We start from the raw sequence: 57,671 nt of genomic DNA on the forward strand, positions 1-57,671 counted from the left end.
GCATCGCCTTCCTTGATGGTCACCCCGGTGACAGTGCCAGCGCGTGGCGCACTCACTGCGGTTTCCATCTTCATGGCTTCAAGGATCACGATATTCTGGCCTTCGCTCACCTGATCACCGGGCTTCACCAGCACCTTGAAAATATTGCCCGCCAGCGGTGCCTTCACCGGCTCGCCGGACCCGGACGCCACCGGTGCGGTACCGCCACTTGCGGGCGCCGCATCGCCGACCTTGACCATGCCGGTCACATCGCCACCATCAGCAACCGTGACCGTATAGCTCTGCCCTTCCACCGACACGGTGTACACGCATTCGCCCTGATCGTTTTTCACTTCGGAGGATTCGTTGCCCGTGGGCACCGGCTCAAACGCGTCGGGGTTGTCACGGTTTTTCAGGAACTTGAGGCCAATCTGCGGGAACAGGGCGTAGGTCAGCACATCGTCGATCTCGCCTTCCCCGTCCGACAGCAAAATATCGTCCGCGTCGGCCTTCGCGCGCAGTTCCCCGGCCAGTTTTTCCAGCTCCGGCGACAGCAGGTCCGCCGGGCGACAGGTGACCGGCTCGGCACCGTCCAGCACTTTGTCCTGCAGCGCCTTGTCGACGTCCGCAGGGGTCGCGCCATACTCGCCCTTCAGCACCGCCGCGGTTTCCTTGGAGATGGACTTGTAACGCTCGCCGGTCAGCACGTTGAGCACCGACTGGGTGCCAACGATCTGGGAGGTCGGCGTAACCAGCGGGATGTACCCCAGATCTTTGCGTACGCGGGGGATCTCTTCCAGCACCTCATCGAGGCGGTCGCCGGCACCCTGCTCGCGCAGCTGGTTTTCCATATTGGTGAGCATGCCGCCGGGCACCTGCGCCACCAGAATCCGCGAATCCACACCCCGCAGGGAGCCTTCGAACTTCGCGTACTTTTTGCGAACCTCGCGGAAGTAAGCAGCGATTTCCTCCAGCAACTGGATATCCAGGCCGGTATCCCGCTCGGTGCCTTCGAGGATCGCCACCACCGCCTCGGTGGGGCTGTGGCCGTAGGTCATGGACATGGAAGAAATCGCGGTATCGATATTGTCGATACCCGCCTCCACACACTTCAGCGCCGTCGCGGTAGAAAGACCCGTGGTGGCGTGGCACTGCATGTGGATGGGGATGTCCACCGCCGCCTTCAGGCGCTTGACCAGCTCGAATCCCTCATAGGGACGCAGCAGGCCGGCCATATCCTTGATGGCAATGGAGTCAGCTCCCATGTCTTCGATCTGGCGGCCCAGATCCACCCACAGGTCCATGTTGTGCACCGGGCTCACAGTGTAAGAAATTGTGCCCTGCGCATGCTTGCCCTGCTTTTTCACCGCCGCCAGCGCCGTCTGCAGATTGCGCATATCGTTCATCGCGTCAAATACGCGGAACACATCCACGCCGTTCGTCGCCGCGCGCTCCACAAATTTCTCCACTACATCATCCGCATAGTGGCGGTAACCGAGAATGTTCTGGCCGCGGAACAGCATCTGCTGCGGCGTGTTCGGCATGGCTTTTTTAAGCTCGCGAATACGCTCCCAGGGATCCTCTCCCAAATAACGGATACAGGCATCAAAGGTCGCGCCCCCCCAAGATTCCAGAGACCAGAAACCGACTTGGTCCAGCTTCTCCGCAATTGGCAGCATGTCATCCAGGCGCAGGCGGGTTGCGAATAGCGACTGGTGGGCGTCGCGCAGGACTACATCCGTAATCCCCAATGGCTTTTTAACCTCAGTCATGGGTCGTCTCTCTTGGAAAGTTGATCTTGAAATATTGGCTGGCCAGCCGCCCTTCCCGGCAGGCGTTCGCGAACGCAACGGAAAACGACCGGGCCGGTCCTAAAACGATGTATTGACTGCACCGCGTTAACGGCGCTTGTTGCGATGCTGCTCGATGGCCGCCTTAATAATTTTTTTCAGGCGCTCGTCCCCGGTCGGCGGTGTGCCGGACGCATTGACGGCCGGCGCAACAGGCTCAGCCTCGGGGAAAAATCGGGTAACAAAACGGGACATCAAGGTGGTGCAGATCACCAGGACGAGAAGAAACGTAAATACAATTCCCATGCCGAACAGCGTGATATCCAGGCCTTGCTGTATCAGTGACTCTTGCACGTTTATTCCCTCGCAAATGACTTTTATTGTGTCTGTTCAGATTTTGCGGGCGATATTATCCGGTCAATAACTCTTGGAAATCAAACACTTATTAGTTACAGAAGCAACCAAGAACCTGTCAGATGCCGCATTTTCCTGCCATTTTCACTGCCATTTCCCACCAGTGAAACCACAGCGCAAAACTGCCGATTAATTGCACAACCGCCCTGCCAATCCCTTACAATAGCGCCCGGTATCAGGCAGCAACCAGCAATTATCCATGCACGTCACGAAGTCCCCAGCACCCGCGCCCGCGCAACCCGAACCCCCAACAACCGGGCGCCCCACAATCCATCAGGCGCCGATGGAAGGGGTTATCGACCATCACGTCCGCGCCCTGTTGTCGCGCCTGGGCGGCGTGGATATATGCGTCACCGAATTTGTCCGCGTCACCCATACCCGGCTGCCGCGCCGAGTTTTCACGCGCCTGTGCCCTGAACTGGAACAGGGCGCGCAGACCCCAAACGGTACGCCCGTGAAGTTGCAGCTGCTGGGCGGCAACCCCACCGCCATGGCCTACAACGCCGCCAAAGCGGTGGAAGCCGGCGCCAGATCCATTGACCTCAACTTCGGCTGCCCGGCAAAGTCCGTCAACAATAGTGACGGCGGTGCCTGCCTGCTCCAGTCGCCGTCCCGCGTAGAGGGTATCGTCGCCGCCGTGCGGCAGGCCGTGCCCGACGAGATCCCCGTCTCCGCCAAAATCCGCCTGGGATACCAGGACCGCAGCAGCTACCTCGATAATGCCCGCGCCGCCGAAGCCGGTGGCGCCAGCGAACTGGCGGTGCACGCCCGCTCCAAAGTGGATGGCTACCGGCCACCGGCATACTGGGAATACATCGGAGAAATCCGCCAGCAACTGGGTATACGGGTAATCGCCAACGGCGACCTGTGGACACTGGACGACTTCAAGCGCTGCCGCGAGGTGACCGGGTGTGACGCCTACATGTTTGGCCGCAGCCTGCTCGCGCGCCCCGATATCGGCCTACAGATACAGGCCATGTACGCGGGGCACGAGTATCAGCCACTGCAGTGGCACCAGGTCGCAGCTATCCTCTACGACTACTACACCACCACCCAGGACATCTACCCGGCCAAGTACTTGGGCAACCGGGTAAAACAGTGGCTGGCTTACCTCAAATTGAGCTACCCGCAGGCCACCGTGTTCTTCGAACAAATCAAGCGCCACCGCGACCCCGAGCTACTCGAGCAGGCGTTTTCCCAACACCTGCAACCAGCACCGCACACACAAGAGCAACATGTCGCCTGAGCCCCAACTGACACCCAGGCTAACCGCCCAAGGCGTCCGAAACACCGCATCGCCATAAGTTGAAAAAAGTACTTGCAAACGCCGAATTAGCACGGCAGAATGCGCGCCCTATCGAGTTGAACCGGCCATCCCCGGACAGCCCTGAAGCTCGGTAACCTGCGGATTTTTAAAGAGTTTTTGAAAAAATCTTTAAAAAAATAGTTGACGAAGCCAAGGCAAGTCACTATAGTTCGCAACCACAACGACGCGCTCGTAGCTCAGCTGGATAGAGTACCTGGCTACGAACCAGGCGGTCGGAGGTTCGAATCCTCCCGAGCGCGCCATATTAAAAAGCCCCGATCTCGAAAGAGTTCGGGGCTTTTTGTTTTCCCTGGTGTTAAGTTGCCGAGTTACGCACACAACGCGCATTGCACCCGGGCACCTACCCCGAGGCTTTCAGTGCGCATTGCCGCCGAATGTGGCGGAAGACAAATATTAGAATGCTCAGAGTTCGGCGGCCAAGACGAGTTGACCACGACAGGCTATTACATTTAAGAAAATCCGCTGGAAATACCCAATGAAAGAGCCCCCCCAGGCGATCACCTCTTAAACAATGTTAGCTCAAGTGAATAAATAGGCAGGCACAGCAATAGGACGCAGATTCTAAATGAACGGTTGCTAACCTCGCTCTCCATACGCAGAAAGCAAAAAGGATTTCCCGTTCGCCGAACTCGAAGATACCTGAGCATCCTGATCAGCTCTAGTCCCTAGATGCTGTACGATAGCATCGACAATTTTCTGCAGATCGCTATTTAGTACGGCGTTATCTGAGTTACTCTCGATGGCTCTGAGAAGCGCGCTCTTAGCCTCGGCCATTCTCTCTTGATGTAACGCAATCAGTCCATCATGGACAAACCGCTCATATGACTCGTCTTCCAGGCCAGCAAAATATTCCAGAACTTGTGCAGCCTCATCGAGATTGTCTAGAGCGGTCAGTAGCAGTGCAAATTGAATTCGAGCCACTGACATTTCTGGACGTAACTTAAGTACTTCTCGATAGTGAGAAACAGACTTATCAAAAAGCTTTATCTCAGCATAGTCAGCAGCTAGAAGAAAGTGAGCATTAGGATTAGAGGGGTCAACCTCAAGCAGCTCCTTCAACTTAGCAATGGCATCGTCAATACGACCGTTTAGCGATGCATGAATGGCGAGATGCAGGAGCTCTTCCGAATCAAATTTTTGGTTATTCATTATAGAAAATCCTAGATAATCGTGCTCTGAGCCAGATTTAAAGTAATTAGAGACCAGCCATCAAGCAGCACAAACAGCATTAGCTTGATTGGCATTGAAACTGTAATTGGTGGGAGCATGATCATACCAAGTGACATGAGCACACCTGAAACAACCAGATCAACCAGTAAAAACGGTACCATTACGAAAAAAGCAGCCTTAAAACCGTAGGCCAATTCGCTCAGCATGTACGCAGGCATCAGTTTCGTGATAGAAACCTCTTCTGCAGTCGCCGGCACCGTCGATTGCGACATAGCATAAACCGCTTCCAAATCATCGCCCGACACTCGAGGCAACATCCATCCCTTTGCTACTTGAACAATCTCGTCTGCGGCAACTTTGAGCGTGATATCCTGCTCCGACAATGGAAGCAGAACGCCAGAATATATCTGACTCGGAACGTCCCCCATTACAGCAATAGTTGTGAATATCGCTAACGCAATCAAAACAATATTTGGCGGACTTTGCTGAAGTCCGAGCGCGTAGCGGATTGCCGAGTACACAATAATGAACCGCAGAAATGGTGTTACCGCCACAAGGAAAAATGGCAAAAAGGTCAGCGATGTTAGAATCGTAAACCAATTGAACTGCTCAGCCACTAGTACAACATCCCAGAATCAATCATTCTCAACAATCTTGACTGCCAAACGGGTGCCATCTGCGACCAAAACACCGCGACCAACCTCTTGACCATCGCACTTCAAGACGACCGGATCACCGATCGCCTGATCAAGAGTAACAACACTGCCAACTTCACCATTTACCAGCTTACCCAACTCAACTTTTGCTGAGCCAACGATCACCTCCAATTCGACCTCAACAGAATTTAGAATCTTGTCGAAATTCCCAGAGATTGGCTTTGCACCCAAACCCTCTTCCAAATTGGAAACGTCTTCTAACACTACTTCACTCATATCAACTCTCAATCACAACAGCACGCTTGTCGCCATCTCTTCCCAGATATGCCGTCAGTCCGACATCTTCGGTTTCGATGCTTAAGCGCCAACTAAAATCATCTAAAGCCCCAAGGCTAATCGTCTCTCCAGGCCGCACTGACCGAACCGTCGATAAATCAACATTGATCTTCTTGTTGACGACAAGATCCACATCGTTTTTCAAGGCAGAGCTTGTAATGGAGCCCCGCTTCAATACGCCAGATTTAAACGAGTCAACAACGCACTCAGCAGAAAGCGCAACAAAACCGGCCTGCCCACTGGGGAGTTTGAAACACAGCTTCAAAACATCAAACGGAGCTATCCCACAGGGAAGGACATCCACACATTGAGTGGGATCCATTTCCAACTGATCGAGCAAAACATTCACTGCCGAATGAAATGCTGATCTCGAATTATATTCTGAGCATAAATGAGACAGCTTGCTCAATTCACAATCTACAAATTCAATAACGGATTGAGAGATTAAAACTATCTTTCCGCCAGCAGACCAAGCAGGTAAGCCGATGGTATCTTCAGGGGAAATTAGTTGAAACTTCGCTGCAATCTGCGCTTCAAATCCCAACCAGTCCTGTAGCCAACGAGAAACGTGATCGATTCTTGGAAAGGCTTTTGAAGCATTAGAGCAATCGCCAGTCAAATTAAAGACTCTCATCTGGCGTTAACCTTTGGACTGGTACAAAGTTTCAATCATGGTATTAGCCACATCCATCACGTGCGACGCGGCTTGATACCCTCGCTGTGCGATAATCATTTCAGCGAATTCTCGGACCAAGTCGACGTTTGAAGATTCAATACTATTCCCCTGGATCGATCCGAAGATACCAGTATCCGGCTGACCATAGCTGACACCTTGTAAGGTATTTGCCACGTAGAACCCATCGCCCATATGGCGCAAATCCTGAGGATTGTCGAAATAGGCTAAACCGATTGTATAAGGCTCTTCGGTATCACCGTTGGAATACAATAGATTTAGTGCGCCTTTATCATTGAAACTGGCCGCTACAAGTCCCTCAGAACCACGACCATCAACAACCTCGGATCCCAGTGTTGACACAGTTCCACCAGCAAACGAAGTGCTGCCCGAAAAATCGCCAGGAGTACCAAATGTCAGAGTCAAATCAAGTGCGACACCAGCCGTACCATTTTCGGCCGAGGGAATTGTAATCGATAACGATTCGCTACCTGTGCTGACCGAGCCGTCAAGCCCAAAATTGAGCTGCCCGGTCCATAGTGGAATCCCGGAATCACTTTCAACAACAACAGACCACTCACCAGGAGTCGTAGCAGTATTATTGACGAAGCGAATCCCAAACGTTACTTCTTCACCCAAGGTATTAAAAACAGAAACCGCGGGAATTTCGTGTTCGTCGTCGCCTGTAGAAAGGTTTCCAGAGAAACTTAGCTCGGTGGTCGCTTCGGGAGGTAACGTTTTCATTGTAGAAATATCGATTCGGTAGAGATTACCACCGGGACCGGACCCCATCACATAACCATCCGAGACGGTATCCTTCAGAAATCCATCATCATCAAACACAAACTGGCCGTTGCGCGTGTACTGATAAACGCCATCTTTCTCAACAATGAAATAGCCTTCACCGATAACAGCCAAATCGGTAGCTCTTCCTGTATCGCGAATTGTGCCGGCGGATTCATCCATATATTCACCGGAAAGCTTGGCGCCAATTCCGTGCCCATCTTCCCCAAGCGAGCGGTAGAAATTGTTTACCGCTTTAAAACCCGGGGTATTCATATTCGCAACGTTGTTACTGATCGTATTGAGACCCTGCGAAAACACGACCATCCCGGATAAACCATTAAAAAATGATTGAAGCATATTGAATCCTATTGCCGTATAACACGTATTTGAGAAAGTCGGAGACCCGACACAACGTTGCCATCTGTGGCATTCACAGTAAACGTGGTGCCACTACCATCGAATGAAACCGCTGATATAGATCCAAATAGGCTTCCACTATCCGAAGAAACCTCAACGGAACGGCCGAGTAATTCAGAAGCCTGGTAGCTCGAATTTAATCTCGCGATATTTTCTAACTGCAAGCCATTCTGCCGGTTCTGTTCGATACTGGAGAACTGAGCCAGCTGCGCCAAAAACTCACTATTATCCAGCGGCTCCATCGGATCTTGAAACTGAAGTTGCGCTAGGAATAGACGAAGAAATTCTTCCTGAGAAATGGAATTTGATGATTCAGCTTCAGTATTCCCAAGGACGCTCCCGATTGCATCAACGGACATAATCTAAAGCCTCCCCATTAAAATATACCCTTGCACTTTCAAGAATTTCTAATGGGATCATGTCAAATAGCCAACCACTGTTTTCAAGCGACTCACCATAATTTCGCACAAAAATGGAACAATTCTTACCATCATCCTCTACCTCATTCTTTACTAAAAAAAGAACAGATCTATTTGGCAGTGAAGAACTGGACCAAGTAGCAGCAGTATGACTTGTCTGGTGCGGAGAAATAGGAATCCGCGAATCAAAGCGTTCAACTTTGTATGCTGCGCGCCCAGCTGCTTCGCCAGACGTGGACCGACGATCCCCCCAAAAACGAGCCAGGAGATCACGAGAACCCTTCACATTATGACTATTTCCTATGCCATCGGAAATTGGAGATGAAACGTCTACTGTCATAACGCCAATCTCTCTTGAACTGCCAAACTTTAGAGACATGCCATCGACACCTGTAGCGTACGACAATAACTGTGGCCAATCCTGAATAGCGGAATAGTCACCGCCAGCCATTCCGTCCGAAAACGAAAGTACGTACTGTTGCACTTCGAAGCTTTTGCCCGCTTCAATCACAGAAATTGAAACGTCTTTCTCAGACGGAACATGGCCCGGAGAATCAGATGCGAGTAACTGACTAAATGACTGCGCTGCCACCTTATTGTTAGCCGCCTTATTATCACGTAATACGACGTCGCCTAACGCCGTAAAAGAAAAATCTGACAGTAAGTTAACACTCATTTAATTCGATCCTGCTCGAAACTCATCCTGAGCTACTTCATCTTGGTATTGATCTAGGGCAAACTTTTCTAAATATGTCCGCTGCCGTTCCAGATCACCCAACATATCTATTTGTGAGGATGCCGCAGTCAACTTCGATTCGACCCGTTTAATTTCGGAGAGCAATCGGATTGACTCAGACTCCAACCGATCTGAATTATCCTCGTACACTGGCACCTTAGTTAGATATTCATCTAGCAAATATAGGGGTATCCCCGAAGAAACCGCGCTATTCAATGCGCGATTTAGGTTCTCCAGTTCTCCTTGGACCTGCGATTTTCGTACATCTACCTTTTTTGCACCTGAGCGGAGAGAATTCACTTCTGCGTCGATTTTTCGAATTGCTTTATATCTTTGATATTTGGCTAATTTGTAGAAGCTAGGCACTTGAAATATTCTCCAAGAGATTGGAAAACGTTTGCTCCCCAAGAAGCCAATAATCTAGGCACTTTCTATTCTTAACTGCTTTATCAACCGACTTCTGCTCTCCAGAACGATAGCCTGAAAATCGGATGTAATCTTCCAACTCCTCAAACTCGGCAACCGCGTTCCTTATAGTCTGGGCGGCCTTCTTCTCCGCCTCAGAAAAAACTACTTCAGAGAGTCTTGACTGACTTGCCAGCAAGTCAATTGCCGGGAATATTCCTCTATTCGCGAGTTTACTTGATAGAAATACGTGGCCATCAGTAACAGACTTTACGAAATCGGCAATCAGGTCCTCAAAATCTGACTCCAGAAGCACACTGCCAACGATCGTCAAACTCGAATCATCGGCATAATCTGAGGCGCTTTCCAAAAGAGCAGAAACACCGCTGAAAACCGATAAGGGATTACCCTGCCGACCAGGAACCTCGCCTGATGAAATACCAACATCTCTCAGAGCGCATGCATACCTTGTAATTGAATCAATTACAAGCAGTACTTTTTTGCCATCGGCAACTAATTCACCAGCCACCTCTAAAGCCGTGTCGACAACTCTCGCCTTCCGAATACTTGGCTCTGAAGCCGCCGCACCAACTACCGTTGTTTTAGTAGATTGATCTGGTTTTACATCACGAATAAAAGTCAGCAATTCTCTCGAACGCTCTCCAACTAATGCAAACACGACGTGATCAAACGCATTTGAATTTATGAGCTTTCTAAGTATCGAGCTCTTTCCAAGCCCCGCTTTCGAGAAAATTGCTGTTTTTTGTCCAAACGCCAATGGAAGAAAGTCATCAAATACTGATATTCCAGTAGATACCTTCTCGCATGCGGGCAAAGGCGCAGCATAGCGCTTATTGTTACCCTCGCCCTCAGAACCCTTCCAAAGCGGCTCTTGACGCTTGTAATCCACAACAGGCTCGCCCATTGCTGTCAGGAAATATGATTTATCCATTGACTCGCGCACTGATTGAGCCTTTTGCTGTTCCGGTTTAAGGACAGCACAGCCTGGCTGTACGTCAGTAGCCGCTCCCAAGGGCATCAGGACAGTAGAATCCGCCGTACTCCGTATGATCTCGGCGCTAACATAAGCACCGGCACAATCTCGCACGTAGCATATCTGGCCGATATGCCCAACTATTCCAGCGATAGTTATCGAACTCCTATCTACGCCTATAACGCGTCCTTCCCGATACAGAATTGGCGGAACACATGATCCATTATCGAAAATTCTACGCTGCAACATCACGGGCACTTTGAATCCGGAACAGGAGATTCCATCAGTGCGTCTCGAATCATTCCCGGGTCCCAGTAGAGTTCGCCATTGCTATCTATCAAAACCAACTTACATGCACCCTTCTCGACTTGAATTTTCGCCAGGTGGTGTGCCAGCGACTCGTCCATCTCAAAAGACTCTCTCAAACCTGAGTCTGCAATGATTCGGTAGTCAACCAACATCAACTCTTTGGAGAAACGCTCCACCTTGCGGGCCATCTGTTGTGCAAGGAGCTCTTCGTCGAAAAGAAAGTCACGCGCCAGCTTATTCTCAAGCTGGCTGGAAATCTCTTCGACACCACTATTGATAACCTGAGCGCCCATATTGAACTCATTTACAAGATCTGCAATTGCGTTGGCGGACTCTTCCAGCATCAAGATTTTTTTCTTTAACACCTTAGTAAGTGCGTCAATCTCTTCGCGTTCTGCCGCAACCTTACGGTTAGCTGCATTCTGGCCATCTTCAAGACCACGTTCGTAGGCCTGTTTTTCAGCAGCCTTTAACTCTTCACTTGATATCAGTCCAGGCGGAATAGCTACTGCCTCTGACTGCAACTGCGATGGTTGGACTTGTGAGAGTTCATTAGGTGCTTGCGATTGCTTTACTGGTAACTTGAGTGTTCCCATATCATTCTCTAGCCTAACTTAAGTTGCTCGAGAAGGTAGCGCTTCATTTGCTCACCTAGATTAAGTTCCCGAATAGCACGACTTCGCTTTTCATCCTCATTTGGCAAATCAGAGAACCTAGAAAGCAAACCTTCCAGGTCACGACTCTTCAAGTATTTGAATTCTCGAACAGTAAAGGTCTTATTGAGATCTTCGAGCGCACGCTGAACTGCCTCCACCTGATTATCAGGGAGGTCTGATATCGCCTTCTTTTGAGCGGCATCCGGTAAATTTGCCAATGCAATTGCTGTTAACTTTGCATTCACGGTACAACTTCCCCAGACAGCCAGGATTCGACCTTCTTGACGACTCGCTTTCTCTGACGCCTTCTATGCAATCGATTCGCAACAAGCACAAGTGCCACACCAGCTGAAATCGCTACTTCCCACAGCAGCAATGTCTTCGAGCCAGTAGCTCCTACCCCAGTCTGAGATACAGTGATCTCTGAAGGTAGTAGTGGCGCGTCTAAACTAGTTACGCTTTCTAAGACACTTAATCTGATTACAGTGAGACTATCACCACGTTGCTCATCGAGCCCAATGGCACTAGAGATGAGCTCCTTAATCGCGGCAAGGTGTGAGTCACTGATGTCCGCATTAATAGCTACACCCATGCCAATTTTGACGATCTGACCTGCAGGAACCTCAATATTTTCAGACTTGGTTCCATACTCATAGCTAATATCTTCTACTGCCTCTCCATCTTCGCTCGATGTCACTTTCTTTGTGCGAACAACGGAAGATGACGCAACCGGTGCGGTTGATGCGATGGTCTTGCTATCTTTGGTCATTGTGACAGAAACGCTGACACTGAAATCTGCAGGTTTAAACCACGTTAGTAGCATCTTCGATACTGACTCAGCGATGTCCGATTCACGCGACCTCTCCTGCGCCGAGATGGCATCGACGCCTGTGCCTACGCCAATCGCACCTGCGCGGTTCCCGCTATCCTGGATTACGGAAACACTTTCGGCCGCGATGTCTGGAACTGCGCCGATGACGATACTGCGGACTGCGGGCTCAATGCTGGCCAGACTTCCTTCATCGGAAAGTGACACAACAACCGATGCAGCCACTTCCTCAGTTTTTCGAAATATTCTCGTCTTTGTTGGTATTGCCAAATGTACCCGTGCGTCAAGTACACCCTTTAGGGAAACAATCGTTTTCTCAAGTTCTCCCTGCAATGCGCGCTGATAGGATATCTTTTGTGCAAACTCCGTCGCACCGTAGCTATCATCCTGAAAGATCTCAAAACCGACCCTTTCATGATTGAGGACACCAGTAGCACCAACTGATCGCCGAACTTCCTCAATTTGATCCGAGGAAACCATGATCTGACCCGAGTCATTTACGCTATACCGTATTCCACGTGTGGCAAGATAGTTTTTAAGCGCTTCTTGCTTCTGCTCATTTGCCAAGCTATCCACTACGACATGGTCACCTTTCCACAGCACATACGTCGTCAAACCGGCTATAATTGTCAGTACAACAATCGCTACTGACAGTAAGAGTTTCGAATTCATCGCGGTTACACCTGCATTCTCATTACTTCTTGGTAGGCTTCAACCACCTTGTTTCTTAGCTCCGTAACGGCCTGTAGCTTGAGCTTGATGTTCTGCATTTCGATCATGACTGTATGTAACTCGATATCTCCACCACGAACAAATTCTTCGACCAATCCTTCGACACGGATCGTTTCCTGCGAAACATTATCAAGAAACTGTGTGAAATCTGGCCCATTAGACAACCCATTTACTGATGTTTCATTGCCAATAATTTCGCTCATTGCGCTATATACTGGTCGAATGCTATCAATACTCATCGTCCTATCTCCCGCGCAGTGGCCTTCATACTAGAAATTGAGTTATACACTTTGATCGCAGCCTCATAACGGCGCTTGGTCAGACTCATTTCAACAAACTCTTTTGCAACATCAACATCCACCATTCGAACGTATCCCGCAGAGTCTGCCGAGTCTGATTCAGGTAGATACACTTTCTTTGTAGGTACCTCAACCGCGCCCATCAGTGTCTCTAGTTGATCACTGAAAGAAAGGCGGTCAGAACCATGGACATAGCCGACGTAGAGCGATTCTGTCCCTGTAGGAAGCATCCTCTCTGCGTTCGCCACAAGAAATGTAGAAAGCTCTACCGACGCCAGGTCTCGCTGCATTGAGCGAGCAAGTTCTTCCACAGCCGCGGTTGTACTCACTTACCTTTCCCCAGTGCCACTTGATATAACTCAACCATCTGGTTGTAGACAGTACCAATATTCTTGTAACTGCCAGACAGCCTCTGACTTGAGAGCACTACTTCTGGCAGGGCTACCTCACGCGCATTTACCGTGACATATTCGTCGACCAACTGAGATGCCTCAGCCCAAAATGATTGATAGCTTCCTCCGGCTTCAAGGTGTTCAGCCAAGATTTCATTGAAATCCGCAACAACCTTAAAGCCCCTACCCGTTCCCGTCGCACCAAAGTTTCTGCTATTAACTTCCTGTGCTGCGGCATAGTAGTCAAGGGCCGAACCCACAAGTGCCGACATAGAATCTACGTTCATTATTCCACCACTATTTCTGCTTGAATCGCACCCGCACTTTTCAGCGCTTGCAGGATGCTGATAATGTCTCGCGTTTGAACACCAATACTGGAGAGGTGCTTCAGAAGCTCGTCGACCTTGGTACCTTTACGCATTGTCACGGGTGCGCGCTCTTCTTCGGCCACAACAATATCCGTGCTCGGCACAACCTCAGTGCGAATATCCCCTGTCCTCGATCTACGCCCGGCAAACAGACCTACTGCATACGGCTGACTTACGTCATATACAGTGGTAATCGCTACGTGAATGTTTTCGTGAGAAATCGTCGCTTCCCCGATTTCGATATGCCCACCGGCTACAATCGTGCCCGTTTTTTCGTTAATAACAATGCGATTTCTTTCAACCAGGTCGATATTCACCGCTAGCGCTCGGGTTATTACGTCAAAAGGAGAACCACCCTTCGCATCCGATGGTGAAACAAGCACTTTTCCAGGATTTAGCGGTTCCGCAAAGGCACCTGGAACTCGATCGGTAATGGCACTTGCGATATCACTTGCCATCTGGAAGTTGGGCTCATTCAAAATCAATACAACGCCACCATCTTCACCGATAAAATCAGAATTGAAATTTCGCTCTACAATGGCCCCTTTGGTGACCTTGCCTACCGTGGGGTGGTTCTTTTGTAAGCTAGTATCGAACTTGGAGTAGTTATAACCACCAGTAACGACTGGGCCCTGCGCCAACGCATGCATTCGGTTATCCGGACCTTCAAGCGGTGTCATAAAGAGCGTTCCACCCGCGAGCGAGCGGGCATCACCCAGTGATGAAACCTGAACGTCGATCCGATCTCCACGTGAAGCAAACGGCGGCAAGGTTGCTGTGACGATTACCGCAGCAACATTCCGGGATGCGGAATTAAACCTCTCCGTATTGACACCAAATTCTCGCAGAGTATTCGAAACACTCTGTATCGTTGCACGATTTCTTGCAGAATCCCCTGTCCCCGCGAGGCCGACAACCAGACCATAGCCCACCAACTGGTTATCTCGTATGCCTTCTATGCGCGTCACCTCTTCAATGGTGATAGCATAGACCGAGACGGAGAAGCATGCGGCAATCACACATAGCAGTCGCAAGAACATATACATCAGTTGAGCCCCAGCCATCTCATTACCCACGTAATCGCACCTGCCCGTTGCGCACCACCTACCACTCCGTCACCGACAAATTCAATATGAGCATCCATTAGACGGGTTGAGTAAATCGTGTTATCTCGAGAAATATCTTCAGGACGAAGTGTGCCGAAGATGAACAAGGATTGCGCCTCTCCATTGATCACTATCACTTGCTCCCCTTTTACAATCAAATGGCCAACCTCGCTATAACCAATTACGCGTGCGGTGAGTTGACCTTGAAGCGCACCGCGGCGGGAGGTGACTGCCTCACCGCGGGATTCGGAATCAAACCCAAACCCTACTCGATGGTCGGAGGTGGAGTCATAAGCCGACGCATTGAAATCCAATTCTCTCTCGCGATCTGTGAACGCCGAACTCTCGGCCGCTGTGCGCTCGGCTATATATACGGTTACCGTATCCCCTATCTGGTAAGCGCGTTTATCAGCAGCAATACCTTGATACAAGTCAGGGTCTACCAGATCTTCAGCAACGGCAGGGGTCAGCATGACTGTCGCGCAGAGCAGTACAACGAATAGCAACCTCATGATTATTCAGTATCCCGCAATTTAATTGGTTGTTATGGAGTGTGACAACTTTAAGCGTATCGCCAATGTCAGCGTCAGAGATCGCCACAGATTTCAAGTTGATGATAATGCCACGGGCCTGAGATTGAAGGATCAGCTCATCGCCAGCCGCTATTATTTTTCTCTGAACGGCATTCACATTGGTTAACATCTCACCTCGCTTTATGCGCTTCTTGGCGAGATAATTTTTCGCTGGGTTCCCAAATACGCCTTCAAAGTCAACCCAGCGCCCCTCAATCTTGGCCTTGTAACCTAAAATCGACCTGCCTTTACGGTAGCTTTTATCTGCAATTAGCACTTGTGCAAAAAGCTCGACATTCAACCACACAGCCTTTCGCACCCGGATCCCATGCAGATCATTACCGAATAGCTCAACCTTGCGGATGCCCGGACGACAGGGGTGCTCAAACTGCGATACAAGCTCCGGCCCTACGAGGATCCCTTGCGCCTTCTCGTACCCCTTGAGAGCAGTAGCCCGGACGGTGCAACCCTGTGATCGCGCTTGCTTTACAAGTAACTCTCTCGCGAAGATAGCAATGCTGCATGTCTCACTTCCACAAGATGGAGTCACATCTGAATTTCCGCGGTCACCTGAGACCAGCGCTGAGCGTTCCTGTGCATTTATCGAAGTCGTTACTAGACAAACGAGAAAGCAAATGATCGCTTTACTAGTCATCGCCGCAGGTTATTGACCGTTTCCATGATCTGATCGCCGATCTGCACTATCTTTGCATTTAGCTGGTAGCCACGCTGTGCCATTATTAGCTGGACCATCTCCTGAGTAAGCTCTACGTTGCTGCCTTCCACATATCCCTGGCGTACCAGCCCCATACCCGAGTCTCCGGGGGTAGCCGCAGTCACTTCGATGCCGTCCTCGACGTAGAATAGTCCACCCTGACCCTGCGACATCTTCGATACATCCATCACACTGTGGAGCTGTATTTCGCCAAGAAGCACCGTTTCGGCCCCGTCCAACTTTCCTATTACTTCACCTGTTGGAGAAATAGACACACTTTCCACACCGTACGGTACATTCACATAGTCTGAAAGCTTTTCACCTGAGGATGTTTTTAGATAGCCGTCTTCATCCACCGACAATCTTGTACTGCGTACATAAGCATAATCGCCGTTTTCCAAAGCAACCTGAAAAAAGCCGTTACCCTGAATCGCTATGTCCCACTGATTGTTGGTGACTTGCATCGCGCCCTGACTCAGGTCATTACGAACACCTTCTACTGCAACACCACTCAATGCCTGACCCGATTCACCAGCTGCCTGCAGCACAGCGGTGAACTCTACGCCTGCTTTCTTATAGCCCCGAGTATTCATATTTGAGATGTTGTTAGAGATAACATCCAATTGTTCAGCCTGGGCATTCAGCCCTGTTTGAGCGATATAAAGTGCGTCCACAACTACTTCCCGATTTGGTTAATGCCAGTATCGTAAATACTGTCGATTGTCATTAGCGCACGCTGTACGGATTCAACATGCTTGGTCTTTTGCATCATGCTGATCATCTCTGATGCACTGTTCATATTCGGGACCACTACATGCCCCTGCAGAATCGAGGCCCCCTCGGCAATGCCGCCAAGATCCCCGGCTTGAATCCGATAAGCACCGTTAACCATCTCCGCGGACAAATGTCCCACAATTGAAACAAGTGCAATCCGCGACTCATGGGAACCATCAAGTGCGCGAATTCCGTCCCGCGTTATTTCAAAGTCTGAATGTATAACGATCTTCGAGCCACTTTCATCAAGTACAGGTAAGCCAAAAGAATTCGTCAACACGCCCTCGGGATTCACCGTCAATGTCACGCTCTTGGCGATCGAGGCACTACCATCGCGTGACTCCAGCCATAAATAGCCGTCACCGATTACCGCGAGATCTCTTTCTGAACCAGTAGGCTTAATGGAGACATCGTGCGCGCGTACTCGGATGATCGGCTCAGAGGATGAATCGACCTGAAACTCAATCGGTGCAATCTCTGCACCAATCGGCATATAGCCGGGCGTGCCAATATTGGCCACATTCTGGCTAAGCAGCTCTACCTGCTGAATATTTCCCTGAATAGCCTTCAGGCTATACTCGTAACCCGCACTCACGTTATACCCTGATCATTTGGTTAGAATTAATTTTTATGTCACTAACGATTTCCGCAGTGGAGAGCACTTTGAGAGACGGCAACATACGTCGACAAAATTCAAACATCGGACGACGCAGTCGAACACAGCATACTAAGACAGGCTCCTGACCTCTAGAAATTACGGCATCACTGGCTTCGACAATGCTAGACATTAAACGGTCAAGGATTGACGGATCAGGCACCAACACTCCCCCCCGGTCATCCTTGCGGATCGAAGCCACGAGCGTATTTTCAAGATCCGGTGCGATGGAAATAACTTCCAGTGCCTCCCGGCCCGAAGCAATTTTCTCGACTATTTGAGATCCCAAACGGGCACGCACTAATTCCACAATGTCGTAACGGTTGTTACCGGTGGTAACTGCCTCGGCAATCGCTTCCAAAATTCGAGGGAAGTTTCGAATTGAGACACCTTCTCTGAGCAGCTCTTTGAGGATGGACTGCAGTTCCGATATTTGGAGCTTGTTGGGAATTAATTCATCCAGGAGACCAGACAAGTCGCCACGAATCTGGTCAACCATCATCTCAACAGTCTGCCGTGTAAGCAGTTCCTCCCCCTTCATATTGATCGCCTGCTGTAAATGCGTAATCATAAGTGTATCGGGGTTCACGAGCGTACAACCCTCCCGCTTTGCAAGGTCGTATTGCTTTGCATCAATCCATTTTGCCGGCAACTTATAGGCTGGTTCGCGCGTATCAACACCAGTAAGTGCATCCAGATTTCCGCCGGGTGATATGGCCATTTTCTGGCCGTCATACAGGGTGCCGCTACCGACCATAGAGCCATGGAACGCGATACTATAGGCATTGCCGGTCAACTTTTTCGATGGCACATAACTCACCAACGGAACCAGCAATCCAAGCTCTTGGGCGATTTGCCGACGCAAGTTCTCATACAGGGCATTTAGATGGTCTCGCTGCGTCTCCACATACTTGGCTATCTCTGTTCCATACTGAAACTCAATTGGCTTCATCCGCAATAAGTCGGCGAAACTCTCTGGCTCAGAATCATCAACCAACGCGTTCGGCTCTTCGGTATCTTCCTGCTCCTGCTTAATCGAAAGTGAGTACCAGGTTGCCGCCCCGAACACCAACGCCAACAGCAATGGTGGCCATGCGGGAAGACCTGGCAATAGACAGACCAACAACAGTACGATGGCAATCAAAGAGAGGATTTTTGGATTGGCAGTAATTTGCGCCACAACCTCTTCACCGAGGCGCGAATCCGTCGCTGCACGCGTAATCAGAATACCTGTAGCGACGGCAATAATGAGAGAGGGAATCTGCGTGACAATTCCATCTCCGACCGTCAGAAGCGTGAATGTCTCTAGTGCTTCTCCCCAGGTCATACCATGTTGCGCAAGGCCAATGGAAAGGCCACCGATAATATCGATCAAGATAATGATGATACCGGCAATGGCATCGCCCTTCACAAACTTCGTCGAGCCATCCATCGCCCCGTAGAAATTTGCCTCGCGCTCAATATCATCTCGCCGCTTCCTCGCGGTCTTTTCATCGATGAGCCCCATATTCAGGTCCGCATCAATACTCATTTGCTTGCCGGGCATACTGTCCAAAGTGAAGCGTGCGGCCACTTCCGCCACACGCTGGGCGCCATTGGTTACCACGACGTACTGAACCACCACCAGAATCAGGAATACCACGAGGCCGATGACATAGTTCCCCCCAACGACATACTCGCCAATCGCGCCAATGACCTTGCCAGCCTCGGCATCTGCCAGGATCAGACGCGTAGCGGCAATATTCAGTGCAAGCCGGAATAGCGTTGCCATGAGCAGTAATGATGGGAAGGTCGAGAACTTAATCGGCTTATCACTGTAGAATGTGATAAGCAGCATCAGCAGCGCAAAGCTGAAGTTCAGAATAATCAGAAAGTCCAGCAGGAAGCCCGGAACCGGCACAAACAGCGCCATCAAAATACCGATCATAGCAACCACCAGCGCAAGGTCCTGATAACTTGCCTGGTAATGCTGCTTCAGCGCTTTAAGCTGATTGGGTAATTTTAGCGTTGGTAAAACCACTGATACACTTCCGCTACTTCTTTGTAAGAATCTGGTGAAATCGGCTGCTCTAGCCGACTTGTTTTATACAACTGACGTGCCAATGCTGGCCGGGCAACAATGGGCTTGCCATAAATTCTCGCCCGGCGCTTGATCTCCAATGCAAGCGCGCCGGCGCCCAAGCTAACGACCTTCGGGGCAATCATCGCGTTGCGCTCAAACCGCAGGGCAACCGCATAGTGGGTCGGGTTTACCAGCACCAAATCAGCGGACTTCACATTGACCAATGCCTTGGTCTTCTCCAGCAGCTCTTTCTGTGACTGCTTGCGCTTTTTCTTTTGCTCCGGATTCCCATCCAGCCGCTTGTGCTCATCCTTTACCTCTTTACGGCTCATGCGCATTTGCCGCAGGAAATCCCTTCTGGTGTAGAGCTTGTCCACGATCACAATCGGCAATAGCATCAGGATAAATACCAGTACCACCTGCACCACGATATCCGTAGTCCAGCCGCCAACACTGGATAGCTGCAGCGTCACCCCACTCACCAGCCACTTAACCAGCGGTATACCCATCAGCAGGATAAACGCGAACAAAAAGCCGATCTTCAGTACTGCCTTGAGCAATTCATACAAGACTCTGCGGGAAAACAGCTTCTTGAAGCCTGCCGCAGGGTTCAGGCGCTGAAAGTCCGGCTTTAGCGGAAAGGTGGAAACCACAAACTTTACCTGAGCCAGATTGACCAGCACCGCGGCCAATACAATTGTCACCAATACTGGCCCGAGAACGTTCAACACGCCGCCCAAAAAGTATGACATCCAACTTACCGGTGCACCGGGCACCATTGGCTCCGAAAAACCACGCGAGATGACGGTGCGCAACATCGCCTCTGCACCGCTTGCGAGCCTTTCCTTAAACAGCAAAACCGCAAGCAGGCACACCGAAACCACAGCGAAGGCATTTAGCTCGAGGCTTTTCGAGACCTGACCTTTCTTGCGCGCCTCACGCAATTTAAAGGGCGAGGCCTCTTCGCTTTTATCCTGATCCTGCTCCGCCATTTACCGGCCCACCGCCATCAACATAAATTCGCGGATGTTGGCTAGCATCTGCTCAAGCCCTGCCCCAGTCAGGCGTACACTGACCACCAGAGTCACAAGGCCAATAAAGATTTTTAGTGGCAAGCCAACAAAGTACACATTCATCTGCGGCATGCTTTTAGCCAGGTAGCCAATACAGAAATCGAAAATCAAAAGTGCCATAGAAACCGGCAGAAAAATCGTCAGCGCCAGGGTAAATTGCTGGGTCAGATAAGCAGTAAACGCACCAAGATCCAGCTCTACTCCACTCCCAAACATTGGCAGCAACTTGAACGACAGCAGTAATATTCCAAGAATGTCGTAGTGGAAGCCGAGCTCAAATGTCAGTACAAACAGTACCCACAGGTACAATGTGCCGATGATGGACTCCGAACTATTGGTTGCCGGGTCCAGCACCGCAGCGGCACCAAAGCCCATTTGCATATCCACCATACGTGCCAGCGTCAGTACCGCTGCGGAACCGACAAAAAAACCAGCAGCCAAGGCAGTGCCGATAAATGCCTCAATAGAAGCCGCCCGCAGGAACTCCGCGAACCCCAGGGTTGCCGGCACCTGAAGCTGCGGCGACAACTGCACGCAGCCGATGGCCGCGGTCGCCGTTAACATCAGGCGCACACTTGCGGGCACGCGAGACAAAGGGTTTGACAGCGCAACAAACAGCAACGGCGCCAGGCGCACCATGGCCAGCACGACAAGTGCAGATTGCCGGGAAAGCGATTCCAGCAGCATAGTTACCCTGCCACCATGCCAATCGACTTTTCAGCAAATTCCATCCATGTTGCGAGTATCCAATTGCCCATCAAAATCAGTACGACGACCGCACCAATAATTTTGGGTACGAAGGTGAGTGACATTTCCTGGATTTGCGTCACTACCTGGAAAATTGACACAAAGAGCCCGATAAACAGGGCCGCAGCCAGCACCGGCGCACTCATCCATGCGGCCACTTCCAGCATGGATGCCATTAGGCGCATGGCCGTATCCGGTTCCATTACAGTTGCTCGCCGCGGCTAGCGAGATATTTCTGCACCATCTCCGGCAGCTTACCTTCCACCTTCTGGCCCGTAGGTGTTGCGAACAGTTTCTGGCGCAGCTGTTCCGCCGCGCCCACCTGCCCCCGATGCTCAAAATAGAGTGCCTGAGCGTAGCGGCCAGACAGGTTTCCGCTGTCAAGCCCTAATGCGCGCTTGCTGGCGCGTTGCACTACGTCCCAGTTACCCTGCAGTGCATTCACTACTGCCAGACCTCCGTGGCTTTCGGCAAAGTTCCGATTCAGCTCAAGAGCCTGCTCAAACGCGTGCAGCGCCGCATCCAGATCCCCCCGTAAAACCTCACACCAGCCAAGCAGGTGCCAGGTACCAATGTGTTCCGGCATTAGTTCCACCGCCCTGGTGAAGCTAACTCTGGCCTCATTGAAATCAAACTCCGCCAGTTGCAACTGACCTTTTACCGTCCAAAACCGCCCAACACAGGGGTATTCACGGAGCCCCAGATCACACCATGACGCTGCCTCCGTGTAGGACTGCAGTGCGGTATAGGCATCGGCCATCGCCAGTAAGGCCTCAAATTGGTGGGGCTCTTCCTGTAACACACCGCCAGCCAGCTCAATTGCCCTTTCGCGATTGCCGGCATCGTTGTAAACAAGAGCGAGGAGCCCGCAGGTTTGCGGCTCGGCCTTCTCCGCAATGGCAGCTTCAAGCGTCTCCACCGCATGAGGAAGCTCACCCAAGTGGTGATACGCGCGGCCCTTGAGTATGAGCACCTCCGGGGTAGGCTTGGATACGCCCATTAATAGCGTCGCCACCTCCGCATACTGGCGCTGCTGAAACAGTGCGTATGCCAAATTGTATTGGATTGCCAGCTGACCCGATGCTTTCGCGTCCGCCCAGCGGAAGCAAAATTCCGCCTGCTTATAGTCATTCATCGCAAGGCACAGCAGGCCTGCGGAATGTGAGACCTGAGGAAATCCCAAGACACTCTCAGGCAACGCATCGATAAACTCGCGCGCCTCCTCCAGAGTTCCCGTTTCAAAATATTTCGCCAGTAAATCCTGCGTGAGCATCGGGTTTTCTTGATCTTGCTCCCAGAATTTCTTCAGTCTTTGCAGGTCTTCTAGCTTTTCGCTATTACTCACAAGCTTGTCTCGTCATTGGCAAAGTTGCCGATTAAATTTCTGTTATTAATTGGTACTTGAGCTTATCCAACGCCATTTTTTTTACCTGGCTCACCCGCCCTTCGGACAAACGTAACGCACGCGCCACTTCCCGATTGCTTTGGTCATGAAAATAGGCAAGTTTGATCACTTCCTGCTCCCGTCTACTCAACCGCGCAACCAAATCATTCAACACCGTGTGCATTTCACTCTTGCAGGTAAAGTTCGGGTAAATGGGCGCAGCTTCTGCACCCAAGCTATTCAGCAAAATTTCCATGACCATTCCGTCGAGCTGGTCTACTAGCGCGGTAAATGGGCGGGACCCTTGTTCTTCATTGGGAGTATTCAAAGTCTGCCGATTTTCAGCAGTTACCTCATCCAACAGTGCACCGCGAACCCGCTTTCGCGCAAACGCTTCAAACGGAACACCTTTATCCGGGCAGAAACGCGCTATGGATTCCAGCAATGCCATCGAAGTGATCTGACGAATATCATCATGGGGAACTAAATTTGGCGGAAAGGTTTTCATCAAAGAAAAAGCTACCGATACACCCCAGGGCAGGTAGTGTGCAATAAGTGCATCTCGAGAAGCACTATCACCACCTCGTTCCCACTGTTCCCAAAGACTAATTTTTTGTTCTTTTTCTCCCACCGGGAATGGCGTCCAATTAATCGAGGCAGAGAGAATACAGCCGCTATAAACTGTGACAAATAAGTCAAAACGATTTCACACAAAAATGTGATACACCTCGCAAATGCGGAAATGGAAATGTCAAAATCTTACACAATTCGCTTAAGAAGCAACCGAAACTCAGAAATAAGGGTAAATGATGTATTAGATAATAGTCATTAAAGTCACGTCCGGACGGCCGTTCGAACGTTGCGTATGCGGTGGAAATGAAGCACTTGCGCGATAACATGTAATTTGAGGATAGGTGCAGGAACTGAAACTCTACATTTCCTGTACTTTCACTAAGTCACGGTTTCGCCTACTCCACTGCAGTGGCTGAAAGGAATACCCGCTTACGACAAACGTAACCTCAATCGATACTGTGGACCTCAATCCGATCCGGGCAACAATGGCGGAGTCACCGGAGGAGTCTGATCACACCTCCATAAAGCAGCGTATTATCACTGCGAGAAGCGCGCAACAGCCTTCCGCCCTTTTTCCTTTTGTCGGCAATCCCAGAGAGCCCATGCCCACAGGGCTGCCATTTAAGGTGCAGGATTATATTGAGCTGGTGGATTGGAGTGGACGGTGCCTTCGCGATGACAAGCGCGGGGCCATCAAAAAACAACTGCCACCTATTCTTGAGCGCTTACAGATTGCCCCCCGCCACTGGGCCTACATGAACAAACACTTTGAAAGCCGCTTTAAATCCCTGGTTGGTACGGGATACACGGTTCGTGCTGCTTGTGAACATCTTGGCAAGCGCTGGGCACATGGTATTCGTGATTGTGAGCGATATTTTTCATCGCCGATTACATCTTAGAATATAACCCCCTCCGGATAAGCAAACCTACATCGCACTTTCCCCGCGAAGCTATTTCTTGCCTCCAAAATCCAAACGAGCCAAAAACCGACTAAATTCGGCTCTATTGCCTCGCTGCGAGGAAGAAACCAAGAAGTTCAAAACTTCAAAATAGACATCCGAAAGCAATTACCCACTATATGGATGTCCTTTTCTTTCGTAGCCGGGAATGGGCGGGCCAGTGATTGCCAACTGGCAGAAAAATTTGCGGCGAGATTTTCTGAGGCCTCACGAATTTCGTTTGGGGTACCGACGAGCAACTGTGATTCCCCCATTTGACATTCAATTTGTGTTAACGATGCTCTTTCGGGGCCGCCCAATGGGAACGTCAGTCACACGGCGAGCATGCTGTCGTTCGACCTCCTCTTTAAAGCGTAGACTACCCAGCGCCATTCCCTTATTCACTGAAGTGCGAATTTCCTCCAAAGCGGGACCATCCAGATGATAAGAGAATAGTGCACGGTATTGCTCGCAACGCTCCTTAGGAGAGCGACCGAGCGCTAAATATTCCGGGTGTGGCGTGATCAGGCTCGACACCTTGCCAAACCCATTGCACGCATAGCTAGACCAGTAATATTCCCCAGGGTCTGCCACCATATTGGCATTCACAGGGTTTAATTCAATGTATCGATAACACTGAAGCAAATAGCCTTCAGATTCCACCAAGCAAGATTTGTAACGCCCTTCCCACAAAGTACCGGAACGCCTGTACTCGCGGTTAAAGTAACGCACGTATATTCGCCCCAGTGCCTGCATCATTTTGCTCACGGCGCCATCAGATAGTGGGGTCACCAGTAAGTGTACATGGTTCGTCATCAAGACCCAGGCATGGACCTGAACACCAAATGATTTGGAATACTGCTTTAGCCAGCCGACATAGGCAATCATGTCCTGCTCTGAACAAAAGCAAACCTGACGATTGTTACCGCGCTGAATGACATGCTGTGGAATACCCGCGGGACCGAGACGAGGCAATCTGGCCATGGAAAAATCCCTTTTTCCTGATGGCAACAGACTAACGGATGAATAATTTATGGGGTTCCAATGGGCGTCAAAACGTTGATCTGACCCCATTTATTGAATCAACACCCAGGCATTGACCTGAACACCAAATGATTTGGAATACTGCTTTAGCCAGCCGACATAGGCAATCATGTCCTGCTCTGAACAAAAGCAAACCTGACGGTTGTTACCGCGCTGAATGACATGTTGCGGAATACCCGCGGGACCGAGACGAGGCAATCTGGCCATGGAAAAATCCTTTTTCCTGATGGCAACAGACTAACGGATGAATAATTTATGGGGTTCCAATGGGCGTCAAAATGTTGATCTGACCCCATTTAATTATGTTGATCTGACCCCATTTAATTATGGGGTTCCAATGGGCGTCAAAATGTTGATCTGACCCCATTCATTCTGTGACCCCATTTATTTCTGAGGAAGAAAACAAAAAGTTCAAACCTTCAAAACAGGCATCCGAAAGCAATTCCTTACTATATGGATGTTGTTTTCTTTCTGACACCAATTTATTCGATCACAGTCCCAATCGCCGTAGAAAATCCTGATCTCGCTTTTGATATTCAAGTTTAAGTGCATCATCAATCGGACACAAAGCATCTGAGAACCGTGACAAAAAACCAAGCAATTGCTCAAAACTTAAGTTCACGTACTCTTCTAAACCTTTTCTACGGAGAGATTTATCCGCAATTTCGTCATCCAACTTATACCTGCTCTTAATGTCCTCTAGATGCTTCGAGTCTCTCTCAAGATTTTTCAAATCCAGCAGTTCTCGAATTACCCTCATCGAATATGTATTTCCTTCACGATCAATTACTTTGGTATTGATGGAAGGCGCGTAATATCTCTCTATCGATATTTCAATCGCACAATCATTTTTTGAAAAAATTGCTACATATTCATTATCTACTAACTTAAGAAAACCTAGTTTATTGAAAATAGATTCCTTCGAGTCGAGAAATTTTCCATATGGATTTTTCATCTTAAACTCCTTAATTTCGAATCATTTTTCCTGTAGCACTATCATAGCTATAACCATTATTGATTAAATGCTCTATCTCACGTCCATAGCCTGTCAAAGTACCATCATCTCGATACAGGATGTCAGTCCTAGGTTTTGTCGCCAGAGGGATTTCATCACCGCGCTTTATCGCCATGTCAAGGAAAGGTTTATTTATCTCGTCCCAAAACTGATCTGGTGTCTTATACATTTCATCCGGAACGTTTAAGACATTAAATCCTCCGGGCTTAGCGTCGAAATCGATTGTCTTTGGGTATTTCAGCTGCTGGTTAATAATGTTGTCCATATCCTCAACATAGTTCCCAAGAATTGTAGTTGTCTTTCCTGGTGTGGGTTGAATCGGTACGCCACTCGTGGTTGTTACCGACTCAGGTATAACACCAAACCCTTTCCGCCTATTGTTAGGAATACCATTTAGATCATTTTCTAATCTATTGTTATTTTTCCACGCATCCTTTTTAGCTAGGAAGCCTTTAAACGAATCCATCAACTTAGGCAGATTCTTGATTGCATAGGATGCGCCGAGAGCCAGACTCGCGGTTCCAACCAATCCAACCGCCATTTTAGCAACTGTTCCTTCATCCAGCCCACTTTCATCTGCCATAAATTCAGTAGCAGCATTGAAAGCTTTGTCCATATTTTCACCAATGAACTGACCTACCGGTGAATATTCAATCGCTTTCGATACCGCAAACTTCACGGGCCCCATGGCAAATTCTAATGCGTAAAGCGCACCTTTCGCCCAGACTGAGTCAAGCGATTCTGAGACCTCAATGATCCCATCACCCAGTGAGGATAACAAAGGCGCAGATTCACGAATCAACTCCCCTAGCAAGGATGGATTGTCCTGCACCGCAGCTTCAATACGCGCGGCATCCATGGATGCTCTTGGCGTTAGCCGCTCACCAATTACCTCAACAACCTCCATCTCCTGCTCAGGGAACTGTGTTGTTGCCGTTACGCTTAGGCCAGAATCCCCCTCTATCAGGGCATCAAGCTTGGCCAAAATCTCGCTATTTTCTTGCAGAGCAGGCGCCAAAATACGCTCAGAAATCAGGTCGACCTGTGCCTCGTCAGCCCCCATTGCACTCAACAAATCACGCCCTATGCCCATTCGTTCGTCTAACGAGCCAGGGTCAATTTGGTCGGCCATAATGCGCTGTGCCAATATTTCAGCATTCTCCGCAGAAATATTGCCAAGCTCAGCTAGGCTTGCAGCAATTTGCTTTTCATGCCGCTTGCGGAAGCCCAACTCATCATCTTTTGCAATGGCATTGGCAACGATACTGTTGCCTACTGCGTTACCGAATGCATCTGCAGCGATCTGCTTGAAGTCTTGCTTCCCACCCAGCCCAAATGCTCTTTGAACAGTGGAGTTCACCGCACCACCAACAAAGGAGTTGGAGAACTGCTGTCCAAAGTCACCCAGCCCAAGATCGAACCCTTTTAGGATGCTATTTTGCCCGCCGAGATAGCTATTCGCACCTGCACCAATCGAAGAGGCGGCAACAGCGGCCCAACTGAAGTTGGTTTCCTGACCTGTTATCGCTTTAGCTGCAACACCAGAGATGTACGTTGCAGCACCTTGCATGAAATTACCTGCGGTATTGAGCTGTCTCGCCCCTTCCACAGCCTGATGGGCCTGACCGAACATATTCGAGGCTCGTAACGCGCCACCGATTGCGGATCCAGCACCCGCAGACAGGCCACTGGCAATGGCGGTCCTCAAGGAGAAGCTGTCGACCACACCCATGGCTTTACCAACCAATTGGCTGGCAACTGAACCTGCAAAACCACCAACCATAGCACCGCCGATCGCGGCCCCGGCGCTGAGCGTTGCGACAGTCGTGCCACCAGCAACGATTGCTCCGCCGCCCGATAGGGCCGCAGTACCCACAGTTGCTGCGCTAGCCCCCCCCACAGCACCAGTGCCACCTGCAAACGCGGTAGCCGCCGCTCCCGCCGTATACACCGTCACCACAACAGCAACCACAACCATAATAATGGTTGCAATTGCACCACACCCATTATCTGCTGAGGGGGGTGGCGGCACAAACGGTACAGCCGGAGTCCGGTCACCGATAATCTCTTCGGCGTTGTACGCCTTGAAGGTATCAGCATCGTTAATGCTGGTAGTGTGCGCAGGGATACGCAGCTGCTGGCCGTCGGTGAGCACGGTGGCATCGTCGGCGAGACCATTCGCATCCGCAATCAGGTACCAGAGGGAACCGGAACCATACAGCTGCTGGGCGATACTGCGCAGGGTATCTCCCGCGCGCACCGCATACACCGAGGCCTGTGCCGGGCCTGACTGCCCCGCCAGCTTGTAGCCGGCCTGATCTTCGAAGTGAATACGGCCACTGCCATCTACAGAGCCAATCTGCTGACCCTGCGCATAGTAGTAGTGACGTTCTTCGGAACCATCGGACTCGGTGGTGAAGTTCCCACCATCCAGCTCACCGGAGATCTTGTTAATGATCTGGCCGTCGCCGTTGTAACGGAAGTAGCGGCGCTGCTGTTCAGTGATCTGGTTGGTTTTGTAGCTTTCTGTGGTGTACTCCAGACGGCCACTATCGTCGTAAACGCTGTAGTTGGTGCCATCCTTGTGGTTGGTTTCACTACCGGCACCGGTCACTGTCTGGGTCAGGTAGCTGTCCCGTGCGAGGTAGTTGTAGCTATAGGTGAGTGTATAGCTCGACAGGGTATCGGTATCGCCCTCCCCTTTGCTCACTTTGACATAGCTATAGCCGGTCAGACGGCCAGCGGCATCGTAGGCGCCGGCGCCATAGGTGACTTTTGACAGAATGGAAACATCGGGGATATTCAGTATCTCGCCACCGATATCAATGCCATTCCAGTCTTGCGCCGTATGCCCCAGGTTTTCGACCAGAGTGGTACGACCGTCCTTGTCGAAGTAGGTTACGGTCTCTGTTTCCTTTTCGCCGGCCACCGATTTATCGACAAAGTTGAAATCGCCATCGCCAACCTCAACTCGGAAACGACGGGTTTCGCCCTCGCCATAGTAAGTAGTGGTTCGGCTATTACGCCCAGCAAGATCGTAGCCGTAGCCCGTGCTGGTGCGCCAGATTGAGTTATCGGCATACTTGCTGTTACGGGTTGCTTCAACAGACCAGTCAATTGTACCGGCAACGGCCCCCTTCACGCTTTGCGCTGAGATCAATTGTCCGATCTGGTTGTAGTTAAAGCGCTGTACTTCGTAACTGTTTCCGGAACCGATTTTTTCAACGCGCAGCACCTGATTACCGACGGCGTCGTATTTGATCAGGCTACCTTTGTTAACGCCCAAACCAATCTCGCCGCCTACACCGCCAATCAGATCACCTTCGGCAATGACCATACGGTTTTCAGCGTCGTAGGTGTACCAGTAGCTCTCGTAACGGGTAATGGTCGGATCGACGTTCCACCAGTATTCATCCGGATCGATGAAGTCTTCCGGTTCTGATGGGATCGTCATGCTCATGCTCATTGGGGCCATCAGCGGATTGATACCGCCGCCGCCACCGAAGTCCCGCTCTACATTGAGCGTAAACACGTCTGACTTGCTACCGCCCTTGCCATCGGATGCGGTCACCGTCACGGTCCAGAAGCCAAGGCCAACGCCGCTGATCGCCCCGGTGCTGGAGTTGATCGACATGCCGGAAGGGAGGCCGCTGGCTGAGAAACTCAGCGTGTCCCCGTCAGGATCGCTAAAGTTATTTTTTACCGAGAAATAGATTGGGTCCCCAATCTGCACGCTGTAATAGCGGTTGGGTATTGGTGTCACCAGAATTGGCGCACTATTGGATGTGACCGTAATACGGAATACATCCGATACCGACTTACCGTTGCCATCGTTCGCGGTAACACGTACATCCCAGGTTCCGCCGGCGGTCGGTGTGCCGCTGAACTTACGCGTGCCGGCATTGAAGGACAGCCAACTCGGCAGACTGCTGCCATTACTGAGCTTGGCGCTATACGTCAGCGAATCCCCGTTTGGATCGGAGAAAGTGTTGGATGGGAAGGTATAGCTGAACGCTGATCCCGCTGTACCCGACCGGTTCGGAATCGGGTTAGCGACGATTGGCGCTTCGTTACCCGGTTGAACGGTAAGGTCAAAGTGCTCATACACTTTTTTACCGGATGGGTCTTTGGCCATCACCGCCAACTGCCAGGTTTCGTTGCTGGAGATACCGGTGCGTGTGCCGCTGAAATTTCGCGTGGAAGTATTGAAGGAGAGCCAGCTGGGCAGTGCCTGATAGTCCCAGTAGGCCGGTGTGGTAAACCACTCGCCGATCTCAGGCTCGTACCACTGTGACTCTGGTACCCAAACGCGCTTATAGGCGGTATAGGTCAGAGTATCACCATCCGGATCCGAGAAGGTGCTCGTTGGCACGGTGTAGCTCCAGGCTACATATTCCGTTGTCGTTTTATTGGAAATACCGTTGGAGACAACAGGCGCGCGGTTGACGCCTTGAGAAACTGTCAGTCGGAAGATGTCGACACGGGTACCGCCTCGCCCATCACTAGCAGTCACCTTGATGTCGTAGGTGCCCTTATTGCCATAGGCAGGGGCAAAGCGCAGGGTGGAACTATTGCTCCAGGTAATCCAGCTTGGCAGGGCCGCACCGTTACTCAGGGTTGCTGAATAACTGAGCGTATCGCCGTTGGCATCGCTGATATTGTTGTTCAGGTTGTAGGTAAGAGTCTTGTTCTCTTGGACGGTCTTATCGACGAGTGTGCCGGTGGGAGCGTCGTTCGCGGCTACAACAGTTAAGCTAAAGTCATCAGACACCGAGTATGCCGGTGAGCCACTATCGGTCACACGCACACGAATGGTAAAGCTTTCATTCTGGGTGATCCCGGTACGAGTACCGGTGAAGGTTCGCGTGCTGGAACTAAAACTCAGCCAGCTCGGCAGCGCTACTTCCTGCTCTTCCACATACACAGGCTCCCAAACCTGGTCAACCGAGTTCCAGTAGCCCTGGGGATCCCAGTATCCCGGAATGACTTTTTTCGCGACAAAGCTGAGGCTGTGACCATCCGGGTCGGTGAAGTAGCTCGACGGAATCTGATAGCTCCAGGCTACCCCTTCGTTAATCGATTTGTTCGGGATTGCGGTATTTTTAATCGGCGCCCGGTTAGGCCCTTCTGTCACCGTCAAGCGGAATACGTCAGACACCGTGCCGCCATTGCCATCATTGGCCGTGACTTTGATATCGTAGTTGCCCTTGTTCCCGTAGGCCGGATTCCAAGTAAATTTGCGGGAAGCTGCGTTAAAAGTAATCCAACTTGGCAGCGCACTACCGTTATTCAATTTCGCAGAAAAAGTAAGTGAATCACCATTCGAATCTGTAAATGCACTGGTGCTGAACGTATAGCTGCCGGACTTGGTCTCTTGTACCGATTTATTCGCTAACGGAGAAGTCACTGTTGGCGCTTCATTGATATCAACGACAGTAATTGAGAAGTAATCGTACCCCTTACGTCCGTCTGGATCCTTTGCCTCAACCACGAGCTGGTGTACCTCGTTGCTGCCATTCAGGCCGTCCCGCGTGCCGGTAAACGTGCGGGTAGAAGAGTTAAATGAGATCCAGCCACTTTCGGAAAGGGGGCGATTTTCCCAGTGGGCAGGAATTGTCTCCCAAACACCCAACTCACCATCGTAGAACTGGCTCTCTGCCACCCACACACGATAATACGCTGTGTAAGTCAGGCTATCACCATCAGGATCTGTGAACGTGTTACTCGGCACCTGGAAGTTCCAGCTGCTACGTTCATTGACACTTTGGTTGGCGATCGCATTCGCTACCGTCGGCGCCCGATTGGGGCCCTCAGTGACGGTCACGGTGAAGTTATCGACCTTGGTTCCACCCCGTCCATCAGTAGCGGTCACTTTGACGGTATAGCTGCCCTCATGGCCATAATTTGGGTTGATTTTCAGAGTCGAACTATTGGTCCAGGTAATCCAACTGGGCAGAGCACTACCATCGGACATGGTTGCACTGAAGGTTAGCGAATCCTGGTTAACGTCAATAATATGGTTGTTGAGGTTGACGCTAAGGGACTTGCTCTCCTGAACAGTCTGATTTGGCACGTCACCGGTTGGCGCATCGTTGGCCGCGATAACCGTCAGGGTGAACTCATCGGTAACGGACAATGCCGGGCTGCCGCCATCGGTAACCGTTACTCGAATCGCAAAAGATTCATTCAGAACAATACCGGTGCGAGTACCGGAGAACGTACGTGTACTAGCATCGAACGTCAGCCAACCGGGCAGTGCAACTTCTTGCTCTTCGACATAGACGGGCTCCCAGACCTGATCCACTGAGTTCCAATAACCCTGCGGGTCCCAATATCCCGGAACAACTTTCTTCGCGACAAAGGACAAACTGTGCCCGTCAGGGTCGGTGAAGTAACTGCTAGGAATTTGATAATTCCAGGCGGCACCTTCGTTAATCGATTTGTTCGGGATTGCGGTATTTTTAATCGGTGCCCGGTTAGGGCCCTCGGTTACCGTCAAGCGGAATACATCGGATACCGTGCCACCATTACCATCATTGGCAGTGACTTTGATGTCATAGATGCCCTTATTCCCGTAGGCCGGATTCCAGCTAAACGTACGCGTGCTCTCGTTGAATGAAATCCAACTCGGTAGTGCATTGCCGTTATTCAACTGGGCAGAATAGGTGAGTGAATCTCCGTTGGAGTCCACAAACGCGCTGGCACCGAAGGTGTACGAGCCAGACTTTGTCTCCTGCACCGACTTGTTTGCCAGCAGGGTGGCCACCGTCGGGGCTTCATTGATATCAACGACAGTAATTGAGAAATAATCGTAGCCTTTACGACCGTCTGGATCCTTTGCCTCAACTACAAGCTGGTATACCTCGTTGCTGCCATTCAAGCCATCTCGAGTACCGGTAAACGTGCGGGTAGAGGTGTTAAACGAGATCCAGCCACTCTCGGAAAGACTACGATTTTCCCAATGGGCGGGTATTATCGTTTCCGGATCCCCCCCCTGCGGCGGAATCACTTGCTCTTCCACCCAGACCCTGAGATATCCCTGATAGGTTAAGCTATCACCGTCGGGATCAGTGAATGTATTGGCGGGCACCTGGAAACTCCACGGAGCCCGCTCATTGACACTCTGATCTGCGATTGCGACTGATACGATAGGAGCCCGGTTAGGACCTTCGGTCACAGTAATGGTGAAGGTATCCGTTCTGGTACCACCATTTCCGTCATTGGCGACAACCTTAACGGTATAGGAACCCTGATGACCGTAATCCGGATCCAACTTTAACGTATTGACATCGTCCCAAATAATCCAGGACGGCAAAGCGCTACCGTCATTTAGTGTTGCGGTGAACGTTAAGACATCACTATTAACATCAGTAATGTGGTCATCAAGGTGAACAAATACTGATTTACTTTCTTGAAGCGTTTGATTGGGTATATCACCCACCGGCGCGTCATTTATGTGATTAACCACAACGTTTACGGCCTGGTAGGCAGACAGGGGCGGAGTACCCTTATCTGTTGCCACTACACGAATGCCAAAAGTAGTGGTTACATCTACCGCCGCAGCGGTACCGGTAATCTTTCCTGTACTTTTGTTAATATCAAGGAACGGGTGACCTGAACGATAGTCCCAATTCCCCTCTACCCAGCGAGTCACAGGCGGCTCTTCCCAGCCACCCTCTCCGTCAGGGATACCCGGAATAACAACTTCCTCGTAGCCCTCGACCCAATAACGCTCCTCTATTGAGTAGGTAATACCGTGCTTTTCAGGGTCAGAGAACGCACCCGCGGGCAAATCTTCAGAGATCGTGTCTCCTTCAGTTACCGCGATATCTGGAATAGTAGTTCCAACCGTTGGCGCCGAGTTCGCATACGGATCGACCTGCAGAATAAACTTCTCTACCGCCGTGTAGCCCGAAGCATCAGTGGCACGGATGAATATCTCAAACTCGCCACCAGTTTCATAATCCGTAGAGTAACTGATGCTATCTGATGCACCGATCGGGATTTCGGTAGTATCTAAATAGAATTTGTTGTCCTGGGTAATATCCAGCCCTAACCAGGAAGGTGGTTCGGAGAAACCAGTATCTCTGAGATAGCCAGGCTCATAGTAGGCGGGATCCCCACCTTTTGGCGGGACATAAATCGCGTTAGCGTCCCAATGCCAACCGCGCACAAGTATTTCGTAGGTCAGCGAATCGCCCGCATCCTGATCAACAAAAATATTTTGGCCAAGATAAACTCTCGGCTCTTCTCTTTCACGAACCGTTTTATCGCTCACCTGTACGTTCACAGTAGGCGCGTGATTTACTGGCGGGGTGTATGTGTAGTCGTACTTCGACGCTACTTGTACGGAACGGCGGTTACCCACCTCATCGTACTTATAAGTGGCATCGAGGGTTACGAGATTTTGGAAGATGTCACGGGTACGGACGCGGCTCAGCCTGCCATGTTCATCATAACGAGTATCAGTTGCTTGTTCATAAAGAATGCCACGTGCATCGGTTCCCCGAATGTAGTCGTAGGTCCGCTGTCCGTTTTCGTCGTACTCGTACTCTGCGTAAAGATTACTATCTTTATCGTTAATAGACTGTAAGGCGCCATTATCGTAGTAGGTATATACGATGCCATACTTACTTACGGTCTCGTTATTTTCGATAACGGTTTCATTCTTTTCCGAAGTACGCACTTTCCGCTTCAGAAGACCATTATCATAATACTCATAAGTAAAGTCAGTACCGGCAAGATCATTGTGACTCTGGAGCTTACCGAAATAGTCGTAGTTCCAGCTTAGCTGGTGATTTTCACCACCACTATGTAGTCCATTGCGGTCAATGATCTTTCTTCCGCGCGCGTCGAACTGATACTCCTTGATAACGCCTTCCGCTGATTCGGTCCGTACAGCGTTACCAAGCGCATCGTAATCGGTATAGCTGGTTGCAAACGTGGTTGTCGCTCCGCTGCCCGTATACGCTACCTGCGTCTGAATTTGATGATTCAGTTCATTGTAGCTGTGCTTGATCAAAGTTTGATTATAGGCATCACCGGTGACGTCGAAACGGATATCGCCAAGCTCGGTAATATTGTTGAGACGATCATATTCGGTGGTGGTGATATAACCGACAGCATTCTGACGAGCGATCTCTCGGTTAAATACATCATAGGCATAGTGCGTTTCCGCACCCAGCGCATCGATCGTTTTTAGTAAGCGACCAAGTTCATCAACCTGCTGATAGCGGGTATTGCCACGAGCATCGGTTTCTGCAATGCGATTTCCACCCAGATCGTAGTAGAAGAAGGTTTCGGGATTTCGCCCTGCTTCGACACCTTGCTCATCTACAACCAACGCCTTGGGTTTTTGCTCCCAGGTAACCTGATCCAGCTGGTTGTATCGATAGGAAGTGATGTACCCAATGGCGTCGGTCTGCTGCAGTACATTGCCCCAGCGGTCGTAAGTCTGGTACAGATTTGGTGTCAGGGTGGCATTTTCTCCACTAAAGCTTTGGGAGATGGTACCCAACTCAGTACGCCCTACCCGACCAAGGCCGTCGCGATAATACAATTTGGTATACAGACCTTCGGCAGCAGTTTCAGACTGCTCCCGAACGAGTTCACCGTGCAAGTCATAGGCATAGTTTACGTCTGCACCTTTTGCGTCGACACCCACGGTCATACGGCCAGCATTGTCGTATGTGAAGCTCTCTTGGAAATTAGTGCGATTATCGCCCCGTGCAATCACTTCACCAAAGGCGTTGTACTTCACCTCGATGAACTGATCGCCTACAGAAACATTGTCCAGGTTCCACTGCGCACTGTTACTGAGATCTACCTGAGTAGTAATCTGCTGACCGAGCTTGTCGTAAACGTAGTTTGTCTTGGCTGTGTACGAACCGGTACCCTTGGAGTCAGAGTATGTTTGGGTGGTCTCAACCACATGCCCTGCGAGATCGTACTTATAGCCTGTATCGCTGCCATTCGGGTTACGCGTACTAATCAAACGGCCATGATTATCGTACTCATTGTAAGTAATCTGGTCTGCCACGCTGGCATCGTTACTATTGTTATTATCATCCGTGAAGTTTGCGTAACGGTGCTCTTTCAGTACATTGCCAAAGAGATCGTAGCTGTAGCTCACATATGGTGTGCGACTTTGGGTACTATTCAGCAGCACTCCATCTTGCTGCTCCATAGTGCCCGCCGTTCCATTCAATGCGGCACCAGCACCTTCAGTATTGGTATTTAAGAGGACATTACGTGCATCCTCTTTTGTCCAAATGGTATGGCCCAGCTTATTGTAACCAGTTAGTACGCGGTTTCCGCTGACATCCATAGTCTCGGTTACACGCCCGAGTGCGTCGTACTGCGTTTGCTGAACGGCCTGATCAAACAGCTGATTTTTAGTGAGACTGTAACCGCTAGACGTTTCAAGTTTGTCGTGCTCATAGCTGAGCAGCCACTCCTCCTTTACCTGGCCGAGCTTGTCATATACGAATTGACGCGTTCGATCTCGGCCAATATCGGAATCACTTGTATTCGAAGCTGGTGGCGCTGCTGGCTTTCCAGCTTCCAAATCAACACCAGCCCCCAGAGCACGAGCATATTCAGTGACAAACTCAGTTTGCCCAAATTCGTTGTACTGCCATTCAGTGACATAACGTTCGGCATCGACCGTCATTACTTTTTGACCAAGGCCATTGTAGTAATGGTAGGTATGGGCCCAAGTATTACTATGTTCGCTAATCAGAACGCTGGACTTGGTCAGCTCACCATAGGCATTGTACTGATACTCAGTTTTTGGCGAGGACGTTTGCAAAGTGCCGGTTACGGTATCGAAATAGCTAACGCTCTCCTCCGTTACACGCATGAGACGATTCAATTCGTCAAACTCACGGACCAAACTGCGATTTTCTACGCTGTCACTATATCCAGATTCACCCAGCTTGCCTTCCACTTCCGCAGTAGATATGGCACTTAGACCTCGAGCGTCAACACCGCCCCAAGCTTTGGCATAGCGAGTCAGGCCGACCTGATTACCGTAACCATCATACTGGTACTCGGTAATGTAGCCTTCGGCATCGATCTCATATTGCAGCTGATTTTCAGCATCGTAGACCTTATAGGCGTAGTTACCACGGACATCCTGGTTAGCTACAGCATTGCCAAAGGAATCATAGAGAGTATTGACCTGCGGCGTCTGCCCATCCACATCTGGGTACGTGATACCAATCTGATTGCCGCGATTGTCGTACTGATAGCTTGTGGTCCTAGCTAGACCGTCAGCCTCTTGTCCATAATTGGGGTTCGGTATCCATAGGTCAGGGACACCGGGCTCTGGATCGTTAAACCACTCACCCTCTTTGGTATCGATATAAATGCCTTCGGTACGGCTGATCAGCTGCCCACGAAAATCGTAACTCATTTCAGTAATGAGCCTGCTATCTTGCATCAGCTCTAGGTTTGCAATGCCACTGGAGAGAGAAAAGCTCTCTTCCGGAGTAATCTCTCTCACACGGTTGCCACGCTTGTCGTACTCGTAGACCCAGGTGTATTCCGGATCATTGGCGGCGCTGCCCAATTTGTTGGTAAAGCTCGTCAGATTACCGAATGCGTCATAGCCATAGTATTCGGTATGACCTTCGGCATCGGTCAGAGAAGTGACTCGATTGAGCAGGTCGTAATCTTTGCTCGCGATACGAGCTGAACTTTCCCAGCCTCCAGTCTGAATAGTGCTGTCAATATCGGCAATACTTAGGTTGCTGGCGTAGACATAGTCATACTGCAACGTACGCGCGACATTTCCAAAGCTGTCGTACTCATATTCACTGATATATCCGGCGGAATTAATTTCGAAGCGGACACGCCCCGCTGCATCATAAACACTGTAACTGGTGCGAGCAGCACCAACCGACACTGCGCTGAGAACCTGCGCAGCAGTAAAGCTCTCGAAACCCTCGCCTAGTTGCGTATCGTACTGATGGAGCGCCACCGCGTTTCCGGCGGAATCGTATTCATATGCAGTAACATATCCAGCATTATTAATACTGTACTGCAAGCGCCCTGCTGCATCGTACAGGCTAGTGACACTCTTACTTTCCGCTCCGTCGACGTGACTCGTCAATGCGGAAAAAGAAAAGTCTGAAATCGAATCACCAACATCGTACGCAAGCTTCTGACGGACTTCCCCTGTGTTGGTGTATACAAACTGGGTGACAGCATTGTCCGCGGTTACTTCGAAAGCAACGCGTCCAGCAGAATCATATACGGAATGTATATTTTGGCTGGCATAGCCGCTCTGAGTGGCGATATAGGTCTGTACCGCTGCTGCATCCGCGGGTACTCCTGCAAACTGCAGTTCATATTGACGGCGCTCCACGACCATTCCGGAATCGTCGTATAGCGTTTCGCTGATATAGCCGTCACCATCGATATAGAACCGCTCACGACCGGCTTCATCATAGGTGGTATAGGTGGCTACATTAGCCTTTCCACTTACCGCGGTTGCCAGTGACGCCGCATCGCTAATACTCGCCCCATCGACCTGATAATCGTACCGGGTTACACCTGTTACGCGGCCATTATCATCAAAGCTGTATTGGTTGACATAACCCTCAGCATCCACAAAGAACTCGCGCTCGTTGCGGCCGTTGTAGAAGGTGTACTCGGAGCGTGTAGGGGTTTGAATGTCGATAGCACTAATAATGCTTGCGTCATCCTGCTGAGGATCTACGACTGCACTGTAGGCGTGCGTCGCAATCGTACGACCCAGACCATCGTAAACAAATTCAGTAGCATAGCCAGCACTATTAACCACATAACTCTGCCGGCCAGCGTCATCGTAAATAAATCGATTTGTTTGTGCGCTAGCATCGGCGCCCAAACTATCCAGATAGCCTTCAATACTACTTTCGGATAAATCAGTTACTGAGCCCGGCAGTACAATTTCGTGCCGCTTACTCAGGAAAATATTACCCGCTAGATCGTATTCGGTTTCAGTGACATTTCGATTACCATCAACAACAAAGCGCAGTCGATTGAGAGCATCGTAGGCATAGTAGGAGGTATCGCCATTACCATTGGTGACACTGGTTACGTTGTTGTTTGCGTCATAGGTGTAAGTGGTAGTTAGCGCGAGCCCATCCGGGTCAACGATTACCTGGGCTTTGTTGCCCTGGGCGTCGTAATTTGTGGTTATCTTACGATTTTCTGCATCAACAACACTAACAGTCTGACCGATGCCGTCATAACTGTATTGGGTACCGATACTCAGGCCATCCGGATCAATCACCTGTGTCAGAACACGACTATTGGCATCGTAGCTGTAGCTTACTTTCCGCCCTTCCGCATCAACCGTCTCCACCAGCTGATTGGCTGCGTTATATTCATTGGTCGCTGCCGTTACGTTCCGCCCCTCAATAGTTTGCTCTGATGTCTTGAGGTTTCCGTTCAGGTCGTAGGTAAAGCGTGTTTCGTGCCCTTCGGCATCCGTAACACGAACTGTCTGCCCAAAGCTGTCCGTTACATTCTCAGTTGTAATATTACCCGGCATGGTGACAACAGTGGTCTGCTCACCTGTTTCAGCGTCGAAGTGATAGGTATAAGTAGTAACCTGCTCTAGTGCATTGGTTGTGGTCAGCACTCGCCCAAACGCGTCATAAGTGCTTGTAGTAGCATTGGTCAACGGATCCGTGACCACCACGGTGCGCCCCTGATCCTGATAATCGTAGTAGCGGATATTGCCACGCGCATCGGTCGCCTGCGTGACACGACCAAAGGCGTCGTATTGCTGGCTAATAGAAATATTCAGGTTAGCAGGTAGCGTACCTGAATCCTGCACACTGGAAATCTGGAGACCGCGCTTATCATAGGTGTATTCGCTAACCCGGGTTTTACTTCCCGCTTGGTCAATTGCACCGATATCGGTTGTAACAGTCTTGAGCTCACCCCAAGTCGTGTAGTCATTTGTGGTGGTTAGCGATGCAGGTTGGCTCTGACTGTCAATAACCTGACGCAACACTGTCGCGAGCTGGCCGCGGGTATTGTAGAGATAGCTGGTTACACGGTCGCGCCCATCATCCGCCAGACCGCCTACGAGCGATTCCAACTCACTAGTTACTGCACCTTGCGCGTTTGCCAGTGCGCTATTGAGCGCACTATTAGTCGGCCCATCACTAAGATCAAATTGCTGCGCATAGCTGCGGCTACTGCGGCTATCACCAAAAACGTTATATCGAGTCTCGGTGACTCTCGCCTTTTGAGTTTGTGCATCCTCGACAATAAGGTAAACAAGCTGACCCCGCTCGTCGTAGATGTAATGCGTACTGTTACCTTGGGTATCCTGACTTTCGATTAAACGGCCAGCGCTGTTATAGATATGACGCACACCTTGATTGTGAGTGTCAATTGCCGCATCCAGCTGGGTCTTAGTTAGTTCGGTAGCGCCATTGCTGCTCAGAGTAACACCGAGCGTTCCGGCGATATCGACCAACTGCTGCGCACTTAATTCGCCCGTAAGTTGGCCAGCTGCATCATAGCGCAGGTAACGATTTCGAATATTATCACTGGTTTGTCCGTCGCCATCGGTATCAACAGCATTACCGTTGCTATCGACTTGATAGCTGGTCGCCTGCACTAAGTTGCCAGCACTATCGTACCGGTTGAATACATAAAGACCGGCATGGTTCTGTGTGGTTTGTAGACGACCTGCCTGATCGTAGGAGTAGCCGATCCATTGGTCTTTCGCCGAATCCGCGGCCGGGGCAACACCACTGGTATCCGTTAGCGACGCGAGCATACCGGCACTTAATACCGTGGCGTACTGAGTCACCTTGCTTTGCTGGCCGGCCAGCGTGTATTCATACTCGGTCACATGGCCCTGATGTGACACTTCCTGGATCAGCTGACCCTTGCTGTTGTAATAGTAGCGGATGGACTGATCTTGAGCGTGACTACCTACCAGCGAGAGCAGCGCACTGAAATTTTTTGCCTCATCGAATGCGTCAACTATATCCAATTGGTTTGCATAACGAATCTGCTCTACAAGTCGGCCTGCGCTATCGTAGCGGTTTTGGATCAGGTAGCCTTCCGCGTCCACGGTTCCCAGCTGGCGCCCTACACTGTCGTAGAAGAAGCGATTTTCCCGCTTACCGCTGGTACCGACGCCATCGGCACTCACTTCGGTGCGCACTAGCTGCCCGGCACCATCGTAGTGGTACGTGGTAACGACAGGGTTATCGCCTATCCCCGCCGTTTCAGTCTGCAGCTGCCCATTGTCCAGATAGGTAAAACTGACAGTGCGATCCAATACATCTGCGACCGGTTTAAAGCCTGCTTCAAATTCAGTAGTAGTAATAAAATATTGCTGACCACCTTCATTGAACCAACTGCTGGTATCGACCGCATTTGTGTAAGCAATGCGCGCTTCAAGCTGGTTTTGGGCGTTGTATATAAACTCGGTAACGCTGCCGCCGGCATCAACACTGTAAACAACTTGGCCTAATGCATTGTAAAACTGGTAGCTGCGACCACCCGCGGCATCCACACTGGTGCGCAGGCGGCCATTATCATCGTAATAAAAACGACTGGAGCCATAGTCTTCTGTGCCGCCATTGGCGCTGCGGGTGACGCTCGTGAGCTGGCCCCGAGCGTCATAGACGGAACTGGTAATCAGGCCCAAGCCGTTTTGCACTTCGATGGTGCTCTGGCCGTCGTTATAGGTCGTGGTAACCTGATTACCATCTGCATTGGTGATACTGGTTACGCGGCTCATACCATCGTAGTCGTAAACGGTTGCGTAATCCGTTTCCACGGCGGCTGCAGCAGCGTCAACCAATCCCGCTTCAGCAGAAACCTGCTTAATCAGCTGCCCGGTTTGGTCATAGAAAAAGTAACTGGTTGCCGCCGCTCCAACGCCATTACCCGCCACATCGAGGGCATTCCATTGACTACTGCTCTGCAGTTGGCCACGGAAGTCGTATGTGAGTGTTGTACGCTGGGCTTGACTGAGGTCCAAGCCGGTACGCCAGGTATCCATCTGTGCAAGGCTAGGGGCTTGATCATCAGAAAGGCCAGACACATCGTAAAGGTCGCGGGTTATTACCCAGGTATCAGAAAGCTGCCCGAAACCGTCATAGTCAAATGCCGATACCGAGCCATCAGCACCAACGGCATACGCCAGCAAGCCCTGTGCGTTATAGACATAACGACTCGTTTGCGCACCGCTCGGGGCACCCGGCTGATCGATGCCATCTGGATCAGCCACCAGGTAGCGGGTTTCAGTGAGCAGCTGATTTTCTGGACTATAGGTACGGGTAACCGTGTTGCCAATACTATCGCGCACAGCCGTCTGGTTGCCGTTGGCGTCATATCGATAGTCTATGCGGTTGTTCGCGTTATCAATGACATGCTCAAGGTTGCCGTCCGCATCATAGGCATAGCGCACCACCTGGCGCTGTCCATCAACAGCAGGGCTCTCCAGCCGGTCCAAATAGCCGGTTACGCTGTTAAAGTACATCTTGGTGCTTTCCCCTAGCGGAGAAACCACTTCGGTATAGGAGCCATTGGCATCGCTTAGGCCATAGTTGTAGGTGGTTACCTTATTCTGGCCATCGGTGACCGTTTTGACGGCATACTTGCCATCGATCAATTCGTAACCAAAGCTGACGGTAGTGCCGTCACTCTGGGTGATGGAGGCGATACGGTTGCTGCTACCGTCGTAGCTATAGGTGGTGGTGTAGGCTTTGCCATCGGCAATACTGTTGTCAGCCCCAAGCTCCAAATCAATGGAAACTGTTTCCAGGCGACCACTTGCATCGTAGCTGTAGTAGACCTGTACCAGATTATCGCCGTTTGACTGCGTCTCCAGGGATTCCAGCTGGTTACTGGCGTTGTAATGCAACACCATTTTCTGGCCGTCTTGCAGAAGGATCTCTTCTAGCTGGCCGTTGCCGTTGTATTGATAACTGATTTCATTGCCGGCACGGTCCGACACCTTGGTGAGCTGACCGGATGTGTTATAAGTTTCCGCTACCGCGCCGTCATCGGCGGTGAACACCCATGCATTGTTTGTCCCGTCGTAGCGGACCACATCGTGCGCACCACTCCCTTCCTTGGCGACGAATTCGCCAGAGGTCGCGTCGTAGGTAAAGGTAATATCAGAGCCGTCACCGGCGACCCGGCGAATTGTTACATTCTCCAGGTCATTTATCGGGTCACCTGAGATAACCAACGAACGATTGGCACTCAACCGCCACTGATCCCCCATACCGCCAGTAAAACTGCCCTGACTGTTATAGGTACGTACCAGACCTGCATCCAACCCCAAGCCCATCAACAGCTCGTCTGTCTGACGAACAAATAGGTTGCCGCTCGCAGCGTTTACATAACTGTTCAGTCCTGCCTGCCCTAAACTGGCTTGGCCGTTCTGCCCCAAAGCCCCGAGGATATCGGCGGAGGAATTCAGGAAGCCCAGTCCATTAGAGGTAATAACAGCGGTCATAGTGCGGTCCCATGGTCAAGCGAGAGTGCCAGTTGCCCTGGCTCCAGCAGCATGTATCTGCATGGCAGCCAAGCGACTTCTAGTTCTGATATTTGGTTATTGCTTGAGACTTATTCGGGAGGTGGGGGGGAAAGTTTTAGCGGAAAGACGCACAAACAATCAAAAGTGCGACAGGCGTCACAAATATTTGGATTGCTGAATAAATAGTGCACACAGAAGAAGAGAAAGAGGTTAAGAGCTATTGTAAAAAAAGCATATTTGCTAGCATTCAGACCAGCGCAGAAGCAACCATCAGGTCAATATGAGCAGGATTGCACCATCACAAGCACTCGCGTCCCTAAGCGCCGCACTTGGGGTTACAAATAGAAAGCGCACCGGCGCCCACACTTCTGGTGTGGAGAGAGAGATACCCCAGCCTTCAATTGAGCAACTTTTCGGCGAAGTGAAGACTAGCTATATGAAGGCATCGGGGACACTAGATACTCAACCCAAGAAGAGAGCCTTTGTCATTCAGCGCTTGACTATCCTCCGTTACCAGAATCTCCCCCTTAATGCAGCACAGTTTGCCTTCCTCTCTTCTGAGCTTGCAGCCAAAGTTTTAGAGAGTCCGAGTCTGACCGAGCTAATAGACGCTGTTATCGCTGACCTCGAAATAGAGAAAACCTGACCGCAACCAAAGTCAGTCTGGAAGTAAATCTACAATTTTTATCACCCTGTATGAGATGGTGCGGAACACCATCTGGGGCGAGCCGAGGCAATCTGACGTTGCTCGGGGGTGATAGTAATACCTTCAGGAGTCGTGCCTCCTCGCTCTGCTCGCAGCTTTCGAATCCGCAACTCCATGGTGGATTAACGCACCCCCATGGCTTCGCAGGCCTCTTTCACCGTGTAATTCTGGTCGACTACCAATTGGGCTGCCTCGAGCCTGAACTCGGGTTCAAATCGCTTTTTTTGTTGAGTTTGTGATTAATTCACCGGATCTCGTTGAGCGTGATAATGTCACCCAAAGTCAGCTGGCCAAATTTAGTGTGCCACTACAGTATGCGAACCAGCTTTCTTCAAGCAAAAAAAAACCCGCCGAAGCGGGGTTTTTTATGGGTTAGGCTGCTAGGCCGGCTTACATCATGCCGCCCATGCCACCCATGCCGCCCATACCACCCATGTCAGGTGCAGCCGGCTTGTCTTCCGGGATGTCTGCAACCATGGCTTCGGTGGTGATCATCAGGCCTGCGATGGAGGCTGCAGCCTGCAGTGCGGAGCGGGTTACCTTGGCCGGGTCCAGGATGCCCATTTCCAGCATGTCGCCGTACTCGCCGGTACCGGCGTTGTAGCCGAAGTTGCCTTCGCCCTGTTTTACCTTGTCGACCACAACAGATGCTTCGTCACCGGCGTTGGTGACGATCTGACGCAGCGGCATTTCCATCGCGCGCAGTGCCGCAGCGATACCGTGGTTCTGGTCTTCGTTGTCGCCTTTTACAGAGATCGCCTGAATCGCACGGATCAGTGCGGTACCACCGCCAGGAACCACGCCTTCTTCAACGGCGGCGCGGGTAGCGTGCAGGGCGTCTTCAACGCGGGCTTTCTTCTCTTTCATTTCGACTTCGGTGGCAGCGCCAACCTTGATCACGGCAACACCGCCAGCCAGCTTGGCAACGCGCTCTTGCAGCTTCTCTTTGTCGTAGTCAGAAGAAGACTCTTCGATCTGGGCACGGATCTGCTTCACGCGTGCTTCGATGTCGGCAACGTCGCCGGCGCCGTCTACGATTACGGTGTTCTCTTTAGACAGGGTGACGCGCTTGGCGGTACCCAGGTGCTCCAGAGTGGTGGCTTCCAGCTCGAGGCCTACTTCTTCAGAAATCACGGTGCCGCCGGTCAGGATGGCGATGTCCTGCAGCATGGCCTTGCGACGGTCGCCGAAGCCTGGTGCTTTCACCGCAGCCACTTTGACGATACCGCGCATGCTGTTCACTACCAGAGTGGCCAGCGCTTCGCCTTCTACGTCTTCAGCGATGATCAGCAGCGGCTTGGACGCTTTGGCTACCTGCTCCAGCAGGGGCAGCAGATCGCGAATGTTGGAGATTTTCTTGTCAACCAGCAGGATGAACGGGCTGTCCAGCTCGGCAGTCATGTTTTCCTGGTTGGTGACGAAGTATGGGGACAGGTAGCCGCGGTCGAACTGCATGCCTTCTACGACGTCCAGTTCGTTTTCCAGGGACTGACCTTCCTCAACGGTGATCACGCCTTCTTTGCCCACCTTGTCCATCGCTTCCGCGATGATGGTGCCAACGTGTTCGTCGCTATTGGCGGAGATGGTGCCTACCTGGGCGATCGACTTGCTGTCGGCACAGGGAGTGGCCAGACCGGCGATGTGGTCAACGGCGGCGGCAACGGCTTTGTCGATACCGCGCTTCAGGTCCATCGGGTTGAAGCCAGCGGCTACGGACTTGAGGCCTTCGGTGACGATGGCCTGAGCCAGCACGGTCGCGGTGGTGGTGCCGTCACCGGCGGTGTCGGAAGCCTTTGAAGCAACCTCTTTCACCATTTGCGCGCCCATGTTTTCGAACTTGTCTTTCAGTTCGATTTCTTTGGCTACGGATACACCGTCTTTGGTTACGGTCGGCGCACCGAACGCCTTGTCCAGTACCACGTTACGGCCTTTCGGGCCCAGGGTGGTTTTTACGGCATCTGCCAGGATGTTTACGCCGTTCAGCATTTTCTGGCGAGCGTCGTCACCAAATTTTACGTCTTTTGCTGCCATGATCTTATTTCCTCAATTCTGGTCGTGGTTGCGTCGATCGGGAATCGTACCGGGGCCTTAGCCTTCCAGTACGCCGTAGATGTCGCCTTCGCTCATGATGATCAGCTCTTCGCCGTCCACCTTGAGGGTGTTGCTGTCGGCATAGCGGCCGAACACCACGGTGTCACCAACTTTTACAGAAAGTGCACGTACGTCACCGTTATCCAGCAGTTTGCCTTCGCCAACGGCAACCACTTCGCCCTGATTCGGCTTTTCTTTCGCTGCACCCGGCAGCACGATGCCACCAGCAGTTTTCTCTTCTTCTTCCTTACGGCGTACGACAACGCGATCGTGTAAAGGACGAATTTTCATGGATTGGCTCTCCAATGAGTCATTTAGGGTTGCAATGTCAAGTGGCTCGGCCCCGCCCTGCGGGCCCTCTGCCAGCCCTGCCCGGGGATAACCGGGCCGGGAAAAACTTGGGGTGCAGCCTATCTGGGGGAGGTCTGGGGGAATTTCAACGGCGGCGGAGAAAAAAACTGGGGGAATTTGAGAGGATTGGGCAGGCAGGTGGCCTGCCTGCGGGCAAGCCGGTCAATATTTAGCCATCTTTGTCGGGGTCGCGCGGGTCTTCTCGCTTGCCTTCTCGCGGGTCTTCACGCTGATAGTCGCCTTCGATCACATCATGGGAGCGTCCCTGGCGAGAAGGGTCATGCCCGGGCTGGCGGTGTGTGCCGGCGGTATAGCCCGTGGTCTGCACGATCACCACGTGACCAAGAAGTCGACCAATGATGACCTGGCGAATACCCGGAATGAGACAGGCGAATCCGATGGCGTCGGTGATAAACCCGGGGGTAAGCAGCAGGGCCCCACCGACAGCGAGAAAGATACCCTCCGCCATTTCCTTTGCCGGCATTTCACCGGCCTGCATTTTTTGCTGCGCCCGCATGATGGTGGACACACCCTGCCGCTTGAGTAGCGCAAGGCCAACCACCGCAGTCAGCAGTACCAGGCCAATGGTGGGAAGCGCTCCGATTTTTTCACCCACGGTGATCAGGACCCACATCTCGAGGATGGGCATCACGATAAAGAGAAGCAGTAAAGGGCGCATACAAGGCTCCTGAAGGACTCGGCAGTCGCCGGGGAGTGGGTTGATGGCGCGGCACGCTCACTGCGCCATCGACCGATGTTTCCGGGCAGGCAACACCTGCCTCAGGAACGGGTTACATACGGGCACCACCGTCGATTTCCACCACACGGCCGGTGAGATAGTCGTTCTCGATGATAAACGAAACCGTGCTGGCAATTTCGTCGGGCTCGCCAATCCGTCGCAGGGGCACCTGCTTGACCAAACCATCGAGGATCTCCGGACGCATCTGCGCCACCATATCCGTGCCGATAAACCCGGGGGCGATGGCCGCCACTCGCACGCCGTAACGGGCCAGTTCGCGGGCCCAAGTGACCGTCATGGTCGCCACGCCGGCTTTGGATGCGGAGTAGTTGGTCTGCCCCATGTTCCCGGCACGGGAAACACTGGAGATATTAACGATCACGCCACCATCGCCCTTTTCCGCCATGATGGCCGCTGCGGCGCGGGTGCACAGGAAAACTCCCGTCAAGTTGACGTCGATCACCGACTGCCACTGGGCCAGCGACATACGCTCGGCCACCTTGCCATCCTTGACCTTGAGCAGCATGCCGTCACGCATGATGCCGGCATTGTTCACCAGCACATCCAGCCCACCGAAATCCCGGTTAATATCCGCAAAGCCGCCGTCTACCGCCTCCTCATTGGCCACATCGATGACGTAGCTGCGCGCCTCCGCGCCCTTTTCGCTGCAGGCGGCAACGCTCTCGTCGAGTCGCTCCTGATTCACATCAATCAGTGCAAGGCGTGCACCGCGGCCTGCGAGATACTCGGCCATGGCCCGGCCGAGGCCCTGGCCCGCGCCGGTGATGGCGATAATGCTGTTAGTAACCTGCATGGAAACCTCAATCTAGTCCAAATATTCTCGTCAAAAATCGTCTCCGATCGGTGCGGTCAATTACCAGGAATAGCCGACGCCGATCGTCAATTTTGTATCTTCTTTTTCTCGGTCAAGAGACGGAGTGTTGTCGTACTGCCAGGCGTATTTGACTTCCATCAGGATGCCTTTCACCAGCGGCGTGCGCACACCAATTTCTGCGTTACTCTGGAAGTCTTCACTGCGATCCAGCGACTGCAGCAGCTCCTGGTTGTAATACACTTCCGGGCCCAGGTCGAATTTGTAGCGGAAGTCCCAGGCGGCACGGCCAGCGCCGTAGCGCTTGCTGGGGTCCGGGTTCAGGCTGGGGTCAATATAGTCTTCTTTCAGACTGTTCATACCACCCTGAATCGAAAGCGCCGACTTGTCGGTATCGAAAAACAGGTAACCGAGACCCAGACCCACAGTGGAGCTGAGATCCAGGTTGCGGGCCTCTTCGTGAAGCAAGGAGCTGTTACCCGCAGCAAACCACTTTTCGGCGAAAATCCACCGCAGGTCGTAACTGAGTCGGTACTTTTCCAGGTCACTCACTTCGGTACTGTTCTGGTTCTGGTACTGGGTGCCAATCAGGTGGTGGAAGTCGCCGTTACGGATATCAAAGTTGACGTTGATATCCCAGTCTTCCCGCTCCCGGTTGCCCTCTTCAAACACACCCGACGCGGCGACATTGCCGCGGAAAATAATCGGGTTGCCAACGAAGTTGATATACGGCTCGGCGCGATCGATGGCGGGGAAGTCCATCACCCAGCCGTCGCCTTCATCACAATACAGTTCCCACTGCTGCCGACGATGCCCCGCCAGCGCGCAGGGTTCATCCCGTCCGGCAATCTTCAGGTCTTTATCGGTCTCCAGCGAGAGGATTTTTTCCTTGGCTACGGTAATATCGCCGAAGGTTTCCGACTTCCAGACGACGTTATCCCGCTCCACAACCACCAGTTCCCCATGAATCCGGTCACCGTTGGTCAGACTCAGCACCCCCGCTCCGGCGACGGAGGCGGCCATGGCCAACACCGCAAAAACAAGACCAGCCAGTACTCTGGGCATGGCAAGCCGGTGAACAACCTTCGGAGAATCGGGAACTCGGGGTACAGCAGAAAGCACGAAACAACCTTTCGATAGCATGGGGTTATGACAGAGAATTGACCAATAAATCAGATAGCAGTATCGATTTACCTGATCGAGATCTGCACAGCACAAAAAACAGGGGGCATGATGCCACAACTCGCATCTGCCTTGCACTTGCGCAGGTCCCGGTGGGACGGGTGGTTACCTACGGGGGATTAGCCGAATTGGCAGGCCTGCCAAGGGCGGCGCGGCTTGTGGGGCAAACACTGCGGAGGCTGCCGCGCGACACCCGCCTGCCATGGCACCGGGTGATCAATGCCCAGGGGAAAATATCCCTGCCCGAGCCCGCGGCACAGCGCCAATGGACGTTGCTGCGGGAGGAAGGTGTGACTCCTGTAAAAGGAAAAGTCGACCTGAGCCACTATGGTTGGCCGAAACCCGGAGAGCTCTGATCCGCGCAATGGCTACCCACGGATCAGGGGTTACGCGCGGATCAGGGATTGATGCAGATTGGGAAATGGCGAAAAGAATACCGGCGGCAACCGTGCAGTCACCCAGCGGCCGCCTCGTTGTCTTTCGCCGTTTCCTGGCCCCGGTTGCGGTACCAGATGTAAATCGCCAGCAGTACTGCGGGAATACCGAGAATCGCCACCATGATAAAGAACGACTCGTAACCCTGCGCATCCACCACAATACCGGAGAAGCCGCTGATAAATTTACCCGGCAGGGTCATCAGTGAACTGAATAGCGCGTACTGCGTTGCGGTATAGGTTTGATTGACCAGGCTCGAGAGGAAGGCGATAAACACGGAATTGGAGATACCGGCACTGATATTATCCGCACTGATCACGATCGCCAGCCAGGTTTTATCCGGCCCCAGGGTTGCCAGATGGGCAAACAGCAGGTTGGTCGCTGCGACCATCACCGCCCCCAGAATCAACGGCCGCAAAATACCGAAGCGCACCACCAGCGCGCCGCCCACAAAGGCCCCGATCATGGTACAGACAAAGCCGAACAGCTTGCCGATCTGGGCGATATCATCCTTGCTGAAACCCAGGTCAAGATAAAAGGGATTCGCCATAACGCCCATGGCAATATCACTGACCCGATAAATACCGATAAACAACAGCAGCACAATCGCGAAGCGACCATTGCGCTCGAAAAACTCGATAAACGGGCAGGCTACCGCGCGTACAAACCACTCGCTCACTTTTCCGTGTTTACCACTGCCGAGCACCCGGTCGACCCACGCGTGCTGGAACGCTTCATTCTGTGCCCGCACTTTGTTGTGGTCCGGCTCCGCCACCAGCAGCGTGGTGAGGATTCCCACCCCCATCAATACCGCCATGGCCATGTAAGCCGCACTCCAGCTGGCGTACTCGGCGATAAACAGTGCCCCCGCACCGGCAATGAGCAGTGCCACCCGGTAGCCGAACACATACATGGCTGCCATGGCACCCTGAAACTCGGTGTCTACCGCCTCGATACGATAGGCATCAATGACGACGTCTTGGGAAGCGGAGCAGAATGCCACCAGAATACCGAAACCAAACACGGCGGGAAGCGCGAGCTGTGGATTGAGCTGGCTCATGGCAAACAGGCCAAGCGCGACACCGATTTGCGATACCAGTATCCAGCTGCGTCGTTTCCCCATGACACTGGTGAGCACCGGTATACGCAGGGAGTCGATGATGGGCGCCCAGATGAACTTGATCGAGAAGGTAATACCGATCCAGGCGGTAAACCCGATGGTGGTGCGACTGATGCCGTAGTCCCGTAACCAGGCGGTAAGGGTGGAAAAAACCAGCAGTAGTGGCAGGCCGGCGGATATCCCGAAAAAGAACATCGCCAGAACTTTTGGCCGCGTATAAACCTTGAGCGCTTCTCCCCAGGTCATCGTTTGATTTTGCATGGGCAGGCTTTGCTTCCTTTCTTTTATTGGCTTGCCGGTCGTTGTGTCCCGCGAATGGCGGTACACCGGCGCATGCCGGCGTCAACGTCCGAACGTCACTTCCAGTTGCGCCTCGGCCAGTTTATTGGCGTTGATCTGATAGGCCACCATCGCTGCCGGCGTGTTTTCGTCCAGTGCCAACTGCTCTACTTTGAGCGCGTAGACCCGGAACTGGTAACGGTGGTCGCCGTGCCCCTCCGGCGGGCAGGCGCCGCCATAGCCGGGGCTGCCAAAATCCGTGCGACTTTGAATCGCTTCCGGAATCAACCCGGACTTGGGGTCCCCCGCGCCCTCGGGCAGTGACGTCACCTCCGCGGGAATATTGAATACCACCCAGTGCCACCAGCCACTGCCGGTCGGGGCATCCGGGTCATGCATGACCACCGCAAAACTGCGGGTACCCTGCGGAGCCCCCTGCCAGTGCAGCTCTGGCGAGATATTCTCACCGCTGCAACCAAAACCATAATAAAGCTGCGCATTCGGCATGCGCCCCCCAGCTTGCAGGGTGCTTGAGGCCAGCCGAAAAGCCGCGTCGTTCTGCGCTGCACTGGCAGCGGGCGCCCACGGGGTCGATGTCATCAGCGCTGCCATCACCAGCGTCATGACCGACAACCGCGACAACCGCAGAATTGCCAACAGTGTAGCAGGCCGTCCCGAACCACCCGGGCCTCCCGCGAGGGGTTTGCTGTGACTGGTGTCGTTGTTCATGGCGTCCTCGAAACCTGTATCAACGCGATGGCGATGCGCGCTTGCCATCCAATTACAGCCCGCATTGGCCGGGTCAGGAGCGGCCTGCCACCAGACTGGCGGCCGCTGCGATATCCATATTACCGCCGGTCAGCACGATCACTGCGCGCTTGTTGCGAAAGCGCGCCGGGTGCGCCATCACCGCAGCCAGTCCCACCGCCGCGGACGGCTCCACAAACTGTTTCGTCCGGCGCCACAACAACGCGAGCGCTTCAGCGATAGCGGCCTCTGAAACGGTCACCACATCCTGCACATAGCGGCGTATGAGCACGAAATTGCGCTCGCCCAGCGTCGTACGCAGGCCATCGGCCATAGTCTGCGGCTGCTGCTCGGTGACCCGCACACCGCTGCGAAACGAGCGCTGCGCGTCGTCGGCGCCCGCGGGCTCAGCCCCCAGGACTTTAATGTCCGGCGCCAATGCGGACACAGCGAGACCGACGCCAGCGAGCAAGCCGCCGCCGCCGACCGGCGCCACAATCAAGTCTGGCGCGAACCCCAGCTCCCGGCACTGGCCTACGATCTCCTGCGCCACGGTGCCCTGACCGGCAATAATGCGCGCGTCATCAAACGGGGGGATTACGTGTGCACCGGAAGACTGCACCACGGCCTGCAGCGTGGCCTCCCGCGCCTGCAGTGTCGGCTCGCAGAAAACGATTTCAGCCCCATAAGCGGCAACCGCCGACTTTTTAACCTCGGGGGCATTTTCCGGCATCACCACTGTGCAACGAAGCCCCTGCTGCGCTGCCGCCCACGCCAGTGCGGCACCGTGGTTGCCGGAGGAATGTGTGGCCACAATTTCTGTGCCATCCGGCACCTGTAACACCGCATTACTCGCGCCACGGGCCTTGAATGCACCGACTTTCTGCAAATGCTCACACTTGAAGTAGAGGTCGGCCCCCAGCAACGTATTGAGGCTGGCAGACGTCATCAGTGGTGTGCGGTGAATCTGGCCGGCGATACGCTCGGCGGCAGCAAATACATCCGCCGCCACCGGCAGGTCCACGCTATTCTGGCTGGAAGCTTCCGAGCCCCGCTTGTTACCGGCGTCTGTCACACAATCTCCAGCAAATCATTCAACCGGTCTCTACATGGACCCGTTACGTTGAGAGTTCATCGGGTATACCGATTCGGCACACCTGCGGTCAATTAGCTGGCGAATAGCCCGTGCAACGCCATCAGCGTCACCCACATGAGCAGCGCGCGGGACAGCAATGCCTGCATACCTTCAATTTCAGCACCACACAGACGCTGCCCCTCACTCACGGCGGCACCGGCGCTGCACTCACTGCTATCGATGCCACCGAGGGCGCCTTCAAGGTAGTACTCCAGCACCTCTTCTGTGGTGCTGTGTTTGCAGGTCAGGTGGTCGCGCCACGCCCGGTAACAACCGGCAAAATTGCCCACGATGGCGAGACTGAAACCAATCGCACGCACCGGCATCCACTCGATCAACCACAACCAGCGGGCCGCGAGCCCCTGATCAGCAGTACCGGCGGCCAGGGCGCCGCCCTCCTCGGACAGAGAGGCCTTGCTGAGCTCTGTATGCGCCAGGTGGCTGAGCCGGTAGAGCATGGCGCCGGGAATCCCCAGCAACAGAAACCAGAACAACACCGCAAACAAGCGCTCAAACGCGCGGTAGGCAGCGGCCCTGAATACCATGCCGTGCAGTTCCTGTGCGCTGGAAATACTCTGCGCGCGCACAATATCCGCGGGCTCCATCAATGGCTCGGCGGCCTTTTTAGCCTCCTCAATATCGCCCTGGTACCAGGCCCGCAAATACCCCGCCAGCGCCTCATTGAAGTTGCCGCGCCCAAAGCTGTAGAGCAATACGGGAACACTGACCAGTAGAACCCCCAGCCATCCCAGCATCGCCTCGGCGACAGCAAGCACAATGGCCGTGCCCAGTACCGGGAGCAGTACCAGCAGGCCAAAGCCAATCCCTGATTTACCCTGCACCACACCGCGGCCATAAATAAAGTTGGCCCAGTGAGAAAACCATCCATCCCGCTGCAGCGGGCCACCTGAACCCCAGATCTGCACCAGACCCAATGCCAACAGCACAATCAACAGCGCCATAGCGCCCCCTCGTCAGTTATTCAATTTTTATACCGGCAAACGGTGCGCACACCGCCCTGCCACACAACGGCGCTTAGCCCGCGGGCTCATCCCCCTGAACCTGCTGCAATCGCCTGAAGTACAGATCCCAGTCAAATCCGGGGCCCGGGTCCAGCTTTCTGCCGGGAGCGATATCCGAGTGCCCGGTGATGCGCGAGCGGTCAATCGCCGGGTAAGCCGCCATAATCGCCTGCGTCACCTCGGCCAGCGACTGATACTGTGCAGGCGTGAAGGTGTCCGTATCCAGTCCCTCCAGTTCGATGCCGATGGAGAAATCATTGCAGTTTTCCCGCCCACAGAATGTGGACTGGCCCGCATGCCAAGCGCGCTCGGTGAGCGGTACATACTGCGTAACCCGACCGTTGCGATCGATCAAAAAGTGGGCGGACACCTGCAGGGTGCCGATTTCGGAAAAGTAGGGGTGGGCATCAATATCCAGATGACCAAGAAAGAACTCATCAATGTAGGAGCCACCGTACTGGCCCGGCGGAAGGCTGATACTGTGAATCACCAGCAGGTCCACTTCCGCATCGTCCGGGCGACTGTTGCAGTGTGGGCTGGGTACCCGGCGCACGCCGGACAGCCATCCTGACTGAACCTGATATTTCACAAACGCGACTCCGCTTAAATTGAGCAGAGAGATATTCTATGGAAGCGAGGACATAACTGCCAGAACAAGTCGCCGCCGGGGCTCCGCCGCCCCACAGGCAAGCACCTATGGAGGTTTCAAGCGTCACTTACCTACCCGGCAGATAAAACAAAGCCGGGGCTAGCCCCGGCTGGTGATCACATTACGCTGGCGCCCGGCAGGATCACACCGTAATAGCGATTTTGCTCTCTCCACAGTTCCCCACCACATACTGGAGAGCCCGCTCAAACAGAGGTCCCTGCTCCAGTGGCATAAGCTCTTCGTCGCGCAGAGCCTGCGCAAGCTCGGCGCGGGAATACACACCCACCTTGGCGCCTTGCCGGTTGACGAACATAAACTGATCAAGGTCGCTGATAATCGCCGCCAAACGACAGCGCATTGGCAACTTCTCCGGATGACGCAGCAGGAACCAGCTGTCTTTCAGGTGGTAGGTCTGCTGCCAGTGGTCATCCTGCTTCAAAGATGCACTTGCGTCTTTTCCTTCGGATCCATCCGCGATGGCCTTGCTGACCACCTGCTGAATTTCTTCAACCGCGGGCAGTGCCTTCACACCCGGCGGCAACTCGCGCGCTTCATCCAGTTCCGGGGAAGCATCATCCTCAACAATGTCCGCTGCCACCGTTTCGGCGACCGGAATTGGCACCACGCTATCCGCTTCACGCCGCAGCTCTTGAACCAGGCGCTCCCGGGTCCGGCGCTCGCGCTCGGATTCCACACGCTCACCCAGTTTCTGGCGCTCCTGATACAGCGCGTCCAGCCCGCCCAGCAACCGCTGCTGGTCACTGGCACTCAGTGACAGGGACTGGGCACCGTCCTGCAAACGCTGCTTGAGGTTGGGCAGCAAACGACGCAGCTTGACACTGCTTTCCGGCATTGGCGCCACCACGCTCCAGATCAGGTCGCGCGCAGTAAGTACATGCTGACGCCACAAGCCACTGGATGTGCCCTCCTTCAGGCAGGTACGAAACAAAACGCTGCTCCACACCCGGCTGAGCCATTCGTGCACGATTTTCGGCAGTTTGCGATCGGCCGTCAGCGCGTCGAACACTGCCGCCACCCGGGCCTTGGAAGCTTCCACACGCGCCGCACCCTGCGCCTCATCGATGGTGCGGCGTTCCATGACGGCAGCGCGCTTGCGCTCGCGCACGGAGAACTCACGGAAGGACTCCAGCAGGCGAACGAACACCTGCTCGTCTTCGTCATACTCTGCAAGCACACCATCGACGATGGTACAGACCTCGCGGTACAGGGGATCATTCAGATAGTTTTCACCCGGTTGCCAACCGATGGCGGCATCCGCCATTTCATTCAGCAACCGCCGCGCGGGATGCCCGCCTTTACTGAAAAAGGCCTTGTCGGCCACCGCCAGCTTGAGCATGGGCAACTGCAAGCGAATCAGTTGCGCCTTGATGGGCTCCGCCAGGTTGCGGTCTTCCAGCATGAAGGAGAACAACATATCCACCAGCCGGATAACTTCGCTGTCCAGCTCGTGCAGGGAGGCACTCTGGTTGCTGGCTTTCAAGTGCTCCTGCAACAGCTCGGTCACGTTGATCAGCTGACCGGCAGGCACCGACTGGGCCGGCAGGGACATCTGGAACTGCCCGAGTTGCTGCACCAAGGTGGGCGTCGGCATGGGAGCAGCGCCTGAGCCGGCGGGCATCAGGCCATAGCTGCCATTGGCAACCATGCTTCCGCCAGTACCAGAACCTGCGGTATACCCCATGCCTGTCGGCATCGCGAAGCCGCCACCGGCATGCCCCGCTGTCCCCGCACCCGGATTTCCGGCGGGGAAACCCCCGGGCATTTGTCCGTCGGCTGGCATCTCGGCCGGCTGTGACGGGCTTTGCGCGCCCTGCCCCGCCGGCTGTGACGGCCGACCCGGGCGGTTGCGGTGACGCAGAGGATCCTCGATGGTGGGCAGCACGCCCTGCTCGATCAACAACCCATTACAACTGTCATACAGCTCACCCAACCGGTTAATCAGGTGCAGCTCAAATTTTTTGAATACGGTCATGCGCGCCCGCAGCGCGATATCGACATCCTCGAGAACCTCGGCAAACGCGGCACAAATGGCGGCCGGCCCCAGAGGAAGGTTCTCGTCATAGACTTTACAGGGAAGCAGGGTATCCAAACGCAAGGAAAGCGCAGCAATCGACTCCGCGTGATCGCGTTTGACGTTGGAAATCATGGTGCGAATGGCAACCTGCTGCTCCAGGTCTTCATCATTCACCAGCGTCAGGCTGCTCAGGGAGGCGCGGCTTGCACCACCTTCTTCGTCCGGGTGGTCGTTGCGCGGATTGCGAAAGCGCTCTTCGACACCATCGCAAAAGCCATCCACAAGATTGCTGAGCTCTACGCGCAACGCACGAATGGCGTGAAACAGGCGGTCCTGCTCATCCTGCAAATGCGCCTTTTCTGCCATGGTAAACAGAGAATCATCTACCTGGGCAAAAACTTCTTCCGCGCGCCCCTGTAACCACTGGATGGCTTTTTGATTGATCAGATTCACGGTTTTGGATAACTGCCTTGAGGCGCCAGGGTGCGCTC

General features: G+C 52.5%; 47 protein-coding genes, 1 tRNA gene and 1 pseudogene (1 of these 49 cut by a window edge). 5 read left to right on the forward strand and 44 right to left on the reverse strand.

Translation table 11 applies throughout. The features are described from left to right. Both oadA and JF535_RS14905 read right to left on the reverse strand, forming a co-directional pair. On the reverse strand, nucleotides 1–1,751 hold the 5' portion of the coding sequence (gene oadA, locus JF535_RS14900) for a sodium-extruding oxaloacetate decarboxylase subunit alpha (RefSeq protein ID WP_207003432.1). Its footprint begins 37 nt before the window's first position; the window shows 1,751 of its 1,788 coding nt (coding positions 1–1,751); its start codon is at nucleotides 1,749–1,751; its stop codon lies off the left edge, out of view. 126 nt (nucleotides 1,752–1,877) lie between these two features. Next, the gene (locus JF535_RS14905) at nucleotides 1,878–2,123 is read right to left on the reverse strand and encodes an OadG family protein (RefSeq protein ID WP_340674189.1); all 246 of its coding nucleotides are present in this window, start codon (nucleotides 2,121–2,123) and stop codon (nucleotides 1,878–1,880) included. Between the two features lie 343 nt (nucleotides 2,124–2,466). On the opposite strand from JF535_RS14905, the gene JF535_RS14910 reads away from it, so the two are divergent. Together JF535_RS14910 and JF535_RS14915 are read left to right on the forward strand one after the other, a co-directional pair. After that, entirely contained in the window at nucleotides 2,467–3,429 is a 963-nt protein-coding gene (locus tag JF535_RS14910) for a tRNA dihydrouridine synthase (protein WP_207003895.1), read from the forward strand. Nucleotides 3,430–3,675: 246 nt separating this feature from the next. Beyond that, nucleotides 3,676–3,752, forward strand: a tRNA-Arg gene (locus JF535_RS14915). A gap of 334 nt (nucleotides 3,753–4,086) precedes the next feature. Here JF535_RS14915 and JF535_RS14920 read toward each other — a convergent pair. The 26 genes from JF535_RS14920 to JF535_RS15045 all read right to left on the reverse strand — a co-directional run bounded on the left by JF535_RS14920 (nucleotide 4,087) and on the right by JF535_RS15045 (nucleotide 23,406). Beyond that, on the reverse strand, nucleotides 4,087–4,659 hold the full coding sequence (locus tag JF535_RS14920; protein ID WP_207003434.1) for a tetratricopeptide repeat protein: 573 nt from the start codon (nucleotides 4,657–4,659) through the stop codon (nucleotides 4,087–4,089). An 11-nt stretch (nucleotides 4,660–4,670) separates the two neighbouring features. Continuing rightward, nucleotides 4,671–5,297, reverse strand: a complete 627-nt coding sequence (locus JF535_RS14925) for a flagellar type III secretion system pore protein FliP (RefSeq protein WP_207003435.1) — start codon at nucleotides 5,295–5,297, stop codon at nucleotides 4,671–4,673. Between the two features lie 18 nt (nucleotides 5,298–5,315). Continuing rightward, a complete protein-coding gene (locus JF535_RS14930; RefSeq protein ID WP_207003437.1) occupies nucleotides 5,316–5,612 on the reverse strand; it encodes a FliM/FliN family flagellar motor switch protein in 297 nt (98 codons plus the stop codon). 1 nt (nucleotide 5,613) lies between these two features. Next, entirely contained in the window at nucleotides 5,614–6,306 is a 693-nt protein-coding gene (locus JF535_RS14935) for a hypothetical protein (protein WP_207003439.1), read from the reverse strand. A 6-nt stretch (nucleotides 6,307–6,312) separates the two neighbouring features. Further along, nucleotides 6,313–7,488, reverse strand: coding sequence for a flagellar hook-basal body complex protein (locus JF535_RS14940; protein ID WP_207003440.1), 1,176 nt, complete (start codon nucleotides 7,486–7,488; stop codon nucleotides 6,313–6,315). Between the two features lie 8 nt (nucleotides 7,489–7,496). Next, complete coding sequence (locus JF535_RS14945; RefSeq protein ID WP_207003442.1) at nucleotides 7,497–7,907, reverse strand: flagellar hook assembly protein FlgD; 411 nt, start codon at nucleotides 7,905–7,907, stop codon at nucleotides 7,497–7,499. After that, entirely contained in the window at nucleotides 7,897–8,643 is a 747-nt protein-coding gene (locus JF535_RS14950) for a hypothetical protein (RefSeq protein ID WP_207003443.1), read from the reverse strand. Before JF535_RS14950 ends, JF535_RS14945 begins: the two co-directional genes overlap by 11 nt. Next, nucleotides 8,644–9,069 carry a hypothetical protein gene (locus JF535_RS14955; protein WP_207003445.1) on the reverse strand — a complete coding sequence of 142 codons (426 nt, stop codon included), beginning with the start codon at nucleotides 9,067–9,069 and terminating at the stop codon, nucleotides 8,644–8,646. It abuts the gene before it with no gap. Next, nucleotides 9,062–10,060, reverse strand: a complete 999-nt coding sequence (locus JF535_RS14960; RefSeq protein ID WP_207003447.1) for a hypothetical protein — start codon at nucleotides 10,058–10,060, stop codon at nucleotides 9,062–9,064. The genes JF535_RS14955 and JF535_RS14960 overlap by 8 nt, the downstream gene beginning before the upstream one ends. A gap of 290 nt (nucleotides 10,061–10,350) precedes the next feature. Further along, nucleotides 10,351–11,007, reverse strand: coding sequence for a hypothetical protein (locus JF535_RS14965; protein WP_207003449.1), 657 nt, complete (start codon nucleotides 11,005–11,007; stop codon nucleotides 10,351–10,353). An 8-nt stretch (nucleotides 11,008–11,015) separates the two neighbouring features. Continuing rightward, nucleotides 11,016–11,312: a hypothetical protein gene (locus tag JF535_RS14970; RefSeq protein WP_207003451.1), complete on the reverse strand. Its 297-nt coding sequence runs from the start codon at nucleotides 11,310–11,312 to the stop codon at nucleotides 11,016–11,018. Next, nucleotides 11,309–12,568 carry a flagellar M-ring protein FliF C-terminal domain-containing protein gene (locus tag JF535_RS14975; RefSeq protein WP_207003453.1) on the reverse strand — a complete coding sequence of 420 codons (1,260 nt, stop codon included), beginning with the start codon at nucleotides 12,566–12,568 and terminating at the stop codon, nucleotides 11,309–11,311. Before JF535_RS14975 ends, JF535_RS14970 begins: the two co-directional genes overlap by 4 nt. A 5-nt stretch (nucleotides 12,569–12,573) precedes the next feature. Then, nucleotides 12,574–12,867, reverse strand: coding sequence for a flagellar hook-basal body complex protein FliE (fliE, locus tag JF535_RS14980; RefSeq protein WP_207003455.1), 294 nt, complete (start codon nucleotides 12,865–12,867; stop codon nucleotides 12,574–12,576). Next, entirely contained in the window at nucleotides 12,864–13,256 is a 393-nt protein-coding gene (locus tag JF535_RS16975) for a flagellar basal body rod C-terminal domain-containing protein (protein ID WP_207003456.1), read from the reverse strand. Before JF535_RS16975 ends, fliE begins: the two co-directional genes overlap by 4 nt. Beyond that, nucleotides 13,253–13,606, reverse strand: coding sequence for a hypothetical protein (locus tag JF535_RS14990; RefSeq protein WP_207003458.1), 354 nt, complete (start codon nucleotides 13,604–13,606; stop codon nucleotides 13,253–13,255). The genes JF535_RS16975 and JF535_RS14990 overlap by 4 nt, the downstream gene beginning before the upstream one ends. Beyond that, nucleotides 13,606–14,763 (reverse strand): flagellar basal body P-ring protein FlgI, encoded by a 1,158-nt coding sequence (flgI, locus tag JF535_RS14995; RefSeq protein ID WP_207003459.1) that lies wholly within the window; start codon nucleotides 14,761–14,763, stop codon nucleotides 13,606–13,608. Before flgI ends, JF535_RS14990 begins: the two co-directional genes overlap by 1 nt. After that, nucleotides 14,733–15,266, reverse strand: coding sequence for a flagellar basal body L-ring protein FlgH (locus JF535_RS15000; protein WP_207003460.1), 534 nt, complete (start codon nucleotides 15,264–15,266; stop codon nucleotides 14,733–14,735). Before JF535_RS15000 ends, flgI begins: the two co-directional genes overlap by 31 nt. Beyond that, nucleotides 15,244–15,672 carry a flagella basal body P-ring formation protein FlgA gene (locus JF535_RS15005; RefSeq protein ID WP_207003462.1) on the reverse strand — a complete coding sequence of 143 codons (429 nt, stop codon included), beginning with the start codon at nucleotides 15,670–15,672 and terminating at the stop codon, nucleotides 15,244–15,246. Before JF535_RS15005 ends, JF535_RS15000 begins: the two co-directional genes overlap by 23 nt. Nucleotides 15,673–16,016: 344 nt before the next feature. After that, nucleotides 16,017–16,754 (reverse strand): flagellar hook-basal body complex protein, encoded by a 738-nt coding sequence (locus JF535_RS15010; RefSeq protein WP_207003464.1) that lies wholly within the window; start codon nucleotides 16,752–16,754, stop codon nucleotides 16,017–16,019. 2 nt (nucleotides 16,755–16,756) lie between these two features. Continuing rightward, nucleotides 16,757–17,449, reverse strand: coding sequence for a flagellar hook-basal body protein (locus tag JF535_RS15015; RefSeq protein ID WP_207003466.1), 693 nt, complete (start codon nucleotides 17,447–17,449; stop codon nucleotides 16,757–16,759). A gap of 1 nt (nucleotide 17,450) precedes the next feature. Further along, nucleotides 17,451–19,529 carry an FHIPEP family type III secretion protein gene (locus JF535_RS15020; protein WP_207003468.1) on the reverse strand — a complete coding sequence of 693 codons (2,079 nt, stop codon included), beginning with the start codon at nucleotides 19,527–19,529 and terminating at the stop codon, nucleotides 17,451–17,453. Beyond that, a complete protein-coding gene (locus tag JF535_RS15025) occupies nucleotides 19,511–20,515 on the reverse strand; it encodes an EscU/YscU/HrcU family type III secretion system export apparatus switch protein (RefSeq protein WP_242523861.1) in 1,005 nt (334 codons plus the stop codon). The genes JF535_RS15020 and JF535_RS15025 overlap by 19 nt, the downstream gene beginning before the upstream one ends. 48 nt (nucleotides 20,516–20,563) lie before the next feature. Beyond that, a complete protein-coding gene (locus tag JF535_RS15030) occupies nucleotides 20,564–21,331 on the reverse strand; it encodes a flagellar biosynthetic protein FliR (protein WP_207003472.1) in 768 nt (255 codons plus the stop codon). Between the two features lie 2 nt (nucleotides 21,332–21,333). After that, entirely contained in the window at nucleotides 21,334–21,594 is a 261-nt protein-coding gene (locus JF535_RS15035; RefSeq protein WP_207003474.1) for a flagellar biosynthetic protein FliQ, read from the reverse strand. After that, complete coding sequence (locus JF535_RS15040; RefSeq protein ID WP_207003476.1) at nucleotides 21,594–22,736, reverse strand: tetratricopeptide repeat protein; 1,143 nt, start codon at nucleotides 22,734–22,736, stop codon at nucleotides 21,594–21,596. Before JF535_RS15040 ends, JF535_RS15035 begins: the two co-directional genes overlap by 1 nt. Nucleotides 22,737–22,767: 31 nt before the next feature. Continuing rightward, nucleotides 22,768–23,406, reverse strand: a complete 639-nt coding sequence (locus JF535_RS15045) for a sigma-70 family RNA polymerase sigma factor (protein WP_207003478.1) — start codon at nucleotides 23,404–23,406, stop codon at nucleotides 22,768–22,770. A gap of 544 nt (nucleotides 23,407–23,950) precedes the next feature. On the opposite strand from JF535_RS15045, the gene JF535_RS17035 reads away from it, so the two are divergent. Beyond that, the gene (locus JF535_RS17035) at nucleotides 23,951–24,247 is read left to right on the forward strand and encodes a hypothetical protein (RefSeq protein ID WP_207003480.1); all 297 of its coding nucleotides are present in this window, start codon (nucleotides 23,951–23,953) and stop codon (nucleotides 24,245–24,247) included. Nucleotides 24,248–24,568: 321 nt separating this feature from the next. On the opposite strand, the gene JF535_RS15055 is transcribed toward JF535_RS17035, so the two are convergent. From JF535_RS15055 to JF535_RS15070, 4 genes are all read right to left on the reverse strand, one after another. Then, nucleotides 24,569–25,270: a transposase gene (locus JF535_RS15055; protein ID WP_207003482.1), complete on the reverse strand. Its 702-nt coding sequence runs from the start codon at nucleotides 25,268–25,270 to the stop codon at nucleotides 24,569–24,571. A gap of 90 nt (nucleotides 25,271–25,360) precedes the next feature. Next, nucleotides 25,361–25,537: a hypothetical protein gene (locus JF535_RS15060; protein WP_207003484.1), complete on the reverse strand. Its 177-nt coding sequence runs from the start codon at nucleotides 25,535–25,537 to the stop codon at nucleotides 25,361–25,363. A 283-nt stretch (nucleotides 25,538–25,820) separates the two neighbouring features. Continuing rightward, nucleotides 25,821–26,285 carry a hypothetical protein gene (locus JF535_RS15065; RefSeq protein ID WP_207003486.1) on the reverse strand — a complete coding sequence of 155 codons (465 nt, stop codon included), beginning with the start codon at nucleotides 26,283–26,285 and terminating at the stop codon, nucleotides 25,821–25,823. 10 nt (nucleotides 26,286–26,295) lie between these two features. Next, nucleotides 26,296–43,836, reverse strand: a complete 17,541-nt coding sequence (locus tag JF535_RS15070) for a putative Ig domain-containing protein (RefSeq protein ID WP_207003489.1) — start codon at nucleotides 43,834–43,836, stop codon at nucleotides 26,296–26,298. Nucleotides 43,837–44,137: 301 nt separating this feature from the next. Between JF535_RS15070 and JF535_RS15075 the strand changes: the two genes are divergently transcribed. Next, nucleotides 44,138–44,503, forward strand: coding sequence for a hypothetical protein (locus JF535_RS15075; protein WP_207003491.1), 366 nt, complete (start codon nucleotides 44,138–44,140; stop codon nucleotides 44,501–44,503). Between the two features lie 182 nt (nucleotides 44,504–44,685). On the opposite strand, the pseudogene JF535_RS17040 reads toward JF535_RS15075, so the two are convergent. The 6 genes and pseudogenes from JF535_RS17040 to JF535_RS15105 all read right to left on the reverse strand — a co-directional run. Then, a pseudogene (locus tag JF535_RS17040) lies at nucleotides 44,686–44,781 on the reverse strand (transposase); the annotation flags it as partial. Nucleotides 44,782–44,953: 172 nt separating this feature from the next. Next, nucleotides 44,954–46,594 carry a chaperonin GroEL gene (gene groL, locus JF535_RS15085; protein WP_207003493.1) on the reverse strand — a complete coding sequence of 547 codons (1,641 nt, stop codon included), beginning with the start codon at nucleotides 46,592–46,594 and terminating at the stop codon, nucleotides 44,954–44,956. A 57-nt stretch (nucleotides 46,595–46,651) separates the two neighbouring features. Further along, a complete protein-coding gene (locus tag JF535_RS15090) occupies nucleotides 46,652–46,945 on the reverse strand; it encodes a co-chaperone GroES (protein WP_078085279.1) in 294 nt (97 codons plus the stop codon). A gap of 229 nt (nucleotides 46,946–47,174) precedes the next feature. Continuing rightward, nucleotides 47,175–47,684: an FxsA family protein gene (locus JF535_RS15095; protein WP_207003495.1), complete on the reverse strand. Its 510-nt coding sequence runs from the start codon at nucleotides 47,682–47,684 to the stop codon at nucleotides 47,175–47,177. A gap of 112 nt (nucleotides 47,685–47,796) precedes the next feature. Next, nucleotides 47,797–48,558 carry an SDR family oxidoreductase gene (locus tag JF535_RS15100; protein WP_207003496.1) on the reverse strand — a complete coding sequence of 254 codons (762 nt, stop codon included), beginning with the start codon at nucleotides 48,556–48,558 and terminating at the stop codon, nucleotides 47,797–47,799. Nucleotides 48,559–48,618: 60 nt separating this feature from the next. Then, entirely contained in the window at nucleotides 48,619–49,599 is a 981-nt protein-coding gene (locus JF535_RS15105) for a DUF481 domain-containing protein (protein ID WP_242523862.1), read from the reverse strand. A 137-nt stretch (nucleotides 49,600–49,736) separates the two neighbouring features. On the opposite strand from JF535_RS15105, the gene JF535_RS15110 reads away from it, so the two are divergent. Further along, nucleotides 49,737–50,114, forward strand: coding sequence for an MGMT family protein (locus JF535_RS15110; RefSeq protein ID WP_340674190.1), 378 nt, complete (start codon nucleotides 49,737–49,739; stop codon nucleotides 50,112–50,114). A gap of 98 nt (nucleotides 50,115–50,212) precedes the next feature. Here the strand turns inward: JF535_RS15110 and JF535_RS15115 are convergent, their stop codons facing one another. The 6 genes from JF535_RS15115 to JF535_RS15140 form a co-directional block, all read right to left on the reverse strand. Beyond that, nucleotides 50,213–51,574 carry an AmpG family muropeptide MFS transporter gene (locus JF535_RS15115; RefSeq protein ID WP_207003500.1) on the reverse strand — a complete coding sequence of 454 codons (1,362 nt, stop codon included), beginning with the start codon at nucleotides 51,572–51,574 and terminating at the stop codon, nucleotides 50,213–50,215. An 81-nt stretch (nucleotides 51,575–51,655) separates the two neighbouring features. Beyond that, on the reverse strand, nucleotides 51,656–52,321 hold the full coding sequence (locus JF535_RS15120; RefSeq protein ID WP_242523863.1) for a YbhB/YbcL family Raf kinase inhibitor-like protein: 666 nt from the start codon (nucleotides 52,319–52,321) through the stop codon (nucleotides 51,656–51,658). Between the two features lie 73 nt (nucleotides 52,322–52,394). Further along, a complete protein-coding gene (locus JF535_RS15125; RefSeq protein WP_340674191.1) occupies nucleotides 52,395–53,414 on the reverse strand; it encodes a threonine ammonia-lyase in 1,020 nt (339 codons plus the stop codon). Nucleotides 53,415–53,506: 92 nt separating this feature from the next. Beyond that, a complete protein-coding gene (ampE, locus tag JF535_RS15130; RefSeq protein ID WP_207003502.1) occupies nucleotides 53,507–54,436 on the reverse strand; it encodes a regulatory signaling modulator protein AmpE in 930 nt (309 codons plus the stop codon). 73 nt (nucleotides 54,437–54,509) lie between these two features. Further along, nucleotides 54,510–55,085, reverse strand: coding sequence for a 1,6-anhydro-N-acetylmuramyl-L-alanine amidase AmpD (gene ampD / locus JF535_RS15135; protein ID WP_207003503.1), 576 nt, complete (start codon nucleotides 55,083–55,085; stop codon nucleotides 54,510–54,512). A gap of 202 nt (nucleotides 55,086–55,287) precedes the next feature. Then, nucleotides 55,288–57,633 (reverse strand): DUF1631 family protein, encoded by a 2,346-nt coding sequence (locus tag JF535_RS15140; RefSeq protein ID WP_207003506.1) that lies wholly within the window; start codon nucleotides 57,631–57,633, stop codon nucleotides 55,288–55,290. Nucleotides 57,634–57,671: the final 38 nt, after the last annotated feature.

The sequence above is a fragment of the Microbulbifer salipaludis genome (assembly GCF_017303155.1).
GTDB classification, from domain to species: Bacteria; Pseudomonadota; Gammaproteobacteria; order Pseudomonadales; family Cellvibrionaceae; genus Microbulbifer; species Microbulbifer salipaludis.

Excerpts from the sequence above, each read along its gene's own strand:
- JF535_RS14990 (WP_207003458.1), bottom strand. The coding sequence starts at position 13,606 with ATGAACGTAGATTCTATGTCGGCACTTGTGGGTTCGGCCCTTGACTAC.
- JF535_RS15090 (WP_078085279.1), bottom strand. The coding sequence starts at position 46,945 with ATGAAAATTCGTCCTTTACACGATCGCGTTGTCGTACGCCGTAAGGAA.
- JF535_RS14945 (WP_207003442.1), bottom strand. The coding sequence starts at position 7,907 with ATGTCCGTTGATGCAATCGGGAGCGTCCTTGGGAATACTGAAGCTGAA.
- JF535_RS15055 (WP_207003482.1), bottom strand. The coding sequence starts at position 25,270 with ATGGCCAGATTGCCTCGTCTCGGTCCCGCGGGTATTCCACAGCATGTC.
- JF535_RS14960 (WP_207003447.1), bottom strand. The coding sequence starts at position 10,060 with ATGGATAAATCATATTTCCTGACAGCAATGGGCGAGCCTGTTGTGGAT.
- JF535_RS15105 (WP_242523862.1), bottom strand. The coding sequence starts at position 49,599 with ATGGCCGCCTCCGTCGCCGGAGCGGGGGTGCTGAGTCTGACCAACGGT.
- groL (WP_207003493.1), bottom strand. The coding sequence starts at position 46,594 with ATGGCAGCAAAAGACGTAAAATTTGGTGACGACGCTCGCCAGAAAATG.
- JF535_RS15115 (WP_207003500.1), bottom strand. The coding sequence starts at position 51,574 with ATGCAAAATCAAACGATGACCTGGGGAGAAGCGCTCAAGGTTTATACG.
- JF535_RS15065 (WP_207003486.1), bottom strand. The coding sequence starts at position 26,285 with ATGAAAAATCCATATGGAAAATTTCTCGACTCGAAGGAATCTATTTTC.
- JF535_RS15030 (WP_207003472.1), bottom strand. The coding sequence starts at position 21,331 with ATGCTGCTGGAATCGCTTTCCCGGCAATCTGCACTTGTCGTGCTGGCC.
- JF535_RS14975 (WP_207003453.1), bottom strand. The coding sequence starts at position 12,568 with ATGAATTCGAAACTCTTACTGTCAGTAGCGATTGTTGTACTGACAATT.
- JF535_RS15035 (WP_207003474.1), bottom strand. The coding sequence starts at position 21,594 with ATGGAACCGGATACGGCCATGCGCCTAATGGCATCCATGCTGGAAGTG.
- JF535_RS14930 (WP_207003437.1), bottom strand. The coding sequence starts at position 5,612 with ATGAGTGAAGTAGTGTTAGAAGACGTTTCCAATTTGGAAGAGGGTTTG.
- fliE (WP_207003455.1), bottom strand. The coding sequence starts at position 12,867 with ATGAGTATTGATAGCATTCGACCAGTATATAGCGCAATGAGCGAAATT.
- JF535_RS17035 (WP_207003480.1), top strand. The coding sequence starts at position 23,951 with ATGCCCACAGGGCTGCCATTTAAGGTGCAGGATTATATTGAGCTGGTG.
- JF535_RS15060 (WP_207003484.1), bottom strand. The coding sequence starts at position 25,537 with ATGGCCAGATTGCCTCGTCTCGGTCCCGCGGGTATTCCGCAACATGTC.
- JF535_RS14950 (WP_207003443.1), bottom strand. The coding sequence starts at position 8,643 with ATGAGTGTTAACTTACTGTCAGATTTTTCTTTTACGGCGTTAGGCGAC.
- JF535_RS15100 (WP_207003496.1), bottom strand. The coding sequence starts at position 48,558 with ATGCAGGTTACTAACAGCATTATCGCCATCACCGGCGCGGGCCAGGGC.
- JF535_RS15075 (WP_207003491.1), top strand. The coding sequence starts at position 44,138 with ATGAGCAGGATTGCACCATCACAAGCACTCGCGTCCCTAAGCGCCGCA.
- JF535_RS14910 (WP_207003895.1), top strand. The coding sequence starts at position 2,467 with ATGGAAGGGGTTATCGACCATCACGTCCGCGCCCTGTTGTCGCGCCTG.
- JF535_RS14965 (WP_207003449.1), bottom strand. The coding sequence starts at position 11,007 with ATGGGAACACTCAAGTTACCAGTAAAGCAATCGCAAGCACCTAATGAA.
- JF535_RS14920 (WP_207003434.1), bottom strand. The coding sequence starts at position 4,659 with ATGAATAACCAAAAATTTGATTCGGAAGAGCTCCTGCATCTCGCCATT.
- JF535_RS15000 (WP_207003460.1), bottom strand. The coding sequence starts at position 15,266 with ATGCTGACCCCTGCCGTTGCTGAAGATCTGGTAGACCCTGACTTGTAT.
- JF535_RS15120 (WP_242523863.1), bottom strand. The coding sequence starts at position 52,321 with ATGAACAACGACACCAGTCACAGCAAACCCCTCGCGGGAGGCCCGGGT.
- JF535_RS15095 (WP_207003495.1), bottom strand. The coding sequence starts at position 47,684 with ATGCGCCCTTTACTGCTTCTCTTTATCGTGATGCCCATCCTCGAGATG.
- JF535_RS15070 (WP_207003489.1), bottom strand. The coding sequence starts at position 43,836 with ATGACCGCTGTTATTACCTCTAATGGACTGGGCTTCCTGAATTCCTCC.
- JF535_RS14940 (WP_207003440.1), bottom strand. The coding sequence starts at position 7,488 with ATGCTTCAATCATTTTTTAATGGTTTATCCGGGATGGTCGTGTTTTCG.
- JF535_RS14935 (WP_207003439.1), bottom strand. The coding sequence starts at position 6,306 with ATGAGAGTCTTTAATTTGACTGGCGATTGCTCTAATGCTTCAAAAGCC.
- ampE (WP_207003502.1), bottom strand. The coding sequence starts at position 54,436 with ATGGCGCTGTTGATTGTGCTGTTGGCATTGGGTCTGGTGCAGATCTGG.